The 56,080-nt window shown below is 70.9% G+C and carries 53 protein-coding genes and 1 pseudogene (2 of these 54 running past the window's edge); 29 read left to right on the top strand and 25 right to left on the bottom strand.

Annotated features, from left to right (window positions below; translation table 11 throughout):
• The 6 genes from ASF44_RS07850 to ASF44_RS07825 all read right to left on the bottom strand — a co-directional run.
• Positions 1–375 carry the 5' portion of a PEP-CTERM sorting domain-containing protein gene (locus ASF44_RS07850; RefSeq protein WP_235579161.1) on the bottom strand. The gene continues 150 nt to the left of window position 1, outside the view, so 375 of the gene's 525 nt are visible here — the first part of the coding sequence; it begins with the start codon at positions 373–375; its stop codon lies beyond the left edge, outside the window.
• A 116-nt stretch (positions 376–491) separates the two neighbouring features.
• Positions 492–1,532: a serine/threonine protein kinase gene (locus ASF44_RS07845; RefSeq protein ID WP_056898646.1), complete on the bottom strand. Its 1,041-nt coding sequence runs from the start codon at positions 1,530–1,532 to the stop codon at positions 492–494.
• A gap of 49 nt (positions 1,533–1,581) precedes the next feature.
• Positions 1,582–2,004: an organic hydroperoxide resistance protein gene (locus ASF44_RS07840; protein ID WP_056898645.1), complete on the bottom strand. Its 423-nt coding sequence runs from the start codon at positions 2,002–2,004 to the stop codon at positions 1,582–1,584.
• 55 nt (positions 2,005–2,059) lie between these two features.
• Positions 2,060–2,506, bottom strand: coding sequence for a MarR family winged helix-turn-helix transcriptional regulator (locus tag ASF44_RS07835; protein WP_056898644.1), 447 nt, complete (start codon positions 2,504–2,506; stop codon positions 2,060–2,062).
• Positions 2,507–2,584: 78 nt separating this feature from the next.
• On the bottom strand, positions 2,585–3,004 hold the full coding sequence (locus ASF44_RS07830) for a CinA family protein (protein WP_056898741.1): 420 nt from the start codon (positions 3,002–3,004) through the stop codon (positions 2,585–2,587).
• Positions 3,005–3,063: 59 nt separating this feature from the next.
• A complete protein-coding gene (locus ASF44_RS07825) occupies positions 3,064–3,612 on the bottom strand; it encodes a phosphatidylglycerophosphatase A (RefSeq protein ID WP_056898643.1) in 549 nt (182 codons plus the stop codon).
• 72 nt (positions 3,613–3,684) lie between these two features.
• Between ASF44_RS07825 and ASF44_RS07820 the strand changes: the two genes are divergently transcribed.
• The 5 genes from ASF44_RS07820 (at position 3,685) to ASF44_RS07800 (ending at position 9,907) form a co-directional block, all read left to right on the top strand.
• On the top strand, positions 3,685–5,232 hold the full coding sequence (locus ASF44_RS07820) for a class I adenylate-forming enzyme family protein (protein WP_056898642.1): 1,548 nt from the start codon (positions 3,685–3,687) through the stop codon (positions 5,230–5,232).
• Between the two features lie 155 nt (positions 5,233–5,387).
• The gene (gorA, locus tag ASF44_RS07815; RefSeq protein ID WP_056898641.1) at positions 5,388–6,755 is read left to right on the top strand and encodes a glutathione-disulfide reductase; all 1,368 of its coding nucleotides are present in this window, start codon (positions 5,388–5,390) and stop codon (positions 6,753–6,755) included.
• Between the two features lie 30 nt (positions 6,756–6,785).
• On the top strand, positions 6,786–8,282 hold the full coding sequence (locus ASF44_RS07810; protein ID WP_056898640.1) for an AMP nucleosidase: 1,497 nt from the start codon (positions 6,786–6,788) through the stop codon (positions 8,280–8,282).
• A 6-nt stretch (positions 8,283–8,288) separates the two neighbouring features.
• Positions 8,289–9,455, top strand: a complete 1,167-nt coding sequence (locus tag ASF44_RS07805; protein WP_056898639.1) for a diguanylate cyclase — start codon at positions 8,289–8,291, stop codon at positions 9,453–9,455.
• A gap of 50 nt (positions 9,456–9,505) precedes the next feature.
• Positions 9,506–9,907 (top strand): phage holin family protein, encoded by a 402-nt coding sequence (locus tag ASF44_RS07800; protein WP_056898638.1) that lies wholly within the window; start codon positions 9,506–9,508, stop codon positions 9,905–9,907.
• Between the two features lie 12 nt (positions 9,908–9,919).
• Here the strand turns inward: ASF44_RS07800 and ASF44_RS07795 are convergent, their stop codons facing one another.
• Both ASF44_RS07795 and ASF44_RS07790 read right to left on the bottom strand, forming a co-directional pair.
• Positions 9,920–10,996: an alpha/beta fold hydrolase gene (locus ASF44_RS07795; RefSeq protein WP_056898637.1), complete on the bottom strand. Its 1,077-nt coding sequence runs from the start codon at positions 10,994–10,996 to the stop codon at positions 9,920–9,922.
• Positions 10,997–11,018: 22 nt separating this feature from the next.
• Complete coding sequence (locus tag ASF44_RS07790) at positions 11,019–12,182, bottom strand: mandelate racemase/muconate lactonizing enzyme family protein (protein ID WP_056898636.1); 1,164 nt, start codon at positions 12,180–12,182, stop codon at positions 11,019–11,021.
• Positions 12,183–12,277: 95 nt separating this feature from the next.
• On the opposite strand from ASF44_RS07790, the gene ASF44_RS07785 reads away from it, so the two are divergent.
• Positions 12,278–13,285 (top strand): LysR family transcriptional regulator, encoded by a 1,008-nt coding sequence (locus ASF44_RS07785; protein ID WP_082524591.1) that lies wholly within the window; start codon positions 12,278–12,280, stop codon positions 13,283–13,285.
• Here ASF44_RS07785 and ASF44_RS07780 read toward each other — a convergent pair.
• From ASF44_RS07780 to ASF44_RS07770, 3 genes are read right to left on the bottom strand one after another with little or no spacing between them, the layout of a single operon-like run.
• Entirely contained in the window at positions 13,182–14,315 is a 1,134-nt protein-coding gene (locus ASF44_RS07780; RefSeq protein ID WP_056898635.1) for a mechanosensitive ion channel family protein, read from the bottom strand. The genes ASF44_RS07785 and ASF44_RS07780 overlap by 104 nt on opposite strands.
• 59 nt (positions 14,316–14,374) lie before the next feature.
• Positions 14,375–15,619, bottom strand: a complete 1,245-nt coding sequence (gene purT / locus ASF44_RS07775) for a formate-dependent phosphoribosylglycinamide formyltransferase (RefSeq protein WP_056898634.1) — start codon at positions 15,617–15,619, stop codon at positions 14,375–14,377.
• A gap of 37 nt (positions 15,620–15,656) precedes the next feature.
• Entirely contained in the window at positions 15,657–16,622 is a 966-nt protein-coding gene (locus ASF44_RS07770; protein WP_056898633.1) for a tripartite tricarboxylate transporter substrate binding protein, read from the bottom strand.
• Positions 16,623–16,816: 194 nt separating this feature from the next.
• Here ASF44_RS07770 and ASF44_RS07765 point away from each other — a divergent pair.
• Positions 16,817–17,385, top strand: a pseudogene (locus tag ASF44_RS07765) (transposase); the annotation flags it as partial.
• A 1-nt stretch (position 17,386) separates the two neighbouring features.
• A partial coding sequence (locus ASF44_RS07760) for a transposase (protein ID WP_156374396.1) occupies positions 17,387–17,871 on the top strand: 485 nt, incomplete at its 5' end.
• 68 nt (positions 17,872–17,939) lie between these two features.
• Here ASF44_RS07760 and ASF44_RS07755 read toward each other — a convergent pair.
• The gene (locus tag ASF44_RS07755) at positions 17,940–19,145 is read right to left on the bottom strand and encodes a M20 aminoacylase family protein (protein ID WP_056898632.1); all 1,206 of its coding nucleotides are present in this window, start codon (positions 19,143–19,145) and stop codon (positions 17,940–17,942) included.
• A 105-nt stretch (positions 19,146–19,250) separates the two neighbouring features.
• Here ASF44_RS07755 and ASF44_RS07750 point away from each other — a divergent pair, with 105 nt between their 5' ends.
• From ASF44_RS07750 to ASF44_RS07705, 10 genes are all read left to right on the top strand, one after another.
• Positions 19,251–20,150: a LysR family transcriptional regulator gene (locus ASF44_RS07750; protein WP_056898631.1), complete on the top strand. Its 900-nt coding sequence runs from the start codon at positions 19,251–19,253 to the stop codon at positions 20,148–20,150.
• Positions 20,151–20,261: 111 nt separating this feature from the next.
• Positions 20,262–21,647, top strand: a complete 1,386-nt coding sequence (locus tag ASF44_RS07745) for a nucleobase:cation symporter-2 family protein (protein WP_056898630.1) — start codon at positions 20,262–20,264, stop codon at positions 21,645–21,647.
• 2 nt (positions 21,648–21,649) lie between these two features.
• Complete coding sequence (locus ASF44_RS07740; protein ID WP_056898629.1) at positions 21,650–23,059, top strand: 8-oxoguanine deaminase; 1,410 nt, start codon at positions 21,650–21,652, stop codon at positions 23,057–23,059.
• Between the two features lie 42 nt (positions 23,060–23,101).
• A complete protein-coding gene (locus ASF44_RS07735; protein ID WP_056898628.1) occupies positions 23,102–23,887 on the top strand; it encodes a DUF72 domain-containing protein in 786 nt (261 codons plus the stop codon).
• A 10-nt stretch (positions 23,888–23,897) separates the two neighbouring features.
• Entirely contained in the window at positions 23,898–24,908 is a 1,011-nt protein-coding gene (locus ASF44_RS07730; protein WP_056898627.1) for a LacI family DNA-binding transcriptional regulator, read from the top strand.
• 181 nt (positions 24,909–25,089) lie between these two features.
• Positions 25,090–26,112 (top strand): LacI family DNA-binding transcriptional regulator, encoded by a 1,023-nt coding sequence (locus ASF44_RS07725; RefSeq protein WP_056898626.1) that lies wholly within the window; start codon positions 25,090–25,092, stop codon positions 26,110–26,112.
• Between the two features lie 45 nt (positions 26,113–26,157).
• Positions 26,158–28,419, top strand: coding sequence for a glycoside hydrolase family 3 N-terminal domain-containing protein (locus ASF44_RS07720; RefSeq protein ID WP_082524590.1), 2,262 nt, complete (start codon positions 26,158–26,160; stop codon positions 28,417–28,419).
• A gap of 127 nt (positions 28,420–28,546) precedes the next feature.
• A complete protein-coding gene (locus ASF44_RS07715) occupies positions 28,547–31,300 on the top strand; it encodes a glycoside hydrolase family 2 (protein ID WP_056898625.1) in 2,754 nt (917 codons plus the stop codon).
• A gap of 80 nt (positions 31,301–31,380) precedes the next feature.
• Positions 31,381–32,331: an ATP-binding cassette domain-containing protein gene (locus tag ASF44_RS07710; protein WP_056898739.1), complete on the top strand. Its 951-nt coding sequence runs from the start codon at positions 31,381–31,383 to the stop codon at positions 32,329–32,331.
• Between the two features lie 103 nt (positions 32,332–32,434).
• Complete coding sequence (locus ASF44_RS07705; protein WP_056898624.1) at positions 32,435–33,241, top strand: ABC transporter permease; 807 nt, start codon at positions 32,435–32,437, stop codon at positions 33,239–33,241.
• Between the two features lie 21 nt (positions 33,242–33,262).
• Here the strand turns inward: ASF44_RS07705 and ASF44_RS07700 are convergent, their stop codons facing one another.
• Complete coding sequence (locus ASF44_RS07700; protein WP_056898623.1) at positions 33,263–33,469, bottom strand: heavy-metal-associated domain-containing protein; 207 nt, start codon at positions 33,467–33,469, stop codon at positions 33,263–33,265.
• A 146-nt stretch (positions 33,470–33,615) separates the two neighbouring features.
• Between ASF44_RS07700 and ASF44_RS07695 the strand changes: the two genes are divergently transcribed.
• The 6 genes from ASF44_RS07695 (at position 33,616) to ASF44_RS07670 (ending at position 39,871) form a co-directional block, all read left to right on the top strand.
• Entirely contained in the window at positions 33,616–35,811 is a 2,196-nt protein-coding gene (locus ASF44_RS07695; protein ID WP_056898622.1) for a cation-translocating P-type ATPase, read from the top strand.
• Positions 35,811–36,206: a Cu(I)-responsive transcriptional regulator gene (cueR, locus tag ASF44_RS07690; RefSeq protein ID WP_056898621.1), complete on the top strand. Its 396-nt coding sequence runs from the start codon at positions 35,811–35,813 to the stop codon at positions 36,204–36,206. The genes ASF44_RS07695 and cueR overlap by 1 nt, the downstream gene beginning before the upstream one ends.
• 14 nt (positions 36,207–36,220) lie before the next feature.
• Positions 36,221–36,619, top strand: coding sequence for a DUF2946 family protein (locus ASF44_RS07685; protein ID WP_056898620.1), 399 nt, complete (start codon positions 36,221–36,223; stop codon positions 36,617–36,619).
• Between the two features lie 110 nt (positions 36,620–36,729).
• Positions 36,730–38,127 carry a TolC family protein gene (locus ASF44_RS07680; protein ID WP_056898619.1) on the top strand — a complete coding sequence of 466 codons (1,398 nt, stop codon included), beginning with the start codon at positions 36,730–36,732 and terminating at the stop codon, positions 38,125–38,127.
• A gap of 10 nt (positions 38,128–38,137) precedes the next feature.
• Positions 38,138–39,517, top strand: coding sequence for a multicopper oxidase family protein (locus ASF44_RS07675; protein WP_056898618.1), 1,380 nt, complete (start codon positions 38,138–38,140; stop codon positions 39,515–39,517).
• Positions 39,518–39,532: 15 nt separating this feature from the next.
• Positions 39,533–39,871, top strand: a complete 339-nt coding sequence (locus ASF44_RS07670) for a copper-binding protein (RefSeq protein ID WP_056898617.1) — start codon at positions 39,533–39,535, stop codon at positions 39,869–39,871.
• A gap of 1 nt (position 39,872) precedes the next feature.
• Here the strand turns inward: ASF44_RS07670 and ASF44_RS07665 are convergent, their stop codons facing one another.
• On the bottom strand, positions 39,873–40,904 hold the full coding sequence (locus ASF44_RS07665) for a GMC oxidoreductase (RefSeq protein WP_056898616.1): 1,032 nt from the start codon (positions 40,902–40,904) through the stop codon (positions 39,873–39,875).
• A gap of 94 nt (positions 40,905–40,998) precedes the next feature.
• Between ASF44_RS07665 and ASF44_RS07660 the strand changes: the two genes are divergently transcribed.
• Positions 40,999–41,853 (top strand): 3-hydroxybutyryl-CoA dehydrogenase, encoded by an 855-nt coding sequence (locus ASF44_RS07660; protein WP_056898615.1) that lies wholly within the window; start codon positions 40,999–41,001, stop codon positions 41,851–41,853.
• A gap of 24 nt (positions 41,854–41,877) precedes the next feature.
• Positions 41,878–42,690: a crotonase/enoyl-CoA hydratase family protein gene (locus tag ASF44_RS07655; protein WP_056898614.1), complete on the top strand. Its 813-nt coding sequence runs from the start codon at positions 41,878–41,880 to the stop codon at positions 42,688–42,690.
• A 9-nt stretch (positions 42,691–42,699) separates the two neighbouring features.
• Here the strand turns inward: ASF44_RS07655 and ASF44_RS07650 are convergent, their stop codons facing one another.
• Positions 42,700–43,263: a histidine phosphatase family protein gene (locus tag ASF44_RS07650; protein WP_056898613.1), complete on the bottom strand. Its 564-nt coding sequence runs from the start codon at positions 43,261–43,263 to the stop codon at positions 42,700–42,702.
• Positions 43,264–43,378: 115 nt separating this feature from the next.
• Here ASF44_RS07650 and ASF44_RS07645 point away from each other — a divergent pair, with 115 nt between their 5' ends.
• Genes ASF44_RS07645 through ASF44_RS07635 form a run of 3 tightly spaced genes read left to right on the top strand, consistent with a single transcriptional unit; the run spans position 43,379 to position 45,596 of the window.
• Positions 43,379–44,203: an oxaloacetate decarboxylase gene (locus tag ASF44_RS07645; protein ID WP_056898612.1), complete on the top strand. Its 825-nt coding sequence runs from the start codon at positions 43,379–43,381 to the stop codon at positions 44,201–44,203.
• 38 nt (positions 44,204–44,241) lie between these two features.
• Positions 44,242–45,030 carry a transporter substrate-binding domain-containing protein gene (locus tag ASF44_RS07640; protein ID WP_369820910.1) on the top strand — a complete coding sequence of 263 codons (789 nt, stop codon included), beginning with the start codon at positions 44,242–44,244 and terminating at the stop codon, positions 45,028–45,030.
• Entirely contained in the window at positions 45,027–45,596 is a 570-nt protein-coding gene (locus ASF44_RS07635; protein WP_056898611.1) for a flavin reductase family protein, read from the top strand. The genes ASF44_RS07640 and ASF44_RS07635 overlap by 4 nt, the downstream gene beginning before the upstream one ends.
• A 5-nt stretch (positions 45,597–45,601) precedes the next feature.
• Here ASF44_RS07635 and ASF44_RS07630 read toward each other — a convergent pair whose 3' ends face one another.
• The 10 genes from ASF44_RS07630 to lptA all read right to left on the bottom strand — a co-directional run.
• Positions 45,602–46,579, bottom strand: a complete 978-nt coding sequence (locus tag ASF44_RS07630) for a response regulator (protein ID WP_056898610.1) — start codon at positions 46,577–46,579, stop codon at positions 45,602–45,604.
• Positions 46,576–47,742, bottom strand: a complete 1,167-nt coding sequence (locus ASF44_RS07625) for a hybrid sensor histidine kinase/response regulator (RefSeq protein WP_056898609.1) — start codon at positions 47,740–47,742, stop codon at positions 46,576–46,578. Before ASF44_RS07625 ends, ASF44_RS07630 begins: the two co-directional genes overlap by 4 nt.
• Before the next feature lie 13 nt (positions 47,743–47,755).
• Complete coding sequence (locus ASF44_RS07620) at positions 47,756–49,222, bottom strand: sensor histidine kinase (RefSeq protein ID WP_082524589.1); 1,467 nt, start codon at positions 49,220–49,222, stop codon at positions 47,756–47,758.
• A gap of 6 nt (positions 49,223–49,228) precedes the next feature.
• Entirely contained in the window at positions 49,229–50,635 is a 1,407-nt protein-coding gene (locus ASF44_RS07615; protein WP_056898608.1) for a class I SAM-dependent methyltransferase, read from the bottom strand.
• A gap of 72 nt (positions 50,636–50,707) precedes the next feature.
• Complete coding sequence (locus ASF44_RS07610) at positions 50,708–51,523, bottom strand: UPF0149 family protein (protein WP_235579160.1); 816 nt, start codon at positions 51,521–51,523, stop codon at positions 50,708–50,710.
• A gap of 152 nt (positions 51,524–51,675) precedes the next feature.
• Positions 51,676–52,173, bottom strand: coding sequence for a putative toxin-antitoxin system toxin component, PIN family (locus tag ASF44_RS07605; protein ID WP_082524588.1), 498 nt, complete (start codon positions 52,171–52,173; stop codon positions 51,676–51,678).
• Positions 52,160–53,413, bottom strand: a complete 1,254-nt coding sequence (locus ASF44_RS07600; protein ID WP_056898606.1) for a class I SAM-dependent RNA methyltransferase — start codon at positions 53,411–53,413, stop codon at positions 52,160–52,162. The genes ASF44_RS07605 and ASF44_RS07600 overlap by 14 nt, the downstream gene beginning before the upstream one ends.
• Before the next feature lie 2 nt (positions 53,414–53,415).
• The gene (locus tag ASF44_RS07595) at positions 53,416–54,999 is read right to left on the bottom strand and encodes an RNA polymerase factor sigma-54 (RefSeq protein ID WP_056898605.1); all 1,584 of its coding nucleotides are present in this window, start codon (positions 54,997–54,999) and stop codon (positions 53,416–53,418) included.
• A 92-nt stretch (positions 55,000–55,091) separates the two neighbouring features.
• Positions 55,092–55,868, bottom strand: coding sequence for an LPS export ABC transporter ATP-binding protein (gene lptB, locus ASF44_RS07590; protein ID WP_056898604.1), 777 nt, complete (start codon positions 55,866–55,868; stop codon positions 55,092–55,094).
• Position 55,869: 1 nt separating this feature from the next.
• Positions 55,870–56,080, bottom strand: partial view of a lipopolysaccharide transport periplasmic protein LptA gene (lptA, locus tag ASF44_RS07585; RefSeq protein WP_056898603.1) — the 3' portion only. The gene runs 407 nt beyond the window's last position; only the last 211 of its 618 coding nucleotides appear in the window; its start codon lies beyond the right edge, outside the window; its stop codon occupies positions 55,870–55,872.

Here is a 56,080-nt window from a genome sequence, read left to right as displayed (position 1 = left end):
GTCGGCCGCGAAGTAGAGCGCATCGACCTCCCAGCCGAACCGGAACACCGCCGGGCCGGTGGTGTCCGCCAGCACGGTCTGCTCGTACAGCACGGCGCCATCGCGCAGGCCCGTGACGTGGATGCGCAGGCCATCGAGGTAGACCGCCGTGAGCGCAACGCTGTTGAACAGGAAATCGCCCGCGCCGCCTGCGGGAAGCGCCATGCCCGACACCATCGCGGCGGTGCCGTTGTTGTTGAAGGCCACATAGCTGCCCGAAGTGGCCGCCCGTGCAAAGCCGCCTCGCCCGTTGGCCGCCGTGTCCTGCACCGCGACATTGAACCAGTTCAGGCCACCGTAGCCTGCCGGCACGAAGGCCTGTGCGGCCGCCGTCACGTCATCGAATGTCGCGACACTGGCCTGCGCTTGCCCGATGCCGCATGCGGCGCACAGCGCCAAAGCAAAAAATCTCATCAACCAACCTCGTTGTCATGGGTTCTTGTGGAAAGGACTCACACGACGAGGGGCGGCTCCTGCATGGCTTCGATCTGGTCCTGCAGCATGACGACCTGGCCTTGCCAGTAGTCGCTGCTGCCGAACCAGGGGAAGTTGGCTGGAAAGATCGGGTCGGCCCACCGCCGTGCCAGCCAGGCGCTGTAGTGGATCAGACGCAAGGTGCGCAGCGGCTCGATCAGCGCGAGTTCGCGCCGGTCGAAACTGCGGAATTGCTCGTAGCCATCCAGCAAGCCTGACAGTTGCAGTGTGCGCTGCCTGCGGTCGCCTGACAACAGCATCCACAGGTCCTGCACCGCGGGCCCCATGCGCGCGTCGTCCAGGTCGACGAAATGCGGGCCGCCGTCGGGCCGGTCCGTCGGCGTCCACAAGATGTTGCCCGGGTGGCAATCGCCATGCAGGCGCAAAGGCGCGATGCCCTGCCCGACCTGGGCCAGCGGACCGGCGGCGACGATCTCCAGCGCCTGCGTGCAGGCCTTGTCCCAATCGGCCTGGACGTCCAGCGGCACCATCTGGTGCGACAGCAGCCAATCGCGCGACGCGGTGCCGAAGCTTGCCAGGTCCAGCGCCGGCCGCGCGGTGAACGGCAGCGCGGCGCCGACGGTGTGGATGCGCGCGAGAAAGCGGCCGATCCATTCCAGCACCTCGAAATCGTCGAGCTCGGGAGGGCGGCCACCACGGCGCGGGCAGACGGAGAAGAAGAATTCTTCGAAGCGGTGCAACGTGGCGCCATGGACCACCAGCGGGCACACGGCGGGGATCTCCGCCTGGGCCAACGCAGCGCCGAAAGCGTGCTCTTCCAGCAGTTGCGCTTCGCTCCAGCGGCCGGGGCGGTAGAACTTGGCCACCACGACCTCGGGCGTGCCCTCGGCGGGATCTTGCAGCTGCACCTGGTAGACGCGGTTCTCGTAGGAACTCAGCGCCATGAGCCGGCCGTCGCCGACCAGGCCGATGCTGTCCAGCGCATCGAGCACCCTGTCGGGCGTGAGGCTGTCGTAGGGGTGACGCGCCGCGTCCGTGAAGAGGGTGTCGGAAGACATGGCGCGATTGTCGCCGGGGGCCGCGCAGGCACCCGGCGTCCAGGCCGTGTCAGACCAGCGTGATCTCGACGGGGATGTTGCCGCGCGTGGCGTTGGAGTACGGGCACACGCCATGGGCGGCGTCCACCAGCGCCTGGGCGGCTTCGCGCTCCATGCCCGGCAGCGAGACCTTCAGGCGCACGGCGATGCCGTAGCCCTTGGCGGTCGGGCCGAGGTCGACCTCGGCGTCCACGGCCACGTCGGCCGGCACGGTGATCTTCTTCATGCCGCCCACGGCCTTCATGGCGCCGATGAAGCAGGCCGAGTACCCGACCGCGAACAGCTGCTCGGGGTTGGTGCCGGTGCCCGAGGTGCCGGGCGAGCTCAGCTTGACGTCGAGCTTGCCGTCGGAGGACTTGCCGGCGCCGCCGTCACGGCCGCCCGTGGTGTGCGATTGGGCGGTGTAGAGAACCTTGTCGAGCGTGGTGGTCATGGTGACTCCTGGGAAAAGTGCTTCGGTCGAAGCGGTTGGGGATGGGCGATGCGGTTCAGGCGATGCGGTCGCGCAGTGTGCGCACCTGCTGTGTCAATTCTGAGATCTCGGCCAGCGTGCACTGGGTGGCCTGAAAGACGCAGGCCGGGACCGACAGCGCGCGGGCCTTGAGGTCGCGGCCGGCGGGCGTCAGGTGGACGTGCACGCGGCGCTCGTCCTCGACGGCACGTTCGCGCTGCACCAGGCCCGCGGCCTCCAGCCGCTTGAGCAGCGGCGTGAGCGTGCCGGAGTCCAGCCGCAGGCGGTCACCCAGCGTGGAGACCATGGGGCCGTCCTGTTCCCAGAGCACCATCATGGCCAGGTACTGCGGATAGGTCAGGCCCAAGGGCTCCAGCAGCGGCTTGTAGAGCTTGGTCATCGCGAGGGAGGCGGAATACAGCGCAAAGCACAGCTGGTGGTCCAGCTGCAGTGCCTGTTCGCCAAGGTCGGGTGTCGATGCCATGCGTGGATTTTATCTCGCAATTGAATTGCTCGCAATTCAATCACCAGTAACGGAATGCAAACACCGGCAGCAGCGGCTTCAACCCAGCAGGTCGAGAAGACGTGCCAGCCCGTGCTGCACCGTGGCGGCGCGCACGGCGGCGCGGTCGCCGTCGAAGCGGCGCGCCTCGCTGTGGGTGCCGCCCGGCAGGCACCAGCCGAACCAGACGGTGCCCACGGGCTTGTCGGCACTGCCACCGCCCGGCCCGGCCACGCCGGTCACGGCCACGGCCAGTTGTGCATGGGCATGGCGCACGGCGCCTTCGGCCATGGCGCGCACCACCGGTTCGCTGACGGCCCCGTGCTGCGCGATGAGGGCTGCGTCGACGCCCAGCAACTCGGTCTTGGCGGCGTTCGAATAGCTCACGAAGCCGCGCTCGAACCAGTCGCTCGAGCCGGCCAGGTCGGTGCAGGCGCCGGCGATCAGCCCGCCGGTGCAGCTCTCTGCGGTGGCCAGCATCAGGCCGCGCGCGCGCAGCACCTCGGCCAGCCGCACGACCAGCACGTCCACGGATTCGTTCACCACAACCACCTCCACAGGGCAAGGACCAACAAGGTACAGAAGGCCGCCACCAGGTCGTCGAACAGGATGCCGAAGCCGCCACGCGCGCCGAAGCCCTTGAACTGGCGGTCGGCCCACGCCACCGGCCCGGGCTTGGCGGCATCGAAGAAGCGGAACAGCGCGAAGGCGGCCAGCTGCCCCCAGAAGCCGGTGGGCATGACCAGCCACAGCACCAGCCAGAAGGCGACGATCTCATCCCAGACGATGGCGCCGGGGTCGGCCACGCGCAGGTTGCGCGCGCAGGTGGTGCAGGCCCACCAGCCCAGCGGCAGCGACAGCGCGATGACCCAGCCGATCTGCGCCGCGTCCAGGCGGCTCTGCAGCACCCAGTAGGCCAGCCAGGCCCACAGCGTGCCGGCGGTGCCGGGCGCCACGGGCGAGAGCCCGGAGCCGAAGCCCAGCGCAATCCAATGCGCCGGATGCGACAGCATGAAACGCGCGCTTGGCCGCAGAATCGGCGCGCGCAGCGCCGGGTCGGGCGCGGAGACAGCGGAGTCGGTCGTCATGGAAGCAGGCGATGGTAGCCGCGCGCTCCCTCTTCGATGCTGTGCGCCGCGTCCGTCCTTCGCCTTCACACCATGCAAGACACCATCGACCAAGCCTTCGCCCGCATCGCCGACCTGATCGCCCTGCACGCCCAGCGCCAGCCGCAGCACCTGGCCTTCGTCCAGGGCGAGGACAGCCTGGACTACGCCACGCTGGACCGCCGCATGGACCAGGTGGCCGTGGCGCTGCAGGATGCCGGCATCCGCCCCGGCGAGGCCATCGCCATCTGCTCGCCCGCCTCCATCGCCTACGCCACGGTGTTCCTGGGCGCGCTGCGCGCCGGTGTGGTCGTGGCCCCGCTGGCGCCCAGCACCACGCCGCAGGGCCTGGCCCAGATGGTGGACAACGCCGAGGCCCGGCTCGTGTTCGCAGACACCACGAGCGAGATCGCCACCGGCACGCTGAACCCGCCGCGCATCGCGCTGGACGACAACGCCGCCGCCGGCCAGCCGCTGGCCGACTGGCTGGCCGCCGCGCGCGCATCGGGCCGCAAGCCGCAGCCGGCGCCCGTGGAGCCGTCCGCGCCCTTCAACATCATCTATTCCTCGGGCACCACCGGCACGCCCAAGGGCATCGTGCAGTCGCACGGCATGCGTTGGTCCCACATCCAGCGCGGCCTGCAGTACGACTACAGCCCGCAAACGGTCACGCTGCTCTCCACGCCGCTGTACTCCAACACCACGCTGGTGCTGTTCCTGCCCACGCTGGCCTTCGGCGGCACCGTGCTGCTGATGGCCAAGTTCAACGCGCCCGAGTACCTGCGGCTTGCCGTGCGCCACCGCGTGAGCCACACCATGCTGGTGCCCGTGCAGTACCAGCGCCTGCTGGCCCTGCCCGACTTCGACGCGCACGACCTGTCCAGCTTCCGCTTCAAGTTCTGCACCAGCGCGCCGTTCTCGCCCGCGCTCAAGGCCGACGTGCTCAAGCGCTGGCCCGGCGGCCTGGTGGAGTTCTACGGCATGACCGAGGGCGGCGGCAGCTGCATCCTCGACGCGCACCTGCACCCCGACAAGCTGCACACCGTGGGCAGGCCGGCCGCCACCAGCGACATCCGCCTCATCGACGATGCCGGCAAGGAAGTGCCCACGGGCGAGGCCGGCGAGGTGGTCGGCCATTCGTCCGGGATGATGAACGGCTACCACCGCCAGCCCGAGAAGACGCGCGAGGCCGAGTGGTTCGACCCCAGCGGCAAGCGCTTCATCCGCACCGGCGACATCGGCCGCTTCGACGCCGACGGCTTCCTCGTGCTGTTCGACCGCAAGAAGGACATGATCATCTCGGGCGGCTTCAACATCTACCCGAGCGACATGGAAGGCGAGCTCCGCCAGCACCCGGCGGTGCTGGAAAGCGCCGTGGTCGGCGTGCCGTCCGAAGCCTGGGGCGAGACGCCGGTGGCCTTCGTGGTGCTGCGCCCGGGCGAGTCCATCGCCGCGGACGCGCTCAAGGACTGGGTCAACGCGCGCGTGGGCAAGACGCAGCGCCTGTCGGACCTGGTGTTGACCGAGGAGCTGCCGCGCAGCGCGATCGGCAAGATCTTGAAGCGCGAGCTGCGCGACAGCTGGGCCGGCGGCGCGCGCTGAGCCGCTCCCCTACGCGCCGCAGCGCACGTCGTCGCCGTGCGGCCGTGGCACCGGCGGGGCCCGGGCGATCCGGCGCTGCGCACCGGCTGAGGGCCCACGCGCGTTGCGGACTTGCCGATCCGGCGATCATCGCGTCGCCATCACAAGGAATACACATGGACAAGTTCGACCACGACCTGCTGGTGCTGGGCGGCGGCAGCGGCGGTGTGCGCGCAGCGCGCATGGCCGCACAGCGCGGCGCCCGCGTGGCGCTGGTGGAGGCCGCGGCGCTGGGCGGAACCTGCGTCAACGTGGGTTGCATTCCCAAGAAGCTCTACAGCTACGCGGCCGGCTATGCCGAGGCGTTCGAGGAGGCGGCCGGCTTCGGCTGGAACGTGCCCGCGCCGCGTTTCGACTGGGCCACGCTCAAGGCCAACCGCGCCAAGGAGATCGGCCGGCTCAACGGCATCTACCGCGACCTGCTCAAGGCGTCGGGCGCCGAGGTCGTCGAAGGCTGGGGCATGCTCTCCGATGCGCACACCGTACAGGTCGGCACGCGCCGGCTGACGGCCCGCCACATCCTGGTCGCCACCGGCGGCACCCCCTTCGTGCCCGAGATCGCCGGGCGCGAACTGGCGCTGATCTCCGACCAGATGTTCGACCTGGACCCGTTCCCCAAGCGGCTCGCGGTGGTCGGCGGCGGCTACATCGCCTGCGAGTTCGCATCCATCTTCCGCAAGCTGGGCGCCGAGGTCACGCAGCTGCAACGCGGCGGCCGCATCCTGTCGAGCTTCGACCAGGACATCAGCCGCTTCCTTGCGTCCGAGATGGGCAAGACCGGCATCGACCTGCGGCTGAACGCCCAGGTCGAGCAGATCGTGCGCCAGGGCAAGGGATTGCACCTGACGCTGGCCGACGGCAGCCTGCTGGACGTGGATGCCGTGCTGTTCGCCACCGGCCGGCGCCCCAACACGGCCAACATCGGCCTGGAGGCGCTGGGCGTGCAGCTGCAGGCCAACGGCGCGGTGGCCGTGGATGCGCACTACCGCAGCAGCGTGCCGTCCATCTTCGCGCTGGGCGATGTCTCCACCAGCATGCCGCTGACGCCCGTGGCCACGGCCGAGGCCATGGCGCTGGTCGACCACCTGCTGGGCCCGGCGCCCGGCAAAGCGGCGCGCAGCGTCTCGTACGACCACATCCCGACCGCCGTGTTCACGCATCCGCCGGTCGGCACCGTGGGCTACACCGAAGAGGCCGCGCGCGCCAGGTTCGGCCGCGTCACCGTGTTCCGCACCGAGTTCAAGCCGCTCAGGCACACGCTGTCGGGCAGTAGCGAGCGCACGCTCATGAAGCTGGTGGTCGACGACGCCAGCGACCGCGTGGTCGGCCTGCACATGGTGGGCGCGGACGCCGGCGAGATCGTGCAGGGCTTCGCCGTGGCGCTGCGCGCGGGCGCCACCAAGGCGGTGTTCGACAGCACCATCGGCATCCATCCGACAGCCGCCGAGGAATTCGTGACCCTGCGGGAGCCTGCACCCGAATAGTGCGTCGCCGGGGCACTGCACAATGGGCGCATGCCGTATCTGCCGCCTTTCCTCGCTCCGACGCTCTACACCGACCCTGCCGCCGCGCTGGCGCAGGTGCAGCGCATCTATGCGCAGCAGATCGAGCACCTGCGCGAGGCCATGGCGCGCTACGTGGCCGGCGAGACGCTGCCGGGCCATGTGCGGGCCTGCTACCCCTTCGTGCGCGTGCACACCGAGACGCTGTCGCGTGCCAAGGTCGAGGACGAGCTCGACCGCCTGGCCTACGGCTTCGTGGCCGGCGCCGGCCGCTTCGAGACCACGCTGACACGGCCCGACCTGTACGGCAACTACTACCTGGAGCAGTTCCGGCTGCTGCTGCAGAACCACCAGGTGCCGCTGGAGGTGGGCATCAGCAACCAGCCCATCCCGGTGCACTTCTCGTTCGCCGAGAACGACCATGTGGAAGGCAGCATGAGCGCCGAGCGCCGCGGCCTCATGCGCGACGTGTTCGACCTGCCCGACCTGGCGGCCATGGACGACGGCATCGCCAACGGCACCTACCAGCCGCGCGCGGGCGAGCCGCAGCCGCTGTCGCTGTTCACGGCGCCGCGCGTGGACTACTCGCTGCACCGGCTGCGGCACTACACCGGCACCGCGCCCGAGTGGTTCCAGAACTTCGTCCTGTTCACCAACTACCAGTTCTACATCGACGAGTTCGTGCGCATGGGCCACGAGGCCATGGCCGACGAGAACAGCGAGTACATCGCCTTCATCGAGCCCGGCAACGTGGTCACGCGCCGCAAGGACCTGCCGCCGCAGGACATCGACGCCTTCGGCGCGCCGCCGCCGCGGCTGCCGCAGATGCCGGCCTACCACCTGATCCGGCCCGACCACACCGGCATCACCATGGTCAACATCGGGGTGGGCCCGGCCAACGCCAAGAACATCACCGACCACATCGCCGTGCTGCGCCCGCATGCATGGATCATGCTGGGCCACTGCGCCGGCCTGCGCAACACGCAGCAGCTGGGCGACTACGTGCTGGCCCACGGCTACGTGCGCGAGGACCATGTGCTGGACGAGGAGCTGCCGCTGTGGGTGCCGATCCCCGCGCTGGCCGAGATCCAGCTGGCGCTGGAGAAGGCAGTGCGCGACGTGACCAAACTCGAAGGCCCGGAGCTCAAGGGCGTGCTGCGCACAGGCACCGTGGCCAGCACCGACAACCGCAACTGGGAGCTGCTGCCCGACAACAAGGCCCAGCTGCGCTTCAGCCAGAGCCGCGCCGTGGCGCTGGACATGGAGAGCGCCACCATCGCGGCCAACGGATTTCGCTTCCGCGTGCCCTACGGCACCTTGCTGTGCGTGTCCGACAAGCCGCTGCACGGCGAGATCAAGCTGCCCGGCATGGCCAACCACTTCTACCGCGAGCGCGTGGACCAGCACCTGCGCATCGGCATCCGCGCGGCCGAGCTGCTGCGCGCCCAGGGCATCGACCAATTGCACAGCCGCAAGCTGCGCAGCTTTGCGGAAGTGGCGTTCCAGTAAGCCGCTGTGGAGCTCGACGCGCTGTCCCTGATGACGGTGGCGATGGTCAACCTCGTCACCATCTCGCTGACGCTGCCGCTCATCATGGGCAGGAGCCTGACGCCCGCGGCCCGCTCGGCCCAGCGTGCGCTGCTGCTGCTCACGTTCGGCTGGTCGGCGCTGGTGGCGTCCGAGTACCTGGTGTCCTCCTACGTGCTGTCGGTGCTGTCCATGGCCGGCCTGTCCGCCGGCCTGGTCCTGCTGCACCGTGCGCTGACCGGCTGGCTGGGGCCGCGCCCCGGCGCCCTGGCCATCCAGGTGCTGGCCATCGCCATGCCGTTGGGCTATGCCTTCTCGTTCGCCCACTATCCGGTGCGCGTGGGCTGGTCCAATTTCCTGCTGGCGGCCATGCTGGTGCTGCTGGGGCGCGCCACGCTGGTGGCACACCGCAACGCCGGCCGCCATTGGCGGCTGCTCCTGCTGGGCTGCTTTGCCATCATGGCGGTGCTGACCGGCGCGCGCGGCGTGCTGGGCGCGTTCTTCACGTCGGCCTACCCGACCTTCCTGGCGCCCAACCCGGTCAACATCGCCGCCGCCGTGGCCGTCAACATGGCCGTGGTGCTGGGCACGGTGGCCCTGCTGGTGGCCTGGCGCGACGAGGCGGACGACCGGCTGCGCACCATGGCCAACACCGACAGCCTGACCGGCCTGCCGAACCGCCGCGGCTTCATGGAGCGCGCCGACGCGCTGTTCGCCAACGCGCAGCGCTACCACCAGCCGCTGGCCGTGCTGATGCTGGACCTGGACCATTTCAAGCAGATCAACGACAGCTATGGCCACGACCGCGGCGACGAGGCGCTGCGCCTGTTCGCCCGGCTGCTGCGCGAGACGCGGCGCACCGGCGACCTGGCCGGCCGGCTGGGCGGCGAGGAATTCTGCGTGGTGCTGCCGTCCAGCCAGCGCCACACGGCCAGCGGTTTCGACCAGCGCCTGCGCGCGCGGCTGCAGCAGCGCAGCGAGGAGGAGCTGGGTTTCGCGCTCTCCTACAGCGCCGGCGTCGCCGCCATGACCGATGGCGATGCCACGCTGGCCGGCCTGCTGGCGCGCGCCGATGCCGCGCTGTACGAGGCCAAGCACGGCGGCCGCGGCCAGATGCTCATGGGCGACAGCGGGGCTGGCCACACGGTGGTCTGAACCGCCAGGCCGCGCGCCTGCGGCCGGCAAGGCACTGGTAGCATCCGCCGATGTTCGAGCAGCTCTCCCCTTTCCTGATCCACTGGGCCATCACGGCCCTGTCGCTGTGGGTCGCCAGCCACATCTTCCGCGGCGTGACGTTCGACAGCACCGGCGCGCTGGTGGTGTCGGCACTGCTGCTGGGCTTTGCCAACGCCATCGTCAAGCCGCTCTTGATCGTGCTGACGCTGCCGCTCACGCTGCTGACCTTCGGCCTGTTCCTGCTGGTCATCAACGCGCTGGTGATCCTGCTCGTCGCCGCGCTGGTCAAGGGGTTCCGGATCTCGGGCTTCTGGACCGCCGTGTTCGCGAGCCTGTTCGTCTCGGTGCTGAGCCTGGTGATCGGCTCCTTCGTCGGCGGCAGCGATCCGGCCCAGCAGATCCAGATGCCGCACAACGGCAACTGGCTGTAGGCCAGCCGACGTTCAGCGCGCAGCCGCCACCGGCACGCTGCGCAACACCTCGGCCAGGCCGTCCTTCCACCACCGGGCCTGCCCGGTCGTGCCATGGCCGCTGGTCTGTGCGCTGGCCGGGATCAACAGGATGCGGCCGTTCTTCACGCGGCGCATGCCCTGTTCCAACAGGCCCAGCTCCGGCGGGTTGCGCTCGTCGTCGGCCGCGTTGATGGCCAGCACCGTGGCCTCGATGCGCTCCAGCTGGCCCGAGGCGTCGTAGTCGCGCGAGGCATTCCACTGGTACAGGTGGTCGTTGGCGTCGCCGATGGGGGGCGCGGCCAGTTGCCGGTCCACCAGCGCATCGGCCTGCGCGCGCGTGGGCGCATCGTGCTGCAGCTTCTGCGTGCCGCCGCTCGTCGCCATGCCGAAGTAGGCCAGCGCAAACCCCAGGCCCGGCGGTTGCTGGGTGTAGTTGCCGTTCGCCCAGGCCGGGTCGCGCTGGATCGATTCGACCAGCAGCCGCCGCATCATCCAGTTGCGCCCCGACATGGCCGCCGGCACCGACGCCATGGGCACCGCGATGTCCATGTAGCCCGGGTACTTCTGCGCCCACATCCACACCTGCATGCCGCCCATGGAGTTGCCCAGCACCATGCGCACGTGGGCCAGGCCCAGGTGCTCGCGCACCAGGCGGTACTGGGCCTGCACCATGTCGTCGTAGTTGTACTTGGGGAAGGCCATGCGCAGGCCGTCGGACGGCTTGCTGGACGCGCCGGCCCCGATGGCGTCGGGCAGGATGATGTAGTACCTGCGCGCGTCCAGCGGCTGGCCCGGGCCGAACAGCTCGCCGGCGAAGGCCGGCGTCAGCATGCGGTCGCCCGAGCCTGCCGTGCCGTGCAGCACCACCACCGGTTCACCCTTGGGGTCGCCCACCGTGGTGTAGCCGATGCGCAGCTGCGGCAGCACCTCGCCGGTGTGGAAGCGGAAGTCGCTCACCACCCACTCCTTCTTCTGCGGCGCGGGGAAATCCGCGGCCGAGGCCGCACCTGCAAGGCCCGTCAGGCCGATCGGCAACGCGAACGCCGCCGCGAGAAGAGGAATGCGCATGGGGTGTCTCCTGGTTGTTGGTTCAGGCCGCCAGGGACTTCATCTCCGCGTACAGATCGGACTTGCCCTCGAAGCCGATGCCCGGCAGCTCCGGCATCGTAATGTGGCCCGCCTCCACGCGCACGCCGTCCGGAAAGCCACCGTAGGGCTGGAACAGGTCGGGGTAGGACTCGTTGCCGCCCAGGCCCAGGCCCGCCGCGATGTTCAGCGACATCTGGTGCCCGCCGTGCGGGATGCAGCGGCGCCAGGACCAGCCGTAGCGCTTGAGCATCTCCAGCGTGCGCAGGTACTCCACGAGGCCGTAGCTCAGCGCGCAGTCGAACTGCAGCCAGTCGCGGTCCGAGCGCATGCCGCCATAGCGGACCAGGTTGCGCGCGTCCTGCATCGAGAACAGGTTCTCGCCGGTGGCCATGGGGCCGTCGTAGTGCTCGGCCAGGCGCGCCTGCAGCTCGTAGTCCAGCGGGTCGCCGGCCTCCTCGTACCAGAACAGCGGGTACTGGCGCAGCGCCTTGGCATAGGCGATGGCGGTCTCCAGGTCGAAGCGGCCGTTGGCGTCCACGGCCAGCTGGCAGCCGGGCGGCAACATCTTGAGCACAGCCTCGATGCGCGCGCAGTCGTCGGCCAGTGGCGCACCGCCGATCTTCATCTTGACCACCGTGTAGCCACGGTCCAGGTAGCCCTGCATCTCGGCCTTCAGGCCCTCCAGGCCCTTGCCCGGGTAGTAGTAGCCGCCGGCGGCGTAGACGAACACGCGCGGGTCGGCCTGCGTGCCGTTGCGCTCGGCCAGCAGGCGGAACAGCGGCTTGCCTTCGATCTTGGCGACGGCGTCCCAGACCGCCATGTCGATGGTGCCCATCGCCACCGAGCGCTCGCCATGGCCGCCCGGCTTCTCGTTCTTGAACATCGTGGCCCAGACCTTGTGCGCATCGATGTTGTCGCGCGCGTCGTCGCGCAGGCTGTCGGGCGCGGCCTCCAGGATGCGCGGCGCGAAACGCTCGCGGATCAGCCCGCCCTGGCCGTAGCGGCCATTGGAGTTGAAGCCGTAGCCGACCACCGGCTTGCCGTCGCGGATGACGTCGGTGACGACGGCCACGAGGCTCAGCGTCATCTTGGAAAAGTCGATGAAGGCGTTGGCGATCGGCGAGGCGATCGGGGCGGTGCGTTCGAGGATGTTGACGATGCGCATGGTGGGTTTCCTGTTGAGGTGGCGCGATCGTAGGCAGCCTCGAGCAATCTCTGAAGTGGTATTGTTTCTCCATAGAAATTCCGAATGGAGATGGCATGCATCCCTTCGACCCCACCTCGTTGCGCCTGTTCGTCGCCGTCTGCGAGGAACGCAACATCGCGCTGGCCGCGCAGCGCGAGGCCATCGTGCCCTCGGCCGTCAGCAAGCGCATCGCGCAGATGGAAGCCCAGGCCGGCACCCCGCTGCTGGCGCGCGGCCGGCGCGGCGTGGCCGTGACACCGGCGGGCGAGACGCTGTGGCGCTATGCGCGCGAGGCGCTGCAACTGCTCGACCGCATGCAGGCCGACCTCCTGGCCTATGCCGAAGGCGTGCAAGGCCAGGTGCGCGTGTTCGCCAGCATGTCGGCGCTGGCGCAGTTCCTGCCGGCGGACGTGGGCCGCTTCGCACGCGACTACGCGCAGGTGCGCGTGAGCATGGAGGAACGCGAGATCTGGGAGGTGGTGCGCGGCGTGGAGGAAGGCCGGGCCGACATCGGCGTGTGCTGGGACGCGGTGGACCTGGGCCGGCTGCAGCGCTTCGCCTACCGCGAGGACCGGCTCGCCGTGGTGCTGCCCGCGGGCCACGCGCTGGCTGGCCGCAAGAGCCTGCGCTTTGCCGACACGCTGGACCACGAGCATGTGGACATCCTGGGCCGCAGCATCATGAAGACCACCCAGCAGCGCCACGCGACCCTGGCCGGCAAGCCATTGCGCACGCGGCTGCAGGTGGCCACGGTGGACGCGGCCTGCCGCATCGTCGCGGCGCAGCTGGCGCTGGCCATCGTGCCGCGGGAAGAGGCGCGCCTGTTCGAGCAGCCGCTGGGCCTGGCCGTGGTGCCGCTGGCCGACGACTGGGCCCGGCGCCGCTTCGTGCTGGCAGTGCGCGACGCGAAGACGCTCGCACCGGCGGCGCGGCTGCTGCTGGACAGCCTGCGTGCCGGCGCCCAGGCGGATGCGCAGGTCAGGCCGGGCGGGGCGATTCCTGCGCCAACACCGAACCCGGCAGGCCCACCGCATCCATCGGCGCCAGCGGCTCGCGCTCGTCGCGCAGCTCGGCGCGCGTGAGGGGCAGGTACTGCGGGTAGTCGCGCGCGATCAGCGCGATCAGTCCCTCGCGCACCGCGCAGCGCAGGTCGAAGGCCTTGCCGGAATCGGCGGCGGTCACCAGCCAGCGCAGCTGCATGCTGCGCTCGCTGGCATCGACCACCTGCAACAGGCACAGGCGCTTGTCCCAATGCGGCGACGCCTCGCAGATGCGCTGCGCCTCTGCGCGCAGCGGCTCCAGCGGCATGCGGTAGTCCATCCACAGGAACACCGTGCCGATGATCTCGGCGCTGCGCCGCGTCCAGTTCTGGAACGGGTTCTCGATGAACCACTGCAGCGGGATGATGAGCCGGCGCTGGTCCCAGATCGCCAGCACCACGTAGGTGCCCGTGATCTCCTCCACACGGCCCCACTCGCCCTGCACGATCAGCACGTCGTCCAGCCGGATCGGCTGCGCCAGCGCGATCTGCAGCCCGGCGATCAGGTTGCCGAACACCGGCTTGGCCGCGATGCCGGCCACCAGGCCGATCACGCCGGCCGAGGCCAGCAGGCTGGCGCCGAACTGGCGCGCGCCCGGGATCGTCAGCAGCATCAACGCCAGCCCGGCCACGCCCACCATGACCATGACCGTGCGCGACAGCACCTTGGCCTGGGTGTGGATGCGGCGCGCGTTGAGGTTGTCGACCACGTTCAGCGGATGCTGGTCGATCACGCCCTGGGCCACGCCCGCCACCGCACGCAGCCCCATCCAGGTCAGGCAGGCCAGCAGCGCCAGGCTGTTGAGGTGGCGCACGCGGTCGATCCACGACAGGTCGTCGGGCGCGCCCTGCCACACGATCTGCAGCGCGACGAACAGCAGCCACCAGCGGGCGGGCACCCGGACGAAGCGCACCACCGAGGCCGCCACCGGCATGCCGCGCGTGACACGCGTGAGCACCAGCGCGCCGGCGCGGTGCACGAACAGGGACACGACCGCCGCCAACACCACCGCCACCGCCAGGCGCAGCAGCACGTGGTCGGCCCAGGCAGACCATCCGTTCAAAGCTTCCATGCGGGCATGCTAGCCCCGCAGCCAAAAGGCCCCGACCGGGGCGAGAAATTCAGGCGGGATCAGGCGGCGGTGCGGGGCCGCACCAGCGCGGCGGCGCGCTTGGCGTTCACACGGGCCTGCTCCACGTCGGCGTCGCGCGCCAGCAGCACGCCCATGCGGCGCTTCACGAAGCTCTCGGGCTTGCCGAACAGGCGGATCTCGGTGCCCGGCACGCGCAGCGCTTCGTCCACGCCGTCGAAGACGATGCCCTGGGCGTCCACGCCGCCGTAGACCACGGCGCTGGCGCCCGGTGTCTTGAGCGCGGTGTCCACCGGCAGGCCCAGGATGGCGCGCGCGTGCAGCTCGAACTCGTTCTGCCACTGCGTGACCATGGTCACCATGCCGGTGTCGTGCGGGCGCGGGCTCACCTCGCTGAACCACACCTGCTCGCCCTTGACGAACAGCTCCACGCCGAACAGGCCCAGGCCTGCGGGCTGGCCGTCCAGGCCACGGCCCAGGTCGTCGGTGACGGCCTTGGCGATGGCCTGCGCCTTCTCCAGCGCGGCCGGGTGCATGGGGTGCGGCTGCCAGCTCTCCACGTAGTCGCCGCTGACCTGCACATGGCCGATGGCGTCGCAGAAGTGCGTCTGCACGCTGCCGTCGGCGGCCCGGGCGCGCACGGTCAGCAGGGTGATCTCGTAGTCGAAGTCGATGAAGCCCTCGACGATGACGCGGCCGTGGCTCACGCGGCCGCCAGCCATGGCGACCTCCCAGGCCTTGCGCACATCGGCCGGGCCGTCGATCTTGCTCTGGCCCTTGCCCGAACTGCTCATGACCGGCTTGACGACGCAGGGGTAGCCCACCCCCGGCTTCCCGTTCTCGCCGTCGATGGCGGCCTGCAGTTCCTCGAAGGAATCGCAGAACTTGTAGGGGCTGGTCGCCAGGCCCAGCGTCTCGGCCGCCAGGCGGCGGATGCCTTCGCGGTCCATGGTCAACCGCGCGGCGCGGGCCGTGGGCACCACGCGCACGGTGCCCGCCGCTTCGAGTTCCGCCAGCGCGGGCGTGGCGATGGCCTCGATCTCGGGCACGACCCAGTCGGGCTTCTCTTGCTCGATCAGCGCCTTGAGCTGCGCCGGATCGCTCATGGCGATGGTGTGGGCGCGGTGCGCGACCTGCTGGCCGGGCGCGTTGTCGTAGCGGTCCACCGCGATGGTCTCCACGCCCAGGCGCTGCAGCGCGATCAGCACCTCCTTGCCGAGTTCGCCGGAGCCCAGCAGCATGACGCGCGTGGCGTGGGGAGACAGGGGGGTGCCGAAGGTGGTCATGGTGGTGGCTGCAGGGTCGAGACGGAGCCCGCGATTATCAATCCAGCTTGGCGCCGGAGGCCTTCACCGCAGCCGCCCAGCGCGGCATCTCGGCGGCCAGGAACTTCGCGAAATCCGCGCTGCCCAGGAAGGCCGGATCGGCGCCCTGCGCCACCATGCGGTTGCGGACCTCGGGGTTGTTCAGCACCTGACCGAAGGCGTCGCTGAGCCGGGCGGTGATGTCGGCCGGCAGCCCGGCCGGCGCCAGGAAGCCGTAGAAGCCCACCACCTCGAAGCCCTTGAAGCCGGACTCGATGACGGTCGGCACATCCGGCAGCGCCGGGTTGCGCTCGCGGCTGGTCACGGCCAGCGCGCGCACCTTGCCCTGCTTGGCGTACGCCGCGGCCTGCGGGATGGACTCGGCCATGAACTGCACCTGGCCGGCCATGAGGTCGGTGAAGGCCGGCGCGCTGCCGCGGTAGGGGATGTGGACCATGAACAGCCCGGCCGCGTTCTTGAACATCTCGGGCACCAGGTGGCTGATGCCGCCGTTGCCGGCCGAGCCGTAGTTCACCTGGCCGGGCTTGGCCTTGGCGTAGTCGGCGAAGTCCTTGAGTGTCTTGACGGGCAGCTGGGGCGTGACCAGCAGCGCCAACGGCTGCATGGCCGTGCGCGCGATCGGCGTGAAGTCCTTCAGCGTGGCATAGGGCAGGCGGCTGTACAGCGCGGGGTTGATCACCATCACGCCGGTGTTGGCCAGCATCAGCGTGTAGCCGTCGGCCGGCGCCTTCATGACGTCCTGCGCGCCCACGGTGCCGCCGGCGCCGGACTTGTAGTCGACCACGATGGGCTGCCCCAGCACGGCCTGCAGTTTGTCGGCCAACAGGCGCGCGTGCTGGTCGAGCGGGCCGCCGGCCGGGAAACCGACGACGAGGCGGATGGGCTTTTCGGGGAAGGCGGCATGGGCCATCGGGGCCAGCGCCAGCAGCGCGCAGGCGGCCCATCGCCGCAGGTTCTTGTGCATGTTGTCTCCTTATATCTTTCAGATCATTCAAATGCTGAACTGGTTGACTCACCGCCGCGCAGCCTGTGTCTCCTGCGAGCCCGAGCTCGAACACAAGCCAAGGGCGCACGGTGGTGGTCTCTTTGTTCTGCCGCATCCCGAATGGTTGACCGAACACATTTCGTATTCATAAGGCTGGGAGCCACAGGACTTGTATGAGTGAACCCGTTTACGTAGGTATCGACGTGGCCAAGAGCACCTTCGAGGTGGCCGCCACTGGTGAGGCACAAACCTTGAGCCTTGGCAACGATGAAGCCGGTCATGCCGAGCTGTGCCAGCTGCTGGTGCCRCTGGCGCCGCGTCTGGTGCTGCTGGAGGCCACKGGCGGCTACGAGCAAGACCTGGCGCTTGCCTTGTCCGCGGCAGGCTTGCGCGTGTCGGTGATCAATCCMCGYCAGGCGCGCGACTTCGCGCGCTGCATGGGCAAGYTKGCCAAGACCGATCGCATCGATGCGCAGGCRCTGCGCGGCTTCGCCGCCTTGCTGGACGCCCAGGGGCATGAGCCGCGCGCGCTGGCCGAYGAGCAGCAGCGCGAGCTGACGGCCCTGGTGGTGCGTCGCCGTCAGCTCGTGGCGATGCTGGTGGCCGAGCGCCARCGYCTGAGCCTTGCCCACCCGAAGGCCAAGCCCAGCATCCTGCGCATCATGGACGCCATTGCCGAGCAACTGAACGACGTGGACGGGCAGCTCAAGGAGCATGTCCTGGCCCACCACGCCGATCTGGCNCCAAGCCCAGCATCCTGCGCATCATGGACGCCATTGCCGAGCAACTGAACGACGTGGACGGGCAGCTCAAGGAGCATGTCCTGGCCCACCACGCCGATCTGGCCGCTTTGCTGACCTCGGTCAAAGGCGTAGGCCCCACCACCGCCAGCACGCTGCTGGCGCAGTTGCCCGAGTTGGGCAAGCTCAATCGCAAGCAGATCACCTCTCTGGCGGGGTTGGCGCCCATCAACCGGGACTCGGGCACCTTGCGCGGGCAACGCCACATCTTCGGCGGGCGCGCCGACGTGCGCCGTGTGCTGTACGTGGCCGCCCTGGTCGGCACGCGATTCAATCCCGTGCTCAAGGCCTTCTATGCCAAGCTGATTGCGGCAGGCAAGGCCAAGAAGGTCGCATTGGTCGCCTGCATGCACAAGCTGCTGATCATCTTGAACGCCATCGCCCGCACCAAGTCGCCTTGGCGCAACGACCTCGCTGAAGCGGTTTGACTTAGTCATTCAAGATGGTTGCTTGTCGAGGTGCGGGGGCAGCCATCATAGGACCGCCATCCGGCGGCTCACACGCGTGGCGTTGCCAGCCAGCGCTCCACCAGGCGCACGAAGAAGGTCGCGCCCATGGGCAGCAGTGCGTCGTTGAAGTCGTAGCTCGGGTTGTGCACCAGGCAGGGCCCGTCGCCATGGCCCGGCAGGCGGTGCTCGCCATCGCCGTTGCCGATGAAGGCGTAGCAGCCCGGCACCTGCTCCAGCATGAACGAGAAGTCCTCGGCCGCCATGATGGGCACCTGGGTGACGACCTGGGCCGCACCGAACACGCCCTCGGCCACGCCGCGGGCGAACGCGCTCTCGGCCGCATGGTTCACGGTGGACGGGTAGTTGCGCTTGAATTCGAACGCCACCTGGGCGCCGAACACCGCGCCGGTGTGCTCGGCCACCTCGCGCATGCGGCGCTCGATGAGGTCCAGCGTCTCGGCCGTGTAGGCGCGCACCGAGCCCTGCATCACGCACTGGTCGGGGATCACATTGGCCACCTCGCCGGCGTGGACCATCGTCACGGAGATCACGGCCGTCTCCAGCGGCTTCTTGTTGCGGCTGATGATGGTCTGGAAGGCCTGCATCATCGCGCCGGCCACGGGGATCGGGTCGATCGCCAGGTGCGGCATGGCCGCGTGGCCGCCCTTGCCGCGGATGGTGACCTTGAACTCGTTGTTCGAGGCCAGCACCGGGCCCGGCGAGATGGCGAACTGGCCGACCGGGATGCCCGGCATGTTGTGCAGGCCGAACACGGCCTCGCACGGAAACTTCTTGAACAGGCCTTCGCGCAGCATCTCGCGCGCGCCGCCGCCATGCTCCTCGGCCGGCTGGAAGATCAGGTGCACGGTGCCGTCGAAGCCGCCCGCGTCGCGCAGCCGCGCGAGCTGCTGCGCCGCGCCCAGCAGCATGGTGGTGTGGCCGTCGTGGCCGCAGGCGTGCATCTTGCCGGCGTGGCGGCTGGCATGGGCAAAGCGGTTGTGCTCGGCCATGGGCAACGCGTCCATGTCGGCGCGCAGGCCGATGGTGCGCGGCGAGCTGCCGCAGCGCACGGTGCCGACCACGCCGGTCCTGGCGAGGCCGCGGTGCACAGGGATGTTCCAGCCGGCCAGCAGCGCGGCCACGAGGTCGGCCGTGCGCGTCTCTTCGAAGGCAAGCTCGGGGTGGGCGTGGATGTCGCGGCGCACGGCCTGCAGGGCGCCGTGCTCGGCGACGATGGTGTCGATCAATTGCATGGGTGGAAGGCCTCGGGAGGGCCTGGGAGATGGGTGGCCGCGCACCAGGGCGCCGGGCGTCGCGCGCAGTCTGCCACAGCCCCAGGCCGCTATGCTCCGCCCCCTATGCACGCCAAGGTGCTCCGTTACTTCGCCGCCGTCGTGCGCGCCGGCTCCATCCGCAAGGCGGCCGAGCAGCTGCACGTGGTGCCCACGGCCGTCAACCGGCAGATCCTGCTGCTGGAGGATGAGCTGGGCGCCCCGCTGTTCGAGCGCGTGCGCGGCACGCTCAAGCTCACACCCGTGGGCGAGATCGTGCTGGAGCACGCGCGCGCCACGCTGCACGCCTTCGACGAGGTGCGCGAACGCATCGCGGCCGTGCAGGGCCTGCAGCAGGGCGAGGTCACGCTGGCCACCACGGCCGGCCTGGCCAGCGCCTTCCTGCCCGCCCTGGTGCAGCGCGTGCGTGCCGAGCATCCGGGCCTGCGGCTGCAGCTGCTCGATGCCCCGGTCAGCGAGGTGCTGCGCAGCGTGCAGGCCGGCGACGCCGACCTGGGCCTGGCCTACGACGTGCCCGACAGCGCGGGCCTGCGCGTGCTGTCCGAGAGCGACTGGCCGATCGGCGCCGTGCTGCCGCCCGGCCATGCGCTGGCGCGCCAGCCCAGCGTGGCGCTGGCGGACTGCCTGGGCCATCCGCTGATCCTGCCCGCGCCGGCGCTGTCGCTGCGTGCGCTGCTGGACGGCGCCTTCGCGCTCGGCGCGGTGCGCGTGGCACCCGTGGTGGAAAGCACCTCCACCGCCTTGGTGCGCGCGCTGGTGCAGCGCGGCGTGGGCATCGCGCTGCTGAACCGGCTGGATGTGGAGGAAGACTGCCGCAGCGGCGCGCTGGCCTTCGTGCCGCTGCGCGACGCCCAGCCGCGCCCACAGACGCTGCGCTTGGTCTGCCGCGCCGGCGCCGACGCCAACCCGACCACGGCCTTGCTGGCCCGGCACCTGGTCGAAGGGCTGGCGCAGCTGCAGGCCTGAGCAGCCGTGCAGTTTTTCTGCACGCAGCGCGCAGAATTCTGCGCTCGCCTGGCACGCCCGCGCTTCCTAGACTGCGGCACCCCACTCCACTGTGTCCGAACGAGGTGCCCCATGTCCGCCGATGCCGTCGACCAGAAGATTCCCCTGCCCCGCTGCGCCACACTCGGCGTGCAGCATGTGCTCGTGATGTACGCCGGCACGGTGGCCGTGCCGCTCATCGTCGGCGGCGCGCTGGGCCTGTCCAAGGCCGACATCGCCTTCCTGATCAACGCCGACCTGCTGGCCGCCGGCATCGCCACGCTGGTCCAGGCGCTGGGCTGGTGGCGCTTCGGCATCCGCATGCCGGTGATGATGGGCGTGACCTTCGCGGCGGTGGGCCCGATGATCGCGATCGGCACCGACCCCGCGCTCGGCCTGCCGGCCATCTACGGCGCCACCATCGTCGCCGGCCTGTTCGGCATCCTCGTCGCGCCGCTCATGGGGCGGCTGCTGGGCGTGTTCCCGCCGCTGGTCACGGGCACCGTCATCACGCTGATCGGCATTTCGTTGATGGGCGTGGCCATCCATTGGGCCGCGGGCGGCCAGCCGCATCGCACCGAGATGGTGAACGGCGTGGTGCATTCCATCGCCAACCCGGAGTACGGCGACCCGGCCAAGCTGGCCATCGCTGCGCTGGTGCTGCTCGTCGTCATCGCGATCAGCCGCTTCGGCCGCGGGCTGGTGGCCAACCTGGCGGTGCTGCTGGGCGTGGCCGTGGGGGCGGCCGTGGCGCTGGCCACGGGGCGCATGGGCTTCGAGGGCCTGGAGCAGGCGCCCTGGCTGGCGCTGACCACGCCCTTCCACTTCGGCCTGCCGCGGCTGGAGATGTCGGCCATCGTCGCGATGTGCATCGTGATGGTGATCACGCTGGTGGAGTCCACCGGCATGTTCCTGGCGCTGGGCGCCATCACCGGCCGGCGCGTGACGCCGGACCTGCTCACGCGCGGCCTGCGCGCCGACGGCCTGGGCACGGTGATCGGCGGCGTGTTCAACACCTTCCCGTACACCAGCTTCAGCCAGAACGTGGGCCTGGTCACCGTGACCGGCGTGCGCTCGCGCCATGTGGCAGCGGCCGGCGGCGTGGTGCTGATCGCACTGGCGCTGCTGCCCAAGGTGGCGCACCTGGTGGCCAGCGTGCCGCCCTTCGTGCTGGGCGGCGCGGGCATCGTGATGTTCGGCATGGTGGCGGCCACCGGCGTGCGCATCCTGGGCAGCGTGGACTACGGCGCCAACCGCCATGCGCTGTATGTGATCGCGATCTCCATCGGCATGGGCCTGATCCCCACGCTGTCGCCCACCTTCTTCCAGCACCTGCCGGCATGGACCCACGCCGTCACGCACAGCGGGATCGTGCTCGGCACGGTGGTTGCTGTGCTGCTGAACCTGTTCTACCACGGTGCACTGACGCTGGAGCGCTCGCTGGCGCAGGCGGCGGCCACCGCCCACTCCGCGGAATGACCATGCCCACTGACACACCCTTCCTGATCCTGCGCCATGCCGATGTGCTGGTGACCATGGACGACCAGCGCCGCGAGATCCGGGACGGCGCCGTCGTGGTGCAAGGCCCGGCGATCGCCTGGGTGGGTGCCAGCGACGCGCTGCCCGCGGCCTATGACGAGGCGCTCGCGGACGGCCGGGCGCAGGCGATCGACCTGCACGGCCATGTGCTGATGCCGGGCCTCGTCAACACCCACCACCACATGTACCAGAGCCTGACGCGCGCGGTGCCCGAGGCGCAGGACGCCGAACTGTTCGGCTGGCTCGGCAGCCTGTACCCACTGTGGGCCAGGCTGACGCCGGAGATGGTGCGCGTGTCCACCCGCACCGCGATGGCCGAGCTGCTGCTGTCGGGCTGCACCACCACCAGCGACCACCTGTACCTGTACCCCAACGGCTGCCGGCTCGACGACGCGATCGAGGCGGCCGCAGACATGGGCATGCGCTTCCACGCCGCGCGCGGCAGCATGAGCGTGGGGCAGAGCAGCGGCGGCCTGCCGCCGGACGCGGTGGTCGAGCGCGAGGACGCGATCCTGGCCGACAGCCAGCGCCTGATCGAGCGCTGGAACGACCCGGCGCGCCACGCCATGCTGCGCATCGTGCTGGCGCCCTGCTCGCCGTTCTCGGTCTCGCGCGACCTCATGCGCGCCTCGGCCGAACTGGCGCGCGCCACCGGCGTCTCGCTGCACACGCACCTGGCCGAGAACGACAACGACATCGCCTACTCGCGCGAGAAGTTCGGCATGACGCCCGCCGAGTACGCCGAAGACCTGGGCTGGGTCGGCCGCGACGTCTGGCATGCGCACTGCGTGAAGCTGGACGAGGCCGGCATCCGGCTGTTCGGCCGCACCGGCACCGGCGTGGCGCACTGCCCGTGCAGCAACATGCGGCTGGGCTCGGGCATCGCGCCCGTGGGCGCGATGCGGCGCGCCGGCGTGCCGGTGGGCCTGGGCGTGGACGGCAGCGCCAGCAACGATGGCGCCCACCTGCTCGGCGAGGCGCGCCAGGCGCTGCTGCTGGCGCGCGTGGGCTTCGGGCCGGCGGCCATGACCGCGCGCGAGGCGCTGGAGATCGCCACGCGCGGCGGCGCCCAGGTGCTGGGCCGCGATGACATCGGCGCGCTGGCGCCCGGCATGTCGGCCGACCTCGTGGCCTTCGACCTGCGCGGCGTGGGCCATGCCGGCGCCGGCCACGATCCGGTGGCGGCGCTGGTGTTCTGCCAGCCGGCCAACGCCGCGCTGTCGGTCATCGACGGCCGCGTGCGCGTGCGCGAGGGCCGCCTGGTGGACACCGAGCTGGCCCCGCTGCTCGAGCGGCACCGCCAGCTGGCACGCCAGCTGGTCGAAGCCGCGCGGCATCCGCACACCGCATAGCGCGCGCGGCTATGCTGCGGGGCTTCGCAGCAGGAGACCCCCATGAGCATCCGTGTCGGCATCGGCGGCTGGACCTTCGAGCCCTGGCGCAACAACTTCTTCCCGGCCGGCCTGCCGCACAGCCAGGAGCTGCACTTCGCGAGCCGCGCCGTCACGGCCATCGAGGTCAACGGCACCTACTACAGCACGCAATCGCCCAAGAGCTTCGCGCGCTGGCGCGACGAGACGCCCGATGGCTTCGTGTTCTCGCTCAAGGCCAACCGCTTCGCCACCAACCGGCGCGTGCTGGCCGATGCGGGCGATTCCATCCGCAAGTTCGTCGAGAGCGGGCTGTCGGAACTCGGGCCCAAGCTCGGCCCCATCGTCTGGCAGTTCGCGCCGACCAAGCCATTCGATGCGCCGGACTTCGAGGCCTTCCTGGCCCTGCTGCCCAAGTCGGTCGACGGGCTCGCGCTGCGCCACGTGCTGGACGTGCGGCACGCCAGCTTCATGGTGCCCGCCTACCTGGCCCTGGCCCGGCGCCACGGCTGCGCGACGGTGTTCGCAGACTCCGACAAGCACCCCAGCTTCGCCGACGTGACGGGCGACTTCGTCTACGCGCGGCTCATGCAGAGCCAGGCCGACTGCGCGACCGGCTACGACGCCGGGCGGCTGGACCGCTGGGCCGATGCCGCGCGCGACTGGGCCCGCGGCGCCACGCCGCCCGGTGCGCCGCTGGTGGAGCCGGCGCCGCAGGGCGGCGCGCCGCGCGAGGTCTTCGTGTTCTTCATCAACGGCGCCAAGGAGCGCGCGCCCGCGGCGGCCCAGGCGCTGATCGCCCGGCTCTGAGCGCGCCCGCATGCCGCCTGCACGCAAGCGTTCCGCCACCATCCGCGACGTGGCCCGGGCCGCCGAGGTCTCGACCGCCACCGTCTCCAAGTTCGTCAACGGCAGCCAGCGCTTCTCGGCCGACGTGGAGGCGCGCGTCACCCGGGCCGTGCAGGAGCTGGGCTGGTCGCTCAACCCGATGGCGCGCGGCATCACCACGGGCCAGAGCGGCAACATCGGCATCGTCATCCTGGACATCCGCAACCCGCACTTCACGAGCATGGTGAAAGGCGCGGCGCGCGGCGCGGCGGCCGCCGGGCTGAACCTGATCGTGGCCGACGCCGCCGAAAGCAAGGCGCCCGAGCTCGCGGTGCTGCGCGCGCTGGCCCGCCGTGTCGACGGCCTGATCGTCAGCGCACGGCTGCCCCAGCCCGTGCTGCAGGCGCTGTTCGACACCGGCACGCCGGTGGTGTTCTACGGCGGCCCGCCGCCCGACCCGGCCTACCACAGCGTGTGCTGCGACAACTACCTGGCCGGCCGCATGCTGGGCCGGCACCTGCGCGACCGCGGCCTGCGCAAGATCAGCTACATCGGCTTTCCGACGGCGCGCTGGAGCGCCGAACGCTGGCGCGGCGTGCAGGACGCCTTCGAGGGCGAGCAAGCCCGGTTCCAGCACTACGAGGCCACGGCGCCGGTCGCCGAGGAGGGCGAGCGGCTGGCCTCGGTGGTGCTGCTGTCGGGCGACATGCCGGACGCGATCGTCACCTTCAACGACCTGCTGGCGCTGGGCCTGCTCGCCGAGGCGCGGGCGCTGGGCGTGCACGTGCCCGAGCAGGTGGCGGTGGCCGGCTTCGACAACATCACCTACGGCCGCCTGGGCAGCCCTTCGCTGACCAGCGTGGACATGATGAGCGAGGCCGTCGGCGAGATGGCGATGCAGCGCCTGGCCGAAGTCATCGCCGGCGCCCAGACCCGCCACGAGGATGTGCTGACCTGCCGGCTCATGGTGCGCGAGTCCACCACACGTCAGACCCCCGGGTAATCCCCGGGTTCGGTCCGCTTGACCCTGCAAATGTTATCGATCACCATCGCCGCTGAAGTTAACCGGTTAACTATCTCGCGCGCTGGACCGGTATCGAGAGCCATGCCACCAAAAATTCTCCACAGCGCGCGATGCTGATCTCATAAGTTAACCGGTTGACTACCAACCCTCGAAGCGCACGATGACCCGCCTGTTGCCCCCGCCCGACCGCCAGCGCGCCACCACGGTGCTGGACGTGGCCCGCCTGGCGGGCGTGTCGGCCATGACCGTCTCGCGCACGCTCAACCAGCCGCAGCGGGTGCCGCCCGCCACGCGCCAGCGCGTGCAGGCGGCCGTGCAGGCCACGCAGTACGTGCCCAACCTGCTGGCCTGTGGGCTGCGGTCGCGCCGCAGCCGGCTGGTGGCGGCCATCGTCCCCGCGCTGGGCAGCCCGGTCTTCAGCGACACGGTGCAGGCGCTCACCGCCACGCTGGCCGAGGCCGGCTACCACCTGATGCTGGGCCAGAGCGGCTACGGGCCGGCCGGCGAGGACGCGCTGCTGCAGGCCGTGATCCGCCGCCGGCCCGACGGCATCGTGCTGGTGGGCGTGGACCACTCGCGCCAGGCCCGCGACACGCTAGCCGGCTGCGGCGTGCCGGTGGTCGAGACCTGGGACCTGACCCCCGCGCCCATCGACATGCTGGTCGGCTTCTCGCATGCAGACGTGGGCGCGGCGGTCTGCCGTTTCCTGGCCGGCCAGGGGCGCCGCCGGCTGGCGGTGGTCAGCGGCGCCGACGCGCGCGCCGCCCGCCGCACGCAGGCGTTCCAGGCCACCGCGCACGCACTGGGCCTGCCCACGCCGGCCGTGGTCGAGGCCGAGGCGCCGACCACGCTGGGCCACGGCCGGCAGGCACTGCGCGCGCTGCTGGCGCTGCCCGCGGGCGTGGACGGCATCTTCTGCAGCTCCGACATGCTGGCGCTCGGCGTGCTGACCGAGGCCGCGCACCAGGGCATCGCCGTGCCCGGCCGCATCGGCGTGGTCGGCTTCGGCGACCAGCCCTTCGCCGCCGATGCGGAGCCGGCCCTGACCACCGTGCGCGTGGACGGCGCGCGCATCGGGCACGAGGCGGCGCTGCGCGTGATCGGGCGCATCGCCGGTGCGCCCGCGGCGGAACTGCCCGCGCTCGACGTGGGCTTCTCGATCTTCACGCGGCGCTCGGCCTGAGGCCGGCCGCGCCGCCATCGCACTTTTTCAACAACGGAGACCCTGATGAAACATGCCATCCAACGCCTGCGCGCCATCCCGCTGGCCACCAAACTGGCCGTGTGCGGCACGGCCGGGCTGATCGTGCTGGCCGGCTGCGGCGGCGGCGACGACGACGAGCCGGTGCAGCCGGTCATCGGCGCGCGCGCCAAGGCGGTGATCACCGCGGACGGCAAGCAGTTCAAGGATTCCAATGCCAACGGCAGGCTGGACCCGTACGAGGACTGGCGGCTGCCCGTGGAGCGGCGCATCGACGACCTCGTGGCGCAGATGACGCTGGAGGAGAAAGCCGGCCTCATGCTCATCAACACCTTGAACGCGGGCACCGGCGGCGCCCTGCCGGCCGCGGCCGCCAACATGGTGCAGACGCAGAAGATGAGCCGCTTCGTCTTCCGCAGCGTGGTGCAGATCCCGGCGAGCGGATCGCAGGTCACGCCCGAGCAGGCGGCGATGTCGCTCAACGCGGTGCAGGAGATGAGCGAGGCCACGCGCCTGGGCATTCCCGCGGTGTTCAAGTCCAACGCGCGCAACCACTACGAGAAGGATCCGCGCGTCGGCATCAACGAAGCCTCGGGCGCGTTCACGGAATTTCCCAAGGAAGCCGGCATCGCCGCCGCATCGCTCGGCGCAGGCGACATGTCGATCGTCCGGGACTTCGCCACCGTCATGGGCGACGAGTGGAAGTCCATCGGCCTGCGCGGCATGTACGGCTACATGGCCGACCTGTCGACCGAGCCGCGCTGGTACCGCGTGCACGAGACCTTCACCGAGGACGCGGACCTGAACGCCAACATCATGCGCACGCTGGTGCAGACGCTGCAGGGCAGCAAGGTCAAGGACGGCACCTCGGTCACCCCCAGCTCGGCCGTGGCGCTCACGCTCAAGCACTTCCCGGGCGGCGGCCCGCAGGAGATGGGCCTGGACCCGCACTACGCCCACGGCAAGAACCAGGTCTATCCGGCCGGCAACTTCGGCTACCACCTCAAGCCCTTCATGGCGGCGATCGAGGCCGGCGTCTCCGCCGTGATGCCCTACTACGGCGTGCCGATCAACGTGACCTACGAGGGCGTGACCTACGAGCAGACCGGCATGGCGTTCTCCAAGCAGATCGTCACCGACCTGCTGCGCGGCAAGCTCGGCTTCAAGGGCTACGTGAACTCCGACACCGGCATCATCAACGACCGCGCCTGGGGCCTGGAGAAGGCCTCCGTGCCCCAGCGCGTGGCCGCCGCGATCAACGGCGGCACCGAGACGCTGTCGGGCTTCAGCGAAAACAAGACCATCACCGACCTCGTGGCCGCCGGCCTCGTGAGCGAGGCCCGCGTGACGGAGGCCGCCCGCCGCCTGCTCAAGGAGCAGTTCCAGCTCGGCCTGTTCGAGAACCCGTACGTGGACCCCACGCTGGCCAACGCCATCATCGGCAAGGACGCGAACCGCGCCACCGGCATGGACATCCAGCGCAAGTCGGTCGTTCTGCTGCAGAACCAGGCGCAGGCCGACGGCAGCAAGACGCTGCCCCTGAAGGCCGGCGCCAAGGTCTACACCATGGGCCTGGCCAAGACCGACACCGACAAGTACGGCTATGCCGTGACCGATGGCGAAGCGCTGGTGGGCGGCGTGCGCCCGAGCGCCGCCGGCCACGACTACGCCGTGATCCGCGTGGAGGTGAGCAACAACAAGCTGGTGCCCGGCACCAACACGCGCGCCACCAGCACCTACAGGAGCGACGACGCGGCCACGGGCGGCCGCATCAATCCCGCCACCGGCCGCGCCTGGGGCTTCGACGACCGCTGCGTGAACAAGGCCGCGTACTCGGTCGAGGACGCCGCCAAGTCCTGCCTGGACAACGGCCTGACCTTCGGCGGCTCGTTCCCGTGGGAGAACGGCAAGATGTCGTTCACCGAAATGGCCGCCGCCGCGTCCTGGCAGATCTCGCCTTCGCTGGACCAGATCCAGGCGGTCATGAACGAGGTGGGTGCCAGGAAGACGGTGCTGGCCATCTACTTCCGCCAGCCCTACGTGCTGGACGACGCCAGCGGGCTGAAGGGCGCGGGTGCCATCGTGGCCGGCTTCGGCATCAGCAACACCGCGCTGCTGGACGTGCTGGGCGGCAAGGTGCTGGCCACGGGTGCCGCCGTCAAGCCGCAGGGCAAGCTGCCCTTCGCGTTGGCGAACAACGTGCAGGCCATCGTCGACAACCAGCCCGATGCGCCGGGCTATCCGCAGAAGGACACGCTGTTCCCCTACGGTTTCGGCCTGACCTACTGAAGCACCGGGACGCCTCCCCTGGCGCGCCGGCCACGGCGCGCCAGGGGCCGCACGCGCGGGCGCAGCACCGCGCGGCGCCACCACGCCACACCTTCTGCACCCTCCGAGAACACGAGAGGAGACTCCCATGAACCACCATGCGTTGAACCCCATTGCCAAGGCCATCCTGGTCGCATCCCTGACCGCCGCACTCGCGGTCGGGTGCGGCGGCGGAGACGATCCGTCCGCGCCGGCCGTCACCGTCGACCAGGTCCGCACCGTGACCGAACTGGCCAGGAACTGGCGTTTCGTGCTCGACGACAGCCTGTCCGACGAGCAGGCCCTGGGCGCCAACACGTCCAACTGGTCGTCCGTCAACCTGCCGCACACGTGGAACGCGGGCGATGCGGCCACGACGGCCCAGTCCACCCCCTCCACGCCGGAATACCAGCGCGGCGTGGGCTGGTACCAGCTGGAATTCGACGGCGGCACGCAGTCCGGCGGCACCAGGTGGCTGCAGTTCGACGCGGCCAGCATCACCGCGGACGTCTGGCTCAACGGTGTCAAGCTGGGCCAGCACCGCGGCGCATTCACGGCCTTCCGCTTCGATGTCACCGACCAGCTGAAAGCCGGGCGCAACGTGCTCGTCGTCAAGACCGACAACCGGCGCGCCGCGCGCGACGGCGAGGCCAATGCCATCGCTCCGCTGAGCGGGGACTTCAACATGTCCGGCGGCCTGTACCGCGGCGTCTCGCTGGTCTCGACGCCGAACAAGGCCCACATCGCGCTGGGCGACCTGGGCGGGCCTGGGATCTACGCCAGGACTGCCTCCGTCTCCGGCACCAGCGCGGTGGTGAACGTGGCCACCAAGCTGGAGAACGCCCTCGCGGCGGCGGGCAACTACACGGTGACGGCGTCGCTGCTCGACGCCGAAGGCAAGACGGTCAAGCAATCGGTCTCCAGCACCGTCTCGCTGCGGCCCGGCGAGAAGGCCACGGTCAGCCAGGATCTCAACGTCGCCGGTGTGCGCCTGTGGCAGGGCCTGGCGGATCCCTACCTGCACAAGCTGGTCGTCGAACTGAAGGACGGCGCGGGCACCGCCATCGACAAGGTGGTGCGCGACTTCGGCGTGCGCGAGATGCGCTTCGACCCGAACACCGGCTTCTTCCTGAACGGCCGCAGCGTGCCGCTGCACGGCGTGAACATGCACCAGGACATGCTGGGCAAGGCCTGGGCCGTGTCGCACGAGGACATCGACCGCTCGTTCGAGCTCATCAAGGAGGTGGGCGCCAACACGCTGCGCATGGCCCACTACCCGCACTCCGACTACGCGGTGGCGCAAGCCGACAAGCTCGGCCTGGTGGTCATGGCCGAGCTGCCGCTGGTCAACTCCACGGCGCTCGGCGGGCGCACGGTCGACCCCGAGTCCACCGGCTTCGCGGAGAACGCCCGCGAGCAGCTGCGCGAACTCATCCGGCAGAAGTTCAACAACGCGTCCGTCGGCATCTGGTCGGTGGGCAACGAGGTGCAGGGCGGCGATGACACGCAGAACAACGTCCGGCCCATGTTCAAGAGCCTGCACGACGTGGCCAAGGCCGAGGACCCCTCGCGCATCACCACGCTGGCCAACCAGATCAACCGCAGCGGCGACGTGATCCGCCCGGACGCCATCACGCTGACCGGGGTGACGGACAGCTTCAGCGTCAACCGCTACTTCCAGTGGTACTACGGCCAGTCGGAGACGCAGCTGGGCGAGAACCTCGACCAGATCCACGCCAGCAGCCCCACGCAGCCGATCGGCGTGACCGAGTACGGCGCCGGCAGCGGCCTGACGCACCACACCGACAACGTGCGCGCCGGCCGCGTGTGCTCCAGCGACACCAGCGGCTCCACGCGCATCTGCTACCAGCCCGAGGGTTATGCCAACTACGTGCACGAGAAGGCGTACGAGCAGATGGTGCAGCGCCCCTACCTGATGGGCACCTGGATCTGGAACATGTTCGACTTCGGCTCCGGCAACCGGCACGAGGGCGACATCGGCCAGACCAACACCAAGGGCATCGTGACCTTCGGCCGCGACGTGAAGAAGGACGTCTTCTTCTTCTACAAGGCCAACTGGTCGCAGGCGCCGGTCACCTACATCGCCGAGCGCCGCCACACGGACCGCGTCTACAAGACGGCGCAGGTCAAGGTGTACAGCAACGCGGCCTCGGTCGCGCTGCGCGTCAACGGCGTCGAAGTGGCCCGCAAGGCCGCCGCGGAATGCCCGGTCAAGGTCTGCAACTTCGGCGAGGTCGCGCTCGCGGCGGGCGCCAACACCATCACGGCGGTCGGCACGCACGGCAGCGAGACGGTGACGGACTTCGTCAACTGGAACCTGCCGGCAAAGAACGCGACCAACGTCTACATCGCGGCCGGACAGCTGGCCAGCGGCTTGGTGTCCAACGATCCGCTGCTGGGCAACAACGTCTACGGCTCGGACAACTACTTCCTGAACGGCGACCTGCCACCGCTGTCCGGCCGCAGCAACGTGGGCCTGTCGGCCGCCATCGCGATCAACGGCCTGGGCACCACGACGATCCCCGAGAAGGGCCGCGTCTGGGACATGTGGCGCGAGGGGACCGACTTCACCTACGAGATTCCGGTGGCCAACGGCACCTACAAGGTGACCCTCGGCTTCCTGGAGCCCACCGCCACCGCCGCGGGTGCGCGCGTGTTCAACGTCAACGCCGAAGGTGCCACGGCCATCGCCAACATGGACATCTTCCAGGGCACGGGCGCCATCCGGACCGCGACGGCGCGCAGCTTCACGGCCACGGTGGCCGACGGCAAGCTGACACTGAACTTCGTGGGCGTGCGGGGCCGGGCCATCGTCTCCAACATCGCGGTGGAACGGCAGTAGGCATGCGGGCGCGCGGCGGTTCCCACCGGCGCGCGCAGACCCCGACGGGCGGCCGCTGGCCGCTCGCCGACAATGCCCGCATGACCTCCCCGCTGTTCGAAGTCCGCGCGCTGACCAAGCGCTTCGGCGCCAACACCGTGGTCGACGACCTGTCGTTCGCGATCGCCCCGGGCGAATGCCTGGGCGTGATCGGCCCCAACGGCGCCGGCAAGACCACCACCATCCGCATGTGCCTGGGCCAGACGGCGCCGGACGCCGGCAGCATCGGCTACCAGGCGCGCGACGGGCGCACGCTCGCCATGCCGGCCGACGCGCTGGCGATCAAGGCGGAGCTGGGCGTGGTGGCGCAGTTCGACACGCTGGACCCCGATTTCGACTGCAGCGAGAACCTGGTCGTCTACGGGCGCTACTTCGGCATGCGCCGCAGCGAGATCCAGGCCCGCGTGCCGAAGCTGCTGGAGTTCGCCGCCCTGACCAGCAAGGCCCACGCCAAGCCGGTCGAACTCTCCGGCGGCATGCGGCGCCGGCTGAGCCTGGCGCGCGCGCTCGTGAACGACCCGCGCCTGCTGCTGCTGGACGAGCCCACCACCGGTCTCGACCCACAGGCGCGCCATTTGATGTGGGAGCGCCTGCAGATGCTGCTGCAGCAGGGCAAGTCCATCCTCTTGACCACGCACTTCATGGACGAGGCCGAGCGCCTGTGCTCGCGCCTGCTGGTGCTGGACCACGGCAAGAAGATCGCCGAGGGCCAGCCGCGCGCGTTGATCTCCGAGCACCTGGAGCCCGACGTGGTCGAGGTCTATGGCAACGGCGCGCTGGCGCTGGCGCAGGACGCAGCCCATGCGCCGTTGCGCGCACTGGCCGCGCGCGTGGAGGTGAGCGGCGAGACCGTGTTCTTCTACACGCGCGAGGCCAAGCCGCTGCTCGACGCGCTGGCCTCGCAGGGGCAGATCCGCACGCTGCACCGGCCCGCGAACCTGGAAGACCTGTTCCTCAAGCTCACGGGGCGGCAAATCAGGGACGACGCGTGAGCGCGCAGGCGAGGGGCCCCGCTTGCGGGGATCGCCCCAGCGAACGCGTCAAGGTTGCCGACCACATGACATGGGCACACACAAAACCGTACGGATGCGACGCATGAACACGACAACCCAAAGCATCTGGCGCACGCCACAGATCTCCGGCCGCTGGTGGCCCGTGTTCCTGCGCAACCTGCTGGTCTGGCGCAAGCTGGCCATTCCCAGCCTGGTCGGCAACATCGCCGAGCCGCTGATGTGGCTGGTGGCCTTCGGCTACGGCATGGGTGCGCTGGTCGGCCAGGTCGACATCGGCGGCGAGAAGGTGCCCTACATCCTGTTCCTGGCCTCGGGCTCGATCTGCATGAGCGCGATGAACGCGGCCTCGTTCGAGGCGCTGTACTCGGCCTTCTCGCGCATGCATGTGCAAAAGACCTGGGAGGGCATCATGAACGCGCCCGTGAACCTGGACAACCTGGTGCTGGCCGAACTGCTCTGGGCCGCGTTCAAGTCGATCTTCACGGTCACCGCCATCCTGTGCGTGATGCTTGCGCTGGGCATCAGCCACAGCCCCAAGCTGCTCGTGGCGCTGCCCGTGCTGCTGGTGGCGGGCATCATGTTCAGCGCCATCGCGCTGATCTTCAACGCGCTGGCCAAGGGCTACGACTTCTTCACCTATTACTTCACGCTGGTGCTCACGCCCATGATGTTCCTGTCGGGCGTGTTCTTCCCGCGCGAGCAGCTGCCCGAGGTGGTGCGCCTGGTGTCCGACTGGCTGCCGCTGACCAATGCCGTGGAGCTGGTGCGGCCGCTGTTCATGGACCGCTGGCCCGCGCACGCGCTGCGCCACGGGCTCGTGGTGGTGGCCTATGCGGTGGTGGCGTTCTGGGTGGCATTGGCGCTCACGCGCAAGCGCTTCAAGGGCTGAGCCCGGGCACCGCGCAGCGGCTCAGCCCGGCACCTGCGTGGGCGTGAAGCCGGCAGCGGCAATGGCCTGCTGCACGGCCGCCGCATCGGCCAGCGCCGGCTGCACCTGGACGCGGTGGCGCGCCAGGTCGACCTCCACCTTGGCCTTTGGATCGGCCGCCTGCACGGCCTTGGTGATGCTGGCCACGCAGTGGCCGCAGCTCATGTCTTGCACGTCGAATGTCAGCATGGGGTGCTCCTGGAAACGATGGCGCGAGTGTCATCCTTTCCACCATGGCAAGGTCAAAGGCCTGGCCGACATGCCCCTGCTGCAGACGTGGAATCCGCGCGGGCAGCGCTTGACCTTCCCACCGTGGCAAGCCAGACAATGCCGCCATGGCCTCTTCCACCACCGTCGGTTCCCCGCTGCGCCTGCAGATCGAAGGCATGAGCTGCGCGTCCTGCGTGGGCCGTGTCGAGAAGGTGCTGCGCGCCGTGCCCGGCGTGCTGGATGCGTCCGTCAACCTGGCCAGCGAACAGGCCACGGTGCAGGCCCAGTCCAGCGTGCAGGTGCAGGCGCTGGTGGCGGCCACGGCTGCAGCCGGCTACCCGGCGCGCGTGCTGACCGATGCCCGTGCCGCCACCGCCGAACCGGCCGGCACGCCCTGGTGGCCGGTGGCCGTGGCCGCCGCGCTCACGCTGCCCCTGGTCGCGCCCATGCTGGCCCAGCCCTTCGGCGTGCACTGGATGCCGCCGGGCTGGGTGCAGCTGCTGCTGGCCACGCCCGTGCAGTTCTGGCTGGGCGCGCGCTTCTACCGTGCGGGCTGGGCGGCGCTGCGCGCGCGCAGCGGCAACATGGACCTGCTGGTCGCGCTGGGCACCTCGGCGGCCTTCGGACTGTCGCTGTACCTGCTGTTGCAGCACAGCGGGCATGGCAGCGAACCGCACCTCTACTTCGAGGCCTCGGCCGCCGTCATCACGCTGGTGCTGCTGGGCAAGTGGCTCGAGCAGCGCGCCAAGCGCCAGACGCTGGACGCGATCCGCGCACTCAACGCATTGCGGCCGACCCGGGCGCGCGTGCGCAGGGACGGCGTGGAGCAGGAGATCGCGGTCGAGCAGCTCGTGGTCGGCGACCTCGTTCTGGTGCGCCCGGGCGACCGCATCGCCGTGGACGGCGAGATCGTGCTGGGCCAGACCCATGTGGACGAATCGCTGCTGACCGGCGAGAGCCTGCCCGTGGCCAAGGGCCCGGGCGAGCGCGTGACGGGTGGCGCCATCAATGGCGAGGGGCTGCTCACGGTGCGCACGCTGGCGGTGGGCGCCGAGACCACGCTGGCCCGCATCATCCGCATGGTCGAGTCGGCCCAGGCCGCCAAGGCGCCGATCCAGCGCCTGGTGGACCGCGTGAGCGCGGTGTTCGTGCCCGTCGTGCTGCTCATCGCGCTGGCCACGCTGGCGGGCTGGGTGGTGGTGGGCGGCGACTGGGAGCAGGCCCTCGTCAACGCGGTGTCGGTGCTCGTGATCGCCTGCCCCTGCGCGCTGGGCCTGGCCACGCCGGCCGCCATCATGGCGGGCACCGGCGTGGCGGCGCGCCACGGCATCCTGATCAAGGACGCGCAGGCGCTGGAAACCGCGCACGCCGTCACGCGCGTGGCCTTCGACAAGACCGGCACGCTGACCGAAGGCAAGCCCGCGCTGGCGGCCGTGCGCCCGGCCGCCGGCCTTGCGCTGGAGGCCGTGCTCCGCCACGCCGCGGCCTTGCAGGCCAGCAGCAGCCACCCGCTCGCGCTGGCCGTGCGCGAACGCGCTCAGGGCCTGTCCGTGCCCGCCGTGCAGGACGCGCAGGCCCTGCCCGGCCGCGGCGTGCAGGGCACGGTGGAGGGCCGGCTGCTGGCGCTGGGCAGCACGCGGCTGCTGCGCGAACGCGGGCTCGACGCCGGCGCACTGGCCATGGAGGCCCGGCAGCTGGAGCAGGCTGGCCGCACCGTCTCCTGGCTGCTCGATGCCGACCGCGTGCTGGGCCTGCTGGCCTTCGGCGACACCGTCAAGCCCTCGGCCGCGGCCGCCATCGCGCGGCTGCACGCGCTGGGCATCCAGACCCTGATGCTGACCGGTGACAACCGCGGCGCGGCCGAGGCCGTGGGCCAGGCGCTGGGCATCGCGCGCGTGCAGGCGGAGATGCTGCCCCAAGACAAGGCCGCCGTGGTGCAGCGCGAGCGCGCGGCCGGCCAGGTGGTGGCCTTCGTCGGCGACGGGCTCAACGACGGCCCGGCGCTGGCCGCGGCATCGTGCGGCTTCGCGATGGCCGGCGGTGCCGACGTGGCCACCGAGACGGCCGACATCACGCTCATGCGCGGCGACCTGCGCCTGGTGGCCGACGCGCTGGACCTGTCGCGCCGCACCAGCGCCAAGATCCGCCAGAACCTGTGGTGGGCCTTCGGCTACAACGCACTGGGCATCCCGCTGGCCGCGCTGGGCCTGCTGAACCCGGTGATCGCCGGCGGCGCGATGGCGCTGTCCAGCGTCAGCGTGGTCGGCAATGCGCTGCTGCTGCGCCGCTGGCGCGGCAGTGCGCAAAGGAGTACCCCATGATGAACATCGGCGAGGCCGCCAAGGCCACGGGTGTCTCGGCCAAGATGATCCGCCACTACGAGGGCGTGGGCCTGTTTCCGGAGGCCGCGCGCAGCGAGGCCGGCTACCGGCTCTATGGCGACAAGGACATCGGCACGCTGCGCTTCATCCGCCACGCGCGCGACCTGGGCTTTTCGATCGAGCAGATCCGCGAGCTGCTGGGCCTGTGGTGGGACCGCAAGCGCCCGAGCCGCCAGGTCAAGGCGCTGGCGCAGGCGCACCTCGCGGAGCTGGACGCCAAGCTCGCCGAGCTGCAGGCGATGAAGTCCACGCTGCAGCACCTGGTGCACTGCTGCCACGGCGACGACCGGCCGGACTGCCCGATCATCGATTCGCTGGCCAGCCACAGCGCCTGACTACACTGGCCGCCGTGAAGCTGCTGCGCCTCTCGCTGATCCTGCTGCTGGCCGTGCTGCTGCCGGTGCGCGGCGCGCTGGCCGCGGCGATGCTGTGCGCGCCCGCAGCCGCGCCGGTCGCGGCAGAGCAGCCGCACGGCGCGCACGGAGCACAGGCGCAGCATGGCCACCACGCGATGGCCGTGGCCGCGGGCGACCACAGCATGGGCCACGATGGGCACGGCGGCGGCGACCACGCCGCACACCAGGCCTGCACCCAGTGCGCGGCGTTCTGCGCGCTGACCACGCTGACCGGCCCCGGCCAGGCGCCCATGCCGGCCATCGCGCTGCCGGCCGCCACGTTCCCGCCCTTGCCCGCCGAGGCCGTGCGCTTCGAGCGCGACGGCCCCGAGCGCCCACCCCGAACGGTCTGACGCCGCACGGCCTGCCGCCCGCAGGCCGGAGCCCGCTCGCGCGTGCAGCCTGCATGCGCGCCGGCCGTTGCCGCCCCGCCGGGCGCAGCGGCATCCAGATCCGTCGAACCATGAACCGATTTCTCTTGCCGCTGGTGCTGCTGCTGTCCGGCTGCGCCAGCTTCTCGCCCGACGGCGGCATGGACCGCGTGGCCGCGCTGACGCGCGAGCGCACCGGCCAGGCGCCGCCCGCCCCGCCCGCCGCCGAAAGCCAGGACAGCGCCGCACAGCGCGCCGCCGAACTGCTGCGCGCGCCCCTTGCGCAGGAGGGCGCCGTCGAACTCGCGCTGCTGCAGCACCGCGGCCTGCAGGCGCGCTTCGCCGCGCTGGGCGTGGCCGAGGCCGACCGCGTGCGCGCGGGCCGGCTCGCCAACCCCGTGCTCGGCTTCGGCCGCCTGCGCGAAGGCGGCGGCGCGCTGGAGATCGAGCGCTCGCTGGTGTTCAACCTCCTGGGCCTGCTCACGCTGCCGGCCGCGCAGCGCGTGGAGCAGGAGCGCTTCGCCCAGGCCCAGACCGAGACGGCGGCCGCCGCCGTCGAACAGGCCCGCCAGGCGCGCGAGGCCTGGACCGAGGCCGTGGCCGCGCAGCAGCTCGTGCAGTACTTCGCGCAGGTGCAGGACGCGGCCGATGCCGCCAATGTGCTGGCCCGGCGCATGGTCCAGGCCGGCAACTTCCCGGCGCTGGCGCAGATGCGCGAGCAGGCCTTCCATGCCGAGGCCGTGGCCGACCTCGCGCGTGCGCGCCACCGCGCCCTGGCTGCACGCGAACGCCTGGTGCGCGCCCTGGGCCTGTCTGGCGCCCAGCTGCACGCGCTGCAGCTGCCCGCACGCCTGCCCGGGCTGCCGCCGGCGCAGGCGGTGCCTGTGCAGGCGGAGGACCAGGCCATCGCACGCCGGCTCGACCTGCTGGCCGCGCGCCAGCGCGCCGAGGCCCTGGCCCGCCAGCTGGGCTTGGCCGAGGCCACCGGCTTCGTCAACCTGCTGGAGCTCGGCGTGCAGAGCAAGAGCAGCACGGGTGCGCCGCGCACCACCGGCTGGGAGGCGGCCGTCGAACTGCCGCTGTTCGACTTCGGCCGCGTGCGCTGGGCCGGCGCCGAGGCCCGCTACCGGCAGTCCCTGCACGAGGCCGCCGACGTGGCGCTGCAAGCCCGCTCGGAGGTGCGCGAAAGCTGGTCGGCCTACCGCACGGCGCACGGCCTCGCACGCCATTGGCGCGACGAGGTCGTGCCGCTGCGCCAGCGCATCGCCGAGCAGAACCTGCTGCGTTACAACGGCATGCTGATCGGCGTGTTCGAGCTGCTGGCCGATGCGCGCGAGCAGGTGCGCAGCGTGGCGGCGGCCGTGGAGGCGCTGCGCGACTTCTGGCTGGCCGACAGCCGCCTGCAGCAGGCGATGGCCGTGCCGCCATCCCCGCCTTCCCCGCCGTCCCCCACGCCTCCCTCGTCCCCCAACGGCCACGCCGGCCACTGAAAGCCTCCCCATGTCCGACCGCAGACATTTCTTCCGCGCGGCCGCCAGCGCCGTCGCCCTGTCCGGCGTGGCGCGCGCCGCGTTGGCCGCGCTGCCCGAACCCGCCACCGGCACGCCCGCTGGCGCCGACACCCAGCCGCCGCCCCCGCCGTCCACGGGCCGGCCGTTCCGCCCCGTCGTCACGCTGAACGGCTGGTCGCTGCCCTGGCGCATGAACGCCGGCGTCAAGGAGTTCCACCTGGTCGCCGAGCCCGTGCTGCGCGAGCTCGCGCCCGGCATGCAGGCGCGCCTGTGGGGCTACAACGGCGCGAGCCCGGGCCCGACCATCGAGGCCGTGGAGGGCGACCGCGTGCGCATCTTCGTCACCAACCGCCTGCCCGAGCACACAACGGTGCACTGGCACGGCCTCTTGCTGCCCAACGGCATGGACGGCGTGGGCGGGCTCACGCAGCCGCAGATTCCGCCCGGCAAGACCTTCGTCTACGAGTTCAGCCTGCTGCGCCCCGGCACCCACATGTACCACCCGCATGCCGACGAGATGGTGCAGATGGCCATGGGCATGATGGGCCTGTTCATCGTGCACCCGAAGAACCCGCGCCAGCTTGCGGTGGACCGCGACTTCGCGTTCCTGCTGGCCTCCTACGCCATCGAGCCCGGCAGCGCCGTGCCGCGCGTGGCCGAGATGACCGACTTCAACCTGTGGACCTGGAACAGCCGCGTGTTCCCGGGCATCGATCCGCTGGTGGCGCGCACGGGCGACCGCGTGCGCATCCGCGTGGGCAACCTCACGATGACCAACCACCCGATCCACCTGCACGGCCCGCACTTCGAGGTGACCGGCACCGACGGCGGCTGGGTGCCCAGGGCCGCGCGCTGGCCCGAGGTCACGACCGACGTGGCCGTGGGCCAGATGCGCGCCATCGAGTTCGACGCCGTGGCCGGCGACTGGGCCATCCACTGCCACAAGTCGCACCACGTGATGAACGCCATGGGCCACGACGTGCCCACCATGATCGGCGTGGCGCAGGACGACGTGGCCGCGCGCATCAGCCAGCTCGTGCCCGACTACATGGCCATGGGCAGCGCCGGCATGGCCGAGATGGGCAGCATGGAGATGCCGCTGCCCGACAACACGCTGCCCATGATGACGGGCACCGGCCCGTTCGGCCCGCTCGAGATGGGCGGCATGTTCAGCGTGGTCAAGGTGCGCGACGACCAGGCGCCGGGCGACTACCGCGACCCGGGCTGGTTCCGCCATCCGGCCGGCAGCGTGGCCACGGCCTACGAGGGCGAACTGCCGCCCGCGCCACGCGCCGCCGCGCCCGCCGCGCCTGCCGGCACCGAGCCGCCCCTGCGCGCGCGCAAGCCCGGCAACCACGCCCACCATTGACCAAGGAGTCCGACCATGCACGCACGCATCCTCCTGGCCGGCGCCGCGCTGGCCTGCGCCACCGCCCTGCAGGCGCAGGGCACCGACGACGGGCACGCCGGCCACGGCACCCAGGCCGCTGCCCCGGCCGACGCCATGGCCACGGGCGAGGTCCGCAGGATCGACCGCGCCGAGGGCCGCATCACGCTGCGGCATGGCCCCTTGCCGAACCTCGGCATGGGCGCCATGACCATGGTGTTCCGCGCGGCCGACGCGCGGCTGCTCGAAGGCCTGGCCGAGGGCGACAAGGTGCGCTTCACGGCCGAGCGCATCGACGGCGCGCTGACCGTGGTGGCGCTGGAGCCGGCCCGCTGATTCAGGCTACGCGCAGCAGTGCCTGCGCAAGCGGCTCGCCCAGCGCGGCCACGGCGCGGCTGTCGGCCGGCAACTGCGTGAGCACCGAGGCATCGGCCACGTGCAGGCCGGCGATGCCGCGCACGGCCAGCTGCGCATCGACCACGGCGAGCGGGCCATCGCCCTGGCAGCAGCCGCCGGCCACGCCGATGCCGGGTTCCGCATGCTCGCGCAGCAGGCGCTCCAGTGCCAGGTCGGGCAGCGGCCCCGCCCAGGGCCGCGCGGCACGCAGCCCCTCGGCGCCGAGCCCGGCCAGCGTGGCGCGCAGGTGCTGGGCCAGCGCCTGCACATCGTCGCGATCGCTGAGCAGGTCCGGGTCCAGCCGCGGCGGCTGTGCGGGGTCCTTGCCCTGCAGGCCGAGGCGGCCGCGGCTGGCAGGTTGCTCCAGCACCAGCTCCAGGTCGTCGGCCGAGCGGCGCAGGCCCCATGCGGCGAAAGCACCGCGCCGCAGCGGCAACGGCAGCCGCACCGGCACCTGCAGCTGGAGGCCCACGCCCGGCAGGTCGTGCCGCGTGGCCACGCCCGCGGCCACCAGGTGGGCATGCGGCCCGATGCCCGAACGCATCAGCAACAGCGGCGACTGCAGCGCGCCGGCGCACAGCACGACGGCGCGCGCCGCGCGCAGCTGCTGCACCAGGCCGGCGCGGTGCAGTTCCACGCCAGTGGCACGCCGGCCCTGCAGCAGCACGCGCACGGCCAGCGCGTCGGTGAACACCGTGAGGTTGCCGGGCCGGGGCAGCGGTGCGGCTTCCGCGTCCCAGGCGGCGGTGCCGCCGAGGCCCTTTCCGGCCGTCAGCGCGACGGCGCGGCCGTTGAGGCCGGGCTGCGCCACGGTGGCCCAGCGCCAGGCCGGGCGCGGCCGGCGCCGCCGCAGGATCGCCGCAGGGGCCGGCCCGGCCTCGACCAGCGCGACCTGCACGGCCGCGTCCGCGGCAAGCCGCAGCGCCAGGCCGTAGCCCGTGGCTCCACCCCCCAACACCGCGAAATCGAACATTTATGATGCTGCGACACAGCAGGCCCGGCCTGCCTTCCACGCGGCCACGATACCGCAGCCGGCCCCCTCCCACCCCATCCCCAGGAGTTCCCCAATGAGCACCCCCATCCGCACCGTCGGCATCATCGGCGCCGGCACCATGGGCAACGGCATCGCCCAGGCCTGCGCCACCAGCGGCATCGACGTCGTCATGGTCGACATCTCCGACGCGGCCGTGCAAAAGGGCCTGGCCACCGTGGCCGGCAGCCTGGACCGGCTCATCAAGAAGGACAAGGCCACCGAGGCCGACAAGACCGCCGCGCTGGCCCGCATCCAAACCAGCACCGACTACGCCGACCTGGCCGCCGCGCAGCTGGTGATCGAGGCCGCCACCGAGAACTACGAGCTCAAGCTCAAGATCCTGAAGCAGGCCGAGGCCGTGCTGCCGCCCGAGACGCTGATCGCATCCAACACCTCGTCGATCAGCATCACCAAGATGGCAGCGGCCACCGGCCGGCCCGAGAAGTTCATCGGCATGCACTTCTTCAACCCGGTGCCGATGATGGCGCTGGTGGAGATCATCCGCGGCCTGCAGACCAGCGACGAGACGCATGCCGCCGTGCACGCGCTGGCGCTGGCGCTGGGCAAGTCGCCCATCACCGTGAAGAACGCGCCGGGCTTCGTCGTCAACCGCATCCTGGTGCCGATGATCAACGAGGCCTTCTTCGTGCTGGCCGAGGGCCTGGCCACGCCCGAGGACATCGACGCCGGCATGAAGCTGGGCTGCAACCAGCCCATCGGCCCGCTCGCGCTGGCCGACATGATCGGCCTGGACGTGTGCCTGGCCGTCATGAACGTCTACCTCGAAGAGTACGGCGACAGCAAGTACCGCCCCTGCCCGCTGCTCAAGGAAATGGTGGCCGCCGGCCGCCTGGGCCGCAAGACCGGCCGCGGCGTGTACATCTACTGACCTACACCACCGGAGAACACAAGAATGACGGAGACAAGCACCACCCCGGCCGAAGGCCGCATCGTGACCGAGCAGCGCGGCCACATCCTGCTGATCGGCATCGACCGCACCGCCAAGCGCAACGGCTTCACGCCCGCGATGCAACGCCAGCTGGCCGAGGCCTACACGCGGCTGGACGACGAGCCTGCATTGCGCGTGGGCGTGCTGCACGCGCTGGGCGGGCACTTCACGGCCGGGCTGGACCTGCCCAGCTTCGCGCCGCTGATGCAGCGCGGCGAGAAGGCCATCCCCGACGGCCTGGTCGACCCGGTGGACTTGGGGCTGCCGCAGTACCGGCGCCGCACCAAGCCCATGGTGGTGGCGGTGCAGGGCATCACCTACACGCTGGGCATCGAGCTCATGCTGGCGGCCGACATCGTGGTGGCGGCCGACGACTGCCGCTTCTCGCAGCTGGAGGTGCAGCGCGGCATCATGGCCACGGGCGGCGCCACGCTGCGCATGGCCGAGCGCGCCGGCAGCGGCAACGCGCTGCTGCACCTGCTGACGGCCGACGTGTTCGACGCGGCCGAGGCGCTGCGGCTGAACTTCGTGCAGAAGGTGGTGCCGGCAGGCCAGCAGCTGGACGAGGCCCTGCGCATTGCCGGCGCCATCGCCGCGCAGGCGCCGCTGGCCGTGGTGGCCACGCGGCTGTCGGTGCGCAAGACCGTGGAAGAAGGCGTGGCCGCCGCCGTGGGCGAGTTCATCGCCGTGCAGAAGGGCCTGGCCAACAGCGAAGACGCGGCCGAGGGCCTGCGCGCGTTCGTCGAGCGGCGCACGGCGCGGTTCAGCGGGCGCTAGGGCGCGCCCTCAGGGCGGCAGCCGCCCCACGACCTCCAGCCCGCGCGCCGGCAGGCTGCGCACCACGATGCCCTCGCCCGAGGCCGGGAAGATCCCGGTCAGCGCCGTGATGTTGACCTGGTGCGTGACCACCACCAGCACGCCCGGGCCGCGCCAGCCCGCCAGCACGGCGCGGGCGGCCTCGGTCTGGCGCGCGGACTGGGCCGCGTCCTCGTTGAAGAAGGAGTTGAAGGCGGGTGCCTCCTGCATGCGGCCAGGGAACGCAAGTTCGGCCGTGTCGCGCGTGCGGCACCACTGGCTGACCAGCACCTGGCCCACGGCGATGTTTCTGGCGCGAAAGCGCGCGCCCAGTTCCTGCGCCTGCACGCGGCCGCGTTCGCCGAGGTTGCGCTGCGTGCCGCAGTCGCCCAGCCGGAACTGCGGCGGGTCGCCCGTGCCCGGCGCGTCGGCATGGCGGAACAGCACGATACCGTCCGGCCCCAGCGCGGGCCAGGGCGGCGCCTGTGCCAGCGCGGGCAGCGCCACGGTGCAGGCCAGCGCGATCGCGGCCGCGGTGAGATGTCGTCGGTGCATGGCAGCCCTTCCGCAAAAGCGGCCCGTGCCTGACCGCGTTCTGCGACCATAGCCGCGCTGCGCCCGCCTGGCCGCAAAGCCCTTGGCCGCGCCAGCCCACCACAGGAGACTTCGCATGCCCCGCAGCACCGCCGAGAAACGCGCCGCCTTCCACGCCCTGCACCGCCAGGGCTGCTTCGTGATCCCCAACCCCTGGGACGCGGGCAGCGCGCGCTACCTCGAAAGCCTGGGCTTCGAGGCCCTGGCGTCCACGAGTTCCGGCCACGCCTGGTCGCAGGCCCGGGCCGACGGCGCCATGCCGCGCGACGCGGTGCTGGCCCACCTGCGCGAGATCGTGGCCGCGACCGACCTGCCCGTGAATGCCGACTTCGAGGACGGCTACGGCGACACACCGCAGGCCGTGGCAGACAGCGTGCGGCTGGCCGTGGCCACCGGCGTGGCCGGCCTGTCGATCGAGGATGGCACCGGCGATCCTGCGGCCCCCCAGTACCCGCTGGAGGTGGCCGTAGCGCGGCTCGCGGCCGCGCGCGCCGCCATCGACGCGGCCGGCGGCGACACGCTGCTGGTCGGCCGGGCCGAGAACTTCTTCAGCGGCCAACCCGACCTGGACGACACGCTGGCCCGGCTGCGCGCCTACGCCGCGGCCGGCGCCGACTGCCTGTATGCGCCCGGCATCCGCGCGCGCGCGCAGATCGCGGCCGTCGTGGCGGCCGTCGCGCCCAGGCCGGTCAACCTGCTCGTGGGCGGCACCTCCGAACACACCATGGCCGAGATCGCCGCGCTGGGCGTGCGCCGCGTCAGCGTCGGCGGTGGCCTGGCACGCGCGGCCTGGGGCGGCTTCATGCGCGCCGCCAAGGACCTGGCGCAGCACGGCCGCTTCGACGGCTTCGCGGGCGCCGCGGCGGGCGCGGAGCTCAATGGGCTGTTCAGCCCACGGTAGAGCCCGGTAGGATGCGCCGCTCGATCCACCAGGAACAGATGATGCAGCGCAAGACCTTCATGCAAGCCCTCGTCGGCGCGGCCGTGCTGGCCGCCTCCGCCCTTCTCGCCACCGCCCATGCCGGCCCGCGGCTGGACCGCATCATGGAGAGCAAGACGCTGCGCGTGGGCACGCCCGGCGACTACCGCCCCTTCGCGATCAAGACGGACACGGGCTACAGCGGCCACGACATCGACCTCATCGAGGCCATGGCCAAGGAACTGGGCGCCAAGGTCGAGTACGTGCCGACCACCTGGCCCAACCTCATGAAGGACATCCAGGCCGACAAGTTCGACGTCGCCGTGGGCGGCATCACGCGCAACGTGACGCGCTTGCGCCAGGTCGACATGCTGCCGGGCTACGCGCCCTTCGGCAAGGTGGCGCTGGTGCGCGCGGCCGACAAGGACAGGTTCCGCACGCGCGAGAGCCTGAACCAGGCCGGCGTGCGCGTGATCAAGAACCCCGGCGGCACCAACGAGGCCTATGTGCTGCAGAACCTGACGGCCGCCCAGGTCAGCACGCACGACAAGAACGCCGAGATCCCCGGCCTCATCGCCGAGGGCAAGGGCGACGTGATGATCACCGAGACCTACGAGGCGCTGCACTACGCGCGGGTGGACCCGCGCCTGCATGCGGCCTTCATCGATGCGCCGCTGACGCCTGTGAACACGCTGGGCTTCATGGCGCCGGCCGACGACGCGGAGTACCTGCGCGTGCTGCGCTTCGCCTGGGAGCTGGTGGACAGCCGCGGCGCGGTGCGCGAGGCGGCGGCCAAGTGGCTCAAATGAAGCCCGTCGCGCTGCACCACGCCAGCCGCCTGATCAACCACGGCCCCACCGTGCTCGTGACCAGCGCGCACGGCGGGCGCCGCAACGTGATGGCGGCGGCCTGGTCGATGCCCGTGGAGTTCACGCCGCCGCGCATCGCGGTGGTGATCGACAAGAACACCTTCACGCGCGAGCTGGTCATGGCCAGCGGCGCATTCGCGCTGTGCATCCCGGGCGCGGCGCTGGCCGACCTGGCCTATGCCGTGGGCAGCACGAGCGGGCGCGAGGGCGACAAGTTCGCACGCCTGGGCATCGCGGCCGCCAGCGGGCCGGTGCTGGGCATGCCGGTGCTGGAGCAGGGCTGCGTGGGCTGGCTCGAATGCCGGCTGATCCCCGAACGCCACACCGAAGCGGCCTACGACACCTGCTTCGGCGAGGTGGTGGCGGCAGCGGCCGATCCGCGCGTGTTCGACAACGGGCACTGGTCGTTCCGGGACGACAACACCGATCTGCAGACGCTGCACCACCTGGGCGCCGGCCTGTTCGCGCGCGCCGCGGGCACGGTGCAGGCGCGCCCGCCCGCCTGAGGGCCTCAGCCCGCCCCCTCGATGCGCTCGATGGCCGCGGCCATCCAGTCGCGCCGCAGTTGCCCTTGCTCGGGCAAGGCGCCGGGCACCACCAGCCAGCGGCCTTCGGCCTGCGGCTGCAGCGTGGCGCTGCCCTCGGTCCACAGCAGCCAGGCCAGCCAGGCCGTGCCGGCCGCGTTGACGGGTGCCGCCGTGGGCGCTTCCAGCGGCCAGACCAGTGCGGCACGGTCGCGCACGATCAGCTTGCCTTCGTGGATTTCAGAGGCGCCGGCCAGCGCCTCGTCGAGCACCGCCAGCGGCGGGCGGGCGCTGCCCTGGTCGGCGAACCAGCGGCCCCAGGCGGCCAGTTCGGTGCCGATGGCGATGCTGCGCGCCGTCTCGGCCTGCATCAGGTCGGCATGGTCGGTGGTGTGCCAGTCGATCGCCGGCGGCCGGCAGCCCAGCACGCTGGCCGAGCGCAGGAACGCCTCGACGCGCGGCGCATGGTCGGGCCGCACGAAGCCGGCGCAGGCCACCACCAGCTGCGTCACGCGCTCGGCCAGCAACTGTTGCTGCTGCACGATGAGCTTTTCGCGCAGCAGCGTGTCGCGCTCGCTGCGCAGCGCGGCCAGTTCCAGCGCGTTCTTGAGGTCGGCGCGCAGGCTCTCCAGATCCCAGGGCTTGGTGATGTAGCGGTAGATGTGGCCGGAGTTGATGGCCTCGATGGCCTCGCCCAGTTCGGAGTACGCCGTGGTCAGCATGCGCACGATGTTGGGATGGTGGTCGTGCGCGTGGCGCAGCAGCTCGTTGCCGTAGGCGCCGGGCATGCGCTGGTCGGACACCAGCACGGCGATCTCGTCGGCATGCTGGGCCAGCATGGCCCTGCCGGCCTCGACCGAGGAGGCGGTGAGGACCGGCGCCAGCGGAGAGACCAGGCGCTCGAAGTACTTCAGCGCCATGGCTTCGTCGTCCACGTACAGGATTTTCTGGGGTTGCTTGTTCATGTTCTGGCGTCCTCGGTGCTCGGGAAGGTCAGGGTCACGGTGCAGCCCTGTCCGGGTTCGGAGTGGATGGCGATGCCGCCACCGATGGCCTGGACGACACGCCGGCAGAACACCAGGCCCATGCCGTTGCCGCCGCTGGCCGCACGCGTGGTCAGGGGCTCCAGCGTCAGCCGCGCGAGGATATCGGGTGCGATGCCGCAACCGTTGTCGATGAAGCGGATCCACGCCTTGTGCGTGAGATCCGGCGGCGGGGCGCGGCCGAACTCGATGCGCAACTGGGGCGTTGCGACGCCGCGCAGCGCGAGCAGCGCGTTCTTGGTCAGCGTGCACAGCACCAGGTACAGCAGGTCGCGGCGGCCGGGCAGGCGAAAGTCCTGCTGCGGGTCCAGCACCACGCAGTCGCGCTCGTCGCCTTCGAACGGGTACTCGGCCAGCAGCGCGCGCGCCAGTGCGCCGGCGTACAGCGGCGGCTCGACGGCGCCCGGCAGGGCGTCGCGCGCGGACTGCACGAAGCTGGCGACCAGCGATTGGCAGTACAGCGCGCGCCGCTCGGCCGAGTCGATGGCAGCGATGATCTCGCCCGCGCGGTGCTCGGTGAACACCGCCTGCCCGCTGCCCGAGTCCTCGGGCCGGTAGCGGTCGCGCAGTGCGCCCATGTAGCCGCGCACGGTGCCCAGCGGGGTGTTGAGCTCGTGCGCGAGGAAGCCCAGCGTCTCGCGCATGGCCATGACGCGGCTCTCGTGCAGCGCGCTCTCGCGCGTGCGGTAGCGGTGCCAGGCCAGGGCGTCGCGCAGTGCCTGACGCGTTGCCGCTTCTTCGAGCGGCTTTTGCAGGATGCGGAACACGCGCCCCTCGTTCACGGCGGCGATGGCGAGCTCGGTATCGGCGTAGGCGGTGCACAGCAGCGGCACCAGGTGCCGGTGCCGGCGCTGCAACTCCTGCAACAGCTCCAGGCCAGTGCGCTGCGGCATGCGGTAGTCGGTGACGACCACGGCGATGCGGTGGCCGTGCCGGCCCAGCAGCTGCAGCGCCTCGTCGACGCTGGCGGCGGCTTCGATGGGGAACTCGTTGTCGTAGGTGCGGCAGAACCACTTGCGCGCGAGCGCCTCGTCGTCGACCACGAGGACGGTGTCGGCATCCGGTTCCATGGGCGACGCGTGCATGGGTACGGGTGCGTCAGGCCGGGATGGCGCCGGCCGGCGCATCCAGGGCGGAGGGTGGGGGCCGGGAGGCCGGCGCGCCCGCAGCGTCCCCGGCCGTTCCTGCGGCCTGCGCCGTGGCGGCGAAGTCGGCCGTGGCCAGCGCCAGGTCGAAGCTGAATTCGGTCCAGGCGTCTTCTTCGCTGGTGACCGTCAACTGCCCGCCGTGGCGCTGCACGATGGCATAGCACACGGCCAGGCCCAGGCCCAGGCCCTGGCCCACCTCGCGCGTGGTGAAGAAGGGCTCGAACACGCGGGCGAGGTTGTCCGGCGCGATGCCGGTGCCGTTGTCGCGCACGTGCACGACCAGGCGGCTGGCCTGGCGTTCGGCCCGCACCACGATCTGCGGCACCAGGCCCGGCCGGCGCTGCACGCCCTTTTGCAGCGCCAGCGCCGCGTTGCCGAGCAGGTTCACGAGCACGCCGATGATGGCCGGCTCGTCGCCGCGCACATGGGTGTCCAGCGGCAGCTGCGTCTCGATGCCCACGCCCTTGAGCTCGAAGCCGGTGAGCCGCAGCGCCGAGCGCAGCGCCTTCTCGAACAGGAAGATGCGTTCGCTGTCGCCGCCGGGCTTCTGGTAGGCGAAGGTCTTGAGGTCGGTCACGATGCTCTGCACGCGCAGCATGCCGTCCTTGGCGTCGGTCAGGCTTTCCTTGAGGTCGGCGCTGGTGGCCACGGCCGGGTCCATCAGCGCCATGTTGAGCGCCATCATGCTGTAGTTGACGGGGTTGTTGACCTCGTGCAGCAGCCCGGCCGACAGGGTGCCCAGGGCGGCCATCTTCTCCTGCTGCATCATCATCCCCTTGATCTGCGCCAGCGCCTGGTTGGTGCTGAGCAGCGAGGCGTTCTTCTCGGCCACCTCGCGCTGCAGGGCGAACAGCTTGAGCCGTGCGCGTTCGTTGAAGACCGTGCAGACCGACGAGGCCGTGGCAGAGAACAGCAGGAAGATGGTGTTGCCCACGAGCGCGCCGCCGGGGACCGGCGCATGCGCATGCAGCAGGCCCGCCAGGAAGTAGGCGACGCAGGTGAACGCGCCCAGCCCGACCGACTGCATCAGCCCGATCGGCATGATGATGCCGGCCGCGTAGAGGGCCAGGCTCAACCCGAACACGTAGGGAGACAGGGCCCCTTCGGTGTGGTAGATCATCCAGACGATCATGACCTGGGGCAACACCAGCCATGCCACCGTGATGGCGCGGACATACCGTTCGGCGCAGCGCGAATACAGCAGCGCCAGCAGCACGCCCAGCACGACGGTCGTCAGGCCACGCGCGATGCCCAGCGGCAGCTGGTGCTGGGGGTAGAACGCCATGTCCAGCCCCACGCCGCCCGGAACCAGCACGCAGGCCACGATGCAGCCCGCGCGGCTGTAGGCCAGGCGGAATTCGGACAGCTCGGCCTCGTAATCACCCTGCAGCGCCTTGGTCAGCCGGAATGCGTTCATGGGAGTTCATTGTGCGGCGACAGGCAACGCGGCCAGGCGCATGAACACGTTGACACCGGTGGCATCCGTCCACAGTTGCGCGATGCTGGCCTGCTGCGGGGCAACGGTGCGCATGCCGGCTTCGTCGCGGTAGATCAGGTGCCACTCCAGCACGTGCTCCATCACGTGGCGGTCCGGGTTGCGTTCGTGCACGTTGGTCACCAGCACTTCGCCTTCGGGACGCGTGCGGGCGATGAAGTACTCGAGCAGGCGGTTGCAGACCTTGTCGGACAGGTAGTCGAACAGGCCCGCGCAGTACACGAAGTCGAACGGCGTCTCGGGCAACTGGCGCGCGCCGGAGCTGCGCTTGAGCAGGTTGTGGACGGATTCGTGGACGAGCTCCACCGCCACCCGCACGCCGCGCCGGGCGCAGGCCTGGTCGATCATGGAGCGCGTGTAGGCCAGCGTTTCCTCGCTGAAGTCCATCAGCGTGAAGACGAAGCGCTCGGGCGATGGATGCTGTGCGATGAGGCGCTGGATCTCGACCGCCGGGCCGCAGCCCACGTTCAGGACGCGCACCGGGCCCCCGTTGCCGGGCCGCTCGGTCAGCGAGGACAGGGTGTCCACCAGGATGTCGATGCGGTTGCGGTGCGCGGTGGCGACGGGCGCGTTCAGGAAGAAGGTGTTGATGATCTGGAAGTAGGTGCTGGCGCCGTCGCGCGGGTCGCTCAGCATCTGGTTGACCATCTGGTAGTCGCCCGCATAGCCCAGCGGCTTGGCAAAGGTGCGGTAGACGAAGGGCGCGCGCAGGATCAGGGGATGGATCGACGCCTGGGCGAAGCTGCGGTGGCTGGTCTGCAGCGCCGCGGGCACCTCGCCCGCCACATCCTCGAGGCGGTCGAAGTAGTCGCGCGTGCGCCGCATCAGCGGTTCGGCGATCTCGAAGAACACGTCCTTGCGCAGCTTGCCCTCGGGGTCCTTGGGCAGCGTGGCCGACATGTCGGCCTGGTCGACCCAGCGCGACACGTCGGACAGGTAGGCCCGCAGCTCGCTCACGGCGACCTGGTAGGACTCGCCGATCGTGAAGCGCTGGTTCCACTCGTCCACGAAAGCGCGCGCCTGCTGCGAGAACGAGGCCGGGTCATGGCCCATGACGGCTAGCTCGTCCCACTCGTCGATGAGCGTGACGGAAACCACCGCCATCAGCCCGGTGTTGAGCAGGCTCACCACCACCGCCTTGCCGCGGTAGACCGGCCGCTCGCCGGCGCGCACGGTCAGCTCGCTGAGCACCTCGCTGACCTGGACGATGGAGTAGGGGTTGTAGATCTCCATCACCAGCGAGCGCCGCTGGTGGTTGGTCAGCACCCCGCGGACGACCTCGCCCTGGCTGTTGCGGAAGGTGATGACGGCATCGATGGCGCGGGGAGACAGCACGGCGCAGACCTCGGCAGGCGGGAGAGAAGGAACCAGGACGCGGGCTAGTGTTCCCGCAGAGGGCGCAGGCGCTCAGTCGGCGCCATGGCACTTCTTGAATTTCTTGCCACTGCCGCAGGGGCAGGCGTCGTTGCGGCCCGGGGCGGGGGCGTCATGGCGCACCTGCGCCACGCGGGGGCCCAGCGCGAGGCCGGCGGCGCGCAGGTCGTAGACGGCCCAGACCGCTTCGCCGAAGGCCTCCAGGCGGTCGGCCGACATGCTGGGCGGGCCTTCCTGGCCGTCGTCGTCCACATAGGCGGAAACCTCGTGCGGGCCCTCGTCGTCCTCGCACAGTTCTGCCACGTTGCCCAGCGCATCGTCCATGGCGCGGGCGATGTCCTTCTCGCGGCTGGGGGCCAGCCATTCGTCCGGCCAGGTCTCGACGACGAGCATGAAGCCCAGCGCCCACAGCTGCGCGAACGACGGCAGCTGCGCCTGTGCCTCTGCCAGAGCGGCGGCCTCGGGCTGCTCCAGGCCCAGGGCTTCGGCGCGGGCCGCGGGCTCCAGCTGGGCCATGGCGCTGCGCACGTCCAGCACCTGGGGGCAGTAGGCGCGCTCGTCGTCCAGGCTGTCGACTTCGGCATCCAGCGCGGTGGCGACCTCCTGCCAGCGGCGCGCCCACATGGCTTCGAACTGCTGGCGCACGGCGGCGTCGGGGAACAGTTCTTCCAGCGGCTTCTCCGACTCCAGCAGCACCGGCCAGTAATCGGCCGGCGCGACCGGGCTGCGGCAACACACCAATGCGGCCATGAAGCCCTCGCACAGCTCCCATTGCGGGGCATCGATGCCCTGCTCGCGCAGGATGTCGAGCCAGGCATCGAGCTGGTCGAAGTCCTCGGGCTGGAGCATGGACGTTGCCGGAGCAACTGCGGGAGGGGTGGGCGCAGGTGAAGACATCTAGGTACAGGCCGGCCGCCTGGGCGACAACAGCCCAGCAGTGGGCGGAATGGATCGTGGCGCCGCAAAGGGCGCACAGCAAGCTGGATGCGCGTTGCGCATGCTTACATATGCTGCAAGTGTGCCAGTTCCGCCGCGGCTTCAACACCATGGCGTGTGAGCGGTGGATGACGGTTGGTAAGCAACTGTTTCTCCACGCGCACGCCGAGGCCTGCGAGCGGTGCACGCGTGGCAAGCACCGCGCGGTCCTTGCTCAACAGCAGGGCCCGGTGCGCGACGGCCAGGTCGATGAACGGCTGGTCGTCGGGGTCGCTGCAGCGCACGGCACACGCGGGCACCGGTTCGACGGTGCAGCTGTGGGCGTCGAATGCCGCGAGCGCGGCCTTGGCGGAACGCCCATGGGCCTGGCGCCAGGCCAGCAGGTGCGGGTAGTCGAGCACGCGCACGAACTCGGCGCGCATGCCGGGCAGCACCAGCCAGCGCAGGCGGCCCTGCTGCAGCGCCTCCTGCAAGGCGGCGGTGCCGGGGTCCTGGAACAGCAGCAGGTCCAGCGCGACGTTGGTGTCCAGCACCACGGCGCGGCTGGCGTCAGCTGGCCTCATCGCCGCTGGCGGTGGCGGGCGGGACTGGCGCAGCGGGCGTGCCGCGCGCCGAGCCGGCGACCAGTTCGAAGCGGAACAGCCGGCATTCGATGGGGCCGTTCCACATCGGCACGCGGCGCGACTCCTTCAGGCGCATGCGGCTGGGCAGCTTGGCGTCCGGCGTCAGCACCCAGGCGGTCCAGCCGGCGTAGTTGCGCTTCCAGTGGGTGGCCAGCTGGGGGAAGAAGTCGCCGCCGTCGTCGGTCTGCGCGGTCTCGCGGCCGCCGCGCTGCGGCTGTCCGAGCCGGTTGCCGGCCACGCCGGCCACGGCGATGCGCTCGCCATAGGGCGGGTTGAGCAGCATGGTGCCGGACTCGGCCGGCGGCATGCGCTGCAGGGCGTCGCCGCCGCGCAGCTGAACGGCCGCGGCGACGCCGGCGCGCTGGGCGTTGCGCTGCGCGAAATCGACCATGCGGTGGGCCACGTCGCTGCCGAACACGGTGGTGGTGGGGGCGTGCTGCGCGGCCTGGGCTTCCTCGCGCAGCGCGGCCCACACGTGCGCCTGGAAGGGCGCCAGCCGCTCGAAGCCGAAGCGCCGGTTCAGGCCGGGGGCGATGCCGCAGGCGATCTGCGCGGCCTCGATGGCGATGGTGCCGCTGCCGCAGCAGGGGTCGTACAGCGGGGTCTGCGCGTCCCAGCCGCTGGCGGCGAGCATGGCGGCGGCCAGGGTTTCCTTGAGCGGGGCATCGCCCTTGTCCTCACGCCAGCCGCGCTTGAACAGCGGCTCGCCCGAGCTGTCGATGTACAACTGCAGCCGGTCGGTGGTCAGGTGGGCATAGATGCGCACCTGCGGGAAGCGCGTGTCCACGTCGGGCCGGCTGCCGGTCTTGTCGCGGAAGCGGTCGGCGATGGCATCCTTGATGCGCAGCGCGGCGAAGTTCAGGCTCTGCAGCGGGCTGTGCTGGGCCGTGAGCTCGATCTTGAAGGTGTGGCGCGGCGTGAACCAGGCCTCCCAGGCGACGTTGGAGGCGATCGCATAGAGGTCCTGCTCGTGGCGGTAGTCGCCATGGGCCAGCTCGATCAGCACACGCTGGCACAGCCGGCTGTGCAGGTTCAGCCGCATGGCGTCGCGCCAGGAGGCGGACAGGCGCACACCGGCGCGGCGGGCCTGGACCGGCGCGCCGGCGATGCGCGCGGCCTCGTCGGCCAGCATGGCTTCGACACCCGCCGCGCAGGGCAGGAACAAGCGCAGGTTTTGCATGGCTACAGCGCTTTGCGCAGATTCGTTGGTGCGATGCGCAGGGCTTCGCGGTACTTGGCGACGGTACGGCGCGCGCACTCGATGCCCTGCTCCTTGAGCATGTCGGAGAGCTGGCTGTCCGACAGCGGCTTCTTGGTGTCCTCGGCCGTCACGAACTGCTTGATCAGCGCGCGCACGGCGGTGCTCGACGCGTTGCCGCCGGTCTCGGTGCCGAGCGAAGAGCCGAAGAAGTACTTCAGCTCGAAGGTGCCGAACGGCGTGGCCATGTACTTGGCGGTGGTCACGCGGCTGATGGTGGACTCGTGCAGGCCCAGCTCGTCGGCGATCTCGCGCAGCACCAGCGGGCGCATGGCCAGCGCCCCATGGGTGAAGAAGTTCTTCTGCCGTTCGACGATGGCGTTGGACACGCGCAGGATGGTGTCGAAGCGCTGCTGGATGTTCTTGATGAACCAGCGCGCCTCCTGCAGGCGCTGCTGCAATGCCGCAGTGTCCGAGGCCTCGCGGCCCCCGCCGCGGTGCTGCTTGAGCGCGTTGGCGTAGATGTCGTGCACGCGCAGGCGCGGCATCACTTCGGCATTGAGCTGGGCGCGGAAACGCACGTTGGCGCCGCGGCCGCTGCGGACCACGATGACGTCGGGCACGATGATGTTGCGCTCCACGTCGACGAACTTGCGGCCGGGCTTGGGCTCCAGCCGCGTGATCAACGCCAGCGCGGCCTTGATGCCGGCCTCGTTGTCGCCGCACAGGTTGGCCAGGCGGCGCAGGTCGCGCCGCGCCAGCAGGTCCATGGACTGGCGGCACATGCGCAGCGCAGTGCGCCGCAGCGGGGCGGGAACCTCGTCCTCGGGCAACGCGCGGATCTGCAGCGCCAGGCATTCGCCCAGGTCGCGCGCGCCGACACCGGCCGGCTCCAGGTTCTGCAGCAGGCGCAGGGCCACGGTGAAGCGGTGCACGAGCTCCTCGTGCGCCTCGGGGTCGTCACCGGCGAAGCCGGCGGCCAGCGCGTCGAGGCTGTCTTCGAGGTAGCCGTCGTCGTTGAGCGACTCGATCAGGAAGCGCAGCGCGGCCGTGTCTTCCTCGGACAGGCGCAGCGCCAGTGCCTGGCGGTGCAGGAAGCTGGGCAGCGACTCCTGGCTGCGCGCCAGTTCGGTGGCATCGGCATCGCCCTCCTCGCCCAGCGCGGAACCGTTGCGCGGCAGGGCGTCGCCGCCCCACTCGCCGTCGTCGGGCGCCACGTCGTGCGTGCCGTCGCCGTCCCAGTCGTGCTCGTCGGCCTGACCGGTCAGGGGCGATTCGGATTCGCTGCGGTTCTCGGCCGGCGCCTCGGTGGCGTAATCCAGCCCGCTGGACAGCGCGGCCTCGGTGTCGCGGTCTTCATCGCGCACCGGCGTGTCGGCCTGGGCCAGCCCGAAGTCCTCGCCCGGCGCCTCGTCCATGGACTGCTCCAGGAACGGGTTCTCGTCGAGCATCTGCTCGACCTCCTGCGACAGCTCCAGCGTGGACAGCTGCAGCAGCCGGATGGACTGCTGCAGCTGGGGGGTCAGTGCCAGGTGCTGGGAGACGCGGAGCGAGAGGCCTTGCTTCATAGGCGACCGAGCGCCGCCGGGCCGCCCCAAGGCGCGAGCCCCCCCGCGGGGGGCAGCGCAGTACACGAAGTGACAAGCGTGGGGGCCATGGCCTACATGCGGAAGTGCTCGCCGAGATACACCCGGCGCACCTCGGCGTTGTCGACGATCTCGGCCGGCGTGCCCTTGGCCAGCACCCGCCCCTCGCTGATGATGTAGGCGTGGTCGCAGATGCCCAGGGTCTCGCGCACGTTGTGGTCGGTGATCAGCACGCCGATGCCGCGGCCCTTGAGGAAGCTCACGATGCGCTGGATCTCGATCACGGCGATCGGGTCGATGCCGGCGAAAGGCTCGTCCAGCAGGATGAAGCGCGGCTGCGTGGCCAGCGCGCGCGCGATCTCCACGCGGCGGCGCTCGCCGCCGGACAGCGCCAGCGCCGAGGAATCGCGCAGGTGGTCCACGCGCAGGTCCTGCAGCAAGCCGGTCAGGCGCTCATCGATCTCCTGGCGGCTGAAGGCCTTGCCCTCGGGCGTGCGCTGCAGCTCCAGCACGGCGCGCACGTTGTCCTCGACCGACAGCTTGCGGAAGATCGACGCTTCCTGCGGCAGGTAGGACAGGCCTAGGCTGGAGCGCCGGTGGATGGGCATGTGCTCCACCGACTGGCCGTCGATGGAGATGTGGCCGCCGTCGGCGCGCACCAGCCCCACGATCATGTAGAACGAGGTGGTCTTGCCCGCGCCGTTGGGCCCGAGCAGGCCCACCACCTCGCCCTTGTTGACGGTCAGGGAGACGTCGTGCACGACCTTGCGGCTGCCGTACGACTTCTCCAGCTGGCGCGCGACCAGCCGGCTGCCGGCCACGTCTGCGAAGGCGCTGTCCGCGGCCCCCACCTCAGTTCTTCTCCCCGCCCAGCCGGGTGCTGGGCTTGAGCGGCGCGGCCGGCTGCGCCGGGGCGGCCGGCTTCGGCGCGCTGGCAGCGGGCGTCGGCGTCAGCATCGCGCGCACGCGCCCGCCGGAGCCGGCGCTGCCCGGCTTGGCCGCATCCACGGTGAAGACCTCGGTGACGTTGTCGTAGACGATGACGTTGCCCGTCACCTCGTCG

It is taken from the genome of Pseudorhodoferax sp. Leaf274 (assembly GCF_001422445.1).
Lineage (GTDB): Bacteria > Pseudomonadota > Gammaproteobacteria > Burkholderiales > Burkholderiaceae_C > Pseudorhodoferax.
Note: the sequence above shows the minus strand (reverse complement) of the source record. Positions and strands in the feature narration are given on the sequence as shown.

Coding starts and splice junctions, on each gene's coding strand:
- ASF44_RS07710 (WP_056898739.1), top strand. CDS start 31,381: ATGACCTCCCCGCTGTTCGAAGTCCGCGCGCTGACCAAGCGCTTCGGC.
- ASF44_RS07705 (WP_056898624.1), top strand. CDS start 32,435: ATGAACACGACAACCCAAAGCATCTGGCGCACGCCACAGATCTCCGGC.
- ASF44_RS07605 (WP_082524588.1), bottom strand. CDS start 52,173: ATGAGGCCAGCTGACGCCAGCCGCGCCGTGGTGCTGGACACCAACGTC.
- ASF44_RS07660 (WP_056898615.1), top strand. CDS start 40,999: ATGAGCACCCCCATCCGCACCGTCGGCATCATCGGCGCCGGCACCATG.
- ASF44_RS07600 (WP_056898606.1), bottom strand. CDS start 53,413: ATGCAAAACCTGCGCTTGTTCCTGCCCTGCGCGGCGGGTGTCGAAGCC.
- ASF44_RS07845 (WP_056898646.1), bottom strand. CDS start 1,532: ATGTCTTCCGACACCCTCTTCACGGACGCGGCGCGTCACCCCTACGAC.
- ASF44_RS07610 (WP_235579160.1), bottom strand. CDS start 51,523: ATGCTCCAGCCCGAGGACTTCGACCAGCTCGATGCCTGGCTCGACATC.
- ASF44_RS07745 (WP_056898630.1), top strand. CDS start 20,262: ATGTCCGCCGATGCCGTCGACCAGAAGATTCCCCTGCCCCGCTGCGCC.
- ASF44_RS07800 (WP_056898638.1), top strand. CDS start 9,506: ATGTTCGAGCAGCTCTCCCCTTTCCTGATCCACTGGGCCATCACGGCC.
- ASF44_RS07735 (WP_056898628.1), top strand. CDS start 23,102: ATGAGCATCCGTGTCGGCATCGGCGGCTGGACCTTCGAGCCCTGGCGC.
- ASF44_RS07630 (WP_056898610.1), bottom strand. CDS start 46,579: ATGAACAAGCAACCCCAGAAAATCCTGTACGTGGACGACGAAGCCATG.
- ASF44_RS07770 (WP_056898633.1), bottom strand. CDS start 16,622: ATGCACAAGAACCTGCGGCGATGGGCCGCCTGCGCGCTGCTGGCGCTG.
- ASF44_RS07625 (WP_056898609.1), bottom strand. CDS start 47,742: ATGCACGCGTCGCCCATGGAACCGGATGCCGACACCGTCCTCGTGGTC.
- cueR (WP_056898621.1), top strand. CDS start 35,811: ATGAACATCGGCGAGGCCGCCAAGGCCACGGGTGTCTCGGCCAAGATG.
- ASF44_RS07670 (WP_056898617.1), top strand. CDS start 39,533: ATGCACGCACGCATCCTCCTGGCCGGCGCCGCGCTGGCCTGCGCCACC.
- gorA (WP_056898641.1), top strand. CDS start 5,388: ATGGACAAGTTCGACCACGACCTGCTGGTGCTGGGCGGCGGCAGCGGC.
- ASF44_RS07720 (WP_082524590.1), top strand. CDS start 26,158: ATGAAACATGCCATCCAACGCCTGCGCGCCATCCCGCTGGCCACCAAA.
- ASF44_RS07695 (WP_056898622.1), top strand. CDS start 33,616: ATGGCCTCTTCCACCACCGTCGGTTCCCCGCTGCGCCTGCAGATCGAA.
- ASF44_RS07835 (WP_056898644.1), bottom strand. CDS start 2,506: ATGGCATCGACACCCGACCTTGGCGAACAGGCACTGCAGCTGGACCAC.
- ASF44_RS07750 (WP_056898631.1), top strand. CDS start 19,251: ATGCACGCCAAGGTGCTCCGTTACTTCGCCGCCGTCGTGCGCGCCGGC.
- ASF44_RS07635 (WP_056898611.1), top strand. CDS start 45,027: ATGAAGCCCGTCGCGCTGCACCACGCCAGCCGCCTGATCAACCACGGC.
- ASF44_RS07780 (WP_056898635.1), bottom strand. CDS start 14,315: ATGGAAGCTTTGAACGGATGGTCTGCCTGGGCCGACCACGTGCTGCTG.
- ASF44_RS07620 (WP_082524589.1), bottom strand. CDS start 49,222: ATGAACGCATTCCGGCTGACCAAGGCGCTGCAGGGTGATTACGAGGCC.
- ASF44_RS07730 (WP_056898627.1), top strand. CDS start 23,898: ATGCCGCCTGCACGCAAGCGTTCCGCCACCATCCGCGACGTGGCCCGG.
- ASF44_RS07655 (WP_056898614.1), top strand. CDS start 41,878: ATGACGGAGACAAGCACCACCCCGGCCGAAGGCCGCATCGTGACCGAG.
- ASF44_RS07650 (WP_056898613.1), bottom strand. CDS start 43,263: ATGCACCGACGACATCTCACCGCGGCCGCGATCGCGCTGGCCTGCACC.
- ASF44_RS07700 (WP_056898623.1), bottom strand. CDS start 33,469: ATGCTGACATTCGACGTGCAAGACATGAGCTGCGGCCACTGCGTGGCC.
- ASF44_RS07640 (WP_369820910.1), top strand. CDS start 44,242: ATGATGCAGCGCAAGACCTTCATGCAAGCCCTCGTCGGCGCGGCCGTG.
- ASF44_RS07790 (WP_056898636.1), bottom strand. CDS start 12,182: ATGCGCATCGTCAACATCCTCGAACGCACCGCCCCGATCGCCTCGCCG.
- ASF44_RS07785 (WP_082524591.1), top strand. CDS start 12,278: ATGCATCCCTTCGACCCCACCTCGTTGCGCCTGTTCGTCGCCGTCTGC.
- ASF44_RS07840 (WP_056898645.1), bottom strand. CDS start 2,004: ATGACCACCACGCTCGACAAGGTTCTCTACACCGCCCAATCGCACACC.
- ASF44_RS07830 (WP_056898741.1), bottom strand. CDS start 3,004: ATGCTGGCCACCGCAGAGAGCTGCACCGGCGGGCTGATCGCCGGCGCC.
- ASF44_RS07725 (WP_056898626.1), top strand. CDS start 25,090: ATGACCCGCCTGTTGCCCCCGCCCGACCGCCAGCGCGCCACCACGGTG.
- ASF44_RS07755 (WP_056898632.1), bottom strand. CDS start 19,145: ATGCAATTGATCGACACCATCGTCGCCGAGCACGGCGCCCTGCAGGCC.
- ASF44_RS07680 (WP_056898619.1), top strand. CDS start 36,730: ATGAACCGATTTCTCTTGCCGCTGGTGCTGCTGCTGTCCGGCTGCGCC.
- ASF44_RS07715 (WP_056898625.1), top strand. CDS start 28,547: ATGAACCACCATGCGTTGAACCCCATTGCCAAGGCCATCCTGGTCGCA.
- ASF44_RS07595 (WP_056898605.1), bottom strand. CDS start 54,999: ATGAAGCAAGGCCTCTCGCTCCGCGTCTCCCAGCACCTGGCACTGACC.
- ASF44_RS07740 (WP_056898629.1), top strand. CDS start 21,650: ATGCCCACTGACACACCCTTCCTGATCCTGCGCCATGCCGATGTGCTG.
- ASF44_RS07675 (WP_056898618.1), top strand. CDS start 38,138: ATGTCCGACCGCAGACATTTCTTCCGCGCGGCCGCCAGCGCCGTCGCC.
- ASF44_RS07810 (WP_056898640.1), top strand. CDS start 6,786: ATGCCGTATCTGCCGCCTTTCCTCGCTCCGACGCTCTACACCGACCCT.
- ASF44_RS07825 (WP_056898643.1), bottom strand. CDS start 3,612: ATGACGACCGACTCCGCTGTCTCCGCGCCCGACCCGGCGCTGCGCGCG.
- ASF44_RS07645 (WP_056898612.1), top strand. CDS start 43,379: ATGCCCCGCAGCACCGCCGAGAAACGCGCCGCCTTCCACGCCCTGCAC.
- purT (WP_056898634.1), bottom strand. CDS start 15,619: ATGACCACCTTCGGCACCCCCCTGTCTCCCCACGCCACGCGCGTCATG.
- ASF44_RS07795 (WP_056898637.1), bottom strand. CDS start 10,996: ATGCGCATTCCTCTTCTCGCGGCGGCGTTCGCGTTGCCGATCGGCCTG.
- ASF44_RS07820 (WP_056898642.1), top strand. CDS start 3,685: ATGCAAGACACCATCGACCAAGCCTTCGCCCGCATCGCCGACCTGATC.
- ASF44_RS07665 (WP_056898616.1), bottom strand. CDS start 40,904: ATGTTCGATTTCGCGGTGTTGGGGGGTGGAGCCACGGGCTACGGCCTG.